Below are 51,623 nucleotides of genomic sequence, written 5' to 3' on the forward strand. Positions count from 1 at the left end.
CCATCACATCAGACGAACAGCTAAAAGAAAAGGCAGAGCTTCTTGATGAGCAAGTAACAGAACAAAACAAGATCATAGAGGAATATAAAAGAAAATATAGAAGTCTTAAAAGAAAAAGAGCTGCTAGAAAAAGAGCTAGATAGTTTAAGAGAGACCCAAGCTGAGCAAGATAATGAGATAACGCATCTTAAAAATAGAGTAAAAGCACATGCCAATCAGCAAACAAAGATAGATGAACAAAATGCATTGATAAAGAGCAAAGTGAGAGAAAACCAATCTCTAACACGTAAAACCGAAAGTCTTCAAAGTGAAAATACTGGGCTAAGAGACCTTAATGACAAAAGCTTAGGTCTCTTACTAGAAATAGCAAGCACCAATCCTGAGCTAAAAGAGATGATAGTAAATGAGATGCCAGAGCTAAGAGGTAAATTTACAAAAGATGATGCTGGGATGGAGATGGGGTAGAGAAATTTTCTAGAGATATCCAAAGTATAGCAGTAATATAAAATACCTAAGTTTTTAGGAGCCTTTATTTTTAGAAGTTTAGTTTATAATAGAATTTTCTACTTTTTTATTGCAAATTTAGCTGGAGAAAATTCTCAGATAAAATATTTAGCTAATTAAAGTAGATGCAAGACACCTTTTATCTCCATGGTTGGTATAAGATAGTGGCTATAAAAACAAAAACCCTAAAAGTCATTTAAAAGATAAAACACCATAAAAAATGCCATTTATTTATATTATAAATATCTTTTATATCGTACTCCAGTACAATAGACATATACTTCTAAAATTTATATAATTCTTCCAATTTTAAATAAATCATACTCAAGAACAAGGAGAATATGATGCCTAAAGAAGCTGGAGTAGTTAAAAGCATAAGCGGAGGAATAGTAAGAGCACTTAATGACTTAACAGGAGAGGTAAGACAATTAAGTGTAGGAGATATTGTATACCAAGGTGAAAAGATAGTTACAGAAGGTTCTAACTCTAAAGTAACAATAACTCAAACTGATGGTAAAGATATAACTTTAATAGGTAAAGACACTTTAACTCTAGATCAAGACTCTAACAATAACGAAACAGTAGCTGATATCTCAGCTCTACAACAAGCCATCTTAAAAGGAACAGATCTTAATGCTCTAGAAGAAACTGCTGCAGGTGGTCCACAAGCAGGTGGAAATGGTGGAAATGGCGTAAGTCTATCTTCTGCTAGTTTTACAGAAGGTGGTCACATTAGTAACATATATGCTAATGTAGAAGCTATAGATGCTTTAGCTCTAGCAGCAGGTGGAGATAATAGCTTTGGTGTAAGTGGTGGAAACGACTTAGGTATAAAAAATACTAATGTGACAACTGAAGGACCGACATTGTTTGGTGGCATAGAGCTCTCCTCGTCTTTCTATAGCGACGATATTTCTAACGGCTACTTTTCAAATTTAGGAACGGCCATGCACAATGCATGGCTAGATAGCGCGGAAGGCGTAGCGCAGATAAACGATATGAAAGAGCAAATGAAATCGGCTCTCGAAAACGTTAAACAACCTTATCCGAACCACACGCAAAATGCTTTTACGGCAGAGCAAATAGATAATTTAGTTAACGAGTATGCAAATTTAAAATCCGCTAAAGAACCCGTCGACAGTTCAAATAGCGCAAATTTAACGAATACGAACAATTTATCGAGACTATTTGATACCCTTGGAACTCAAGTTAGGATAGGACAAAAAACGATAGAGATAGACGGGCATCAATTCCAAAAAGCTACTGCGTCGATTCCTGAAGAAAGTATAGAAAAAATAGGCGACAGCGGTTGGGGACTAATCAAAAATGCCGCCGGAGAACCGGTAGCCGTAATGCCGATCGGTAAAATAAAAACAGGATTAAAACTCGGTGTCGGAAACGGCGAAATAGGTAACGAAACGCTAACTACGAGTACCAATGAAAACGCGCACGTCATATCCCACGGCGGCGTTCAAAAAATTTTTACTAACTATACCGATGCAGATAACTATATGAAAAGTATCGGCATGCATTATATTGACAATCCGGCTTACGACCCTATGAACCCAATGTCTGCGCCGTCTATAATTACGGTAGATTCTAACGGTAACCAAATTTCATCTTACCAGGCTTATAGTTCTACGACTCATACTACAAATTTAACTACTCTAAAATTGCCGGCTAGTACGTTAGCGAATTTGAGGGTATTCGGTAGCGACGGAGACGATACTCTTATGTTAGATGGCGTAACCGTAAAAGCCGTTTACGGCGGTTCCGGGGCCGATAACATTACCGTTAATAATTCTACTATTACGGAATATATTTCAGGCGATGCCGGAAACGATAATATAACCGTTAATAATTCTACTATCAACGGCAAAACTATTACTAATAGCGACGGTTTATCAAGCCATGAAGCTATTACCGGAAATAGCGGACAAGATACAATAAGCGTAACGAATTCTAATATTATCGGTAATATAGACGGCGGGGCGGATAACGATAAGATAGATGTTGTTGGTACCGGCATAAAAGACGGTCACGGAAAAGTCGTAGGCGATATCAACGGCGGAGACGGAAATGATTATATAAACGTAATGACCGATGTAGACGGTAACATAAATGCGGGCAGATCGTCTGACAGCGGAGTGCCCGGCATCTTAGATAATCACTCTAGGTATCACGATAGAATTATGGTCGGAGCGGTACCTACGCCGGGAACTAGCGTTACCGTAAACGGAAACCTTACCGCCGACGGTAACGTCCTGATCGGTACGAGCGACGCTCGCATAAAAGGAAACGTCGTAGCAAATAGCGCCTCAAACCAAAGAGCAGAAATAAGTTTGGGCGAAAATACGAAAGTAGACGGAGATGTTATAGGTGGACACGGAAAAGACTTTATAGATATAAAAGGATATCATGACGGAACTAAAAACGCTATAGTTCGCGGAAAGGTCGATGCTAGGGAAGGCGACGATAGAATAGACGTATATAACGGTAGCGTAGGAGGTCAAATCGAAGGCGGAAAAGGCGACGATATGTTCAACCTATATAAAGGATCTCGCATAAATAGCATAAACGATATAGAAGGAAACAGCCAGCTTCAAGTAAGCAAGACTACGGTGGATAGTAATCTTAATTTTAACGGCGATACTAAAATAGAAGTAGTTGCGGGCGGCAATATTTCGACCGACTTAAATTTAAGCCATAATAATAGAATTTCGGCAATGGGCGATAATGCCAAAATAACCGGCGATATAAACTTTAGTGGTAACGGTAAACAATTTGTTAGCGCAATCTATGGAGGCGAGATCGGTACCGTAAATTTAGCGAACGGACAAAACGAGGTCGTGGTTGGAAGCGGACGCAGCGGAACGTATCAAGACTCTAAGATAGATAACGTAAACGGTGGAGGCGGAACAGATACCATAAAAGCGTTTAGCGGAGGTACTATAAATAACCTAAATATACAAGACGGTAGCGGCGACGATACCATATCCATGTTTAGTACAAAGACTTCTTGGCGTAATGGCGACGATACGATCGATACGGTTATTAAAGGAGAGGGAGTTATAAATCATATCCAAAAAGATAGTGGAGATAACGTAATACACGGCAAAAGCATAAACGATATGACCGATGGAACGGAAAAGAGACACATTATAGTAGATAGTGCGCAGGATAGCAATATAAATTTATCTAGTATAACCGAACACGGTTTAAGCCAAAATCATGCGGGAGTCGTTAACCACGTATACGACTCGATAGACATATCAAACGTATCAAACGCTAGACTTAAAATCGGTATCGGAGATGTATTAAACTTGCCCGAGAAAGATCACGGTATAGGCGAACTAGAATCTACCCTAAAAATAAAATACGGTTCGGACGATAAAGTAGAATTGGAAAGTAACGGTAGTAAAAACGGATGGCATGAGATTACAAATGACGGTGATGCTAGCAATAAAACGTATAAAGCAGAGCTAGATCACGACGGTAACACTTATTCGGTTATAATTAAAGTTGACAATGATTCTATTACTCCAGATATCTAAATAATCCTTTTATGGGTAAAGCAACTAAAAGTATTTATGGTCGCTTTACTCGGCGCTTAAAAAATGAGAATCGCGAGTTTTTATACAAAATTTATCTTAGCCAAAAGTCAAGATAAATTTTAGCGATTTCTATATTTTCAGCGTTTATTTTATTTAATATTAATCTACAATTTGATCGTTTTTGTTTAGTTGAAGAAAAATAAATAACTCTAAATTTTTATTGCTTGTCTCATACACAATATAACGGTACGATAAGGTAAGCTCCTTGAAGACATAAATATTAATCAAGAACAATAAAAATATTATGACTAATGAAGAATGTAATACTATATCTACCGAAATATGCCAGAGAAGGAGAGATAAAATTTATCTTACTTACGAAAGTATATACGTAATCAATGGGTATACCGTTAAAATAGAGGTGGACCAAAAAATTCATACCGAATTCTAAGAAGTCTTTGCGGCGAGCTTAAAAACTCGTCGAAAATTTTATCTTCATATATTGATCTTGTTTTTATCAATTCTAATATAAATTTTTACCAATAATAGTATTTAAAGACGTTTTACCAGATGGCTTAGTCTAAAACCAAATACTTAGACTACGAAGTACCTACAGTCTTTGGTTCTGATAAGGTCGATAATAAATAGATATTTAAATTTAGTGTATATGATACGTTAAAAATCGCCGATGATAGTGTAGATCTTAACAAGGTAGATGGGATAAGGCTTCTACACCTAATGATGAAGGCTATTATATCTATACAAAAACAGAAGAAAGTCACACCATAACCTTAGAAATTAAAGACGCAGCAGTACAAATTGATCTTTAAAAATTCAACCAAACGCTTTAATCCCAAAGTAAAATTTCTTTGGGATATTCTTTTTTATCATTAAATTTTTATAATTGTTTATCTTTTTAATCTATACGAAAAGACTTATTTTATTTTTTATAAATTTCCTACAATAAATGATAAGATTATTTCAATATGAAATAATTAAGCAAATTTACAAATATCAAATAAATAGCTTTTATGGATTATGACTGAATAAAAATCTAAGCACTCTATAATTAGTCAATATTTCACCTAGCCAGTAACCTCCTTTTATCCTCAATGTTTAAACTTATAAAATCGATGCCTAACACACTAAATTCATATCCTAAGAGATAATTTAAAAGCAAGGTTTTATATGCCGCCGCAAAAGCATGATCTGGATAATGCGAGGTAAAGATCACGCAGGTTTTTTGTTTACTATTAAACCTTTTGATTAGGCTTAAAATAGCGTTTTAATGAAAGACATCAAGGCATGACGTAGTCTCGTCCATGACGAGAATTTTGGACAGTAGTACAAGCGAGCTATAAGTGCTAGTTGCACCATGCCACCGCTTAGCTCATCTACGTTTAAATTTAATTACTCACTAACGACTGTTATCCGTACAGCTTCCTCGGCCAACTCACTATCCTCCGCACTCAGCCTTGAGACATACCGACGTTTGCGTTTACGCCCATTAAAATCAGATCTTTTAACTTAAAGCTATCGCTTTGGAGCACGCATTATACGAGCTTGGTGCGCTCTTGACTACCAAGAGGGGGTATGATCGCGGCCATCAAATCAAGATTTGACCGTCTTTTGCTTTTAAAATCCCTAAAATAACCTTTAAAACGTAAATTTGCCTATGCCGTTTGGATCCAAAATCACAAGCGTTTCGCCACTATTTAGGTTAAGGCTCAAATTTTGTAAAATTTGTAAGAAAAGCTTAAATTTTCTATGCTTAAGACCATCTTTTACCATTTTTAACTAAAATGAAGCCGATCATGGGAGCTCCTATAAGTGTGATTAGGATACTTAGTAGAATTTCAGCCGAGTTAACACTTCTGGTCGCGATGTCGGTTAGCATCAAAATATCCCACCTAAAATCGGAGTTTATATTTTGGTGCTCTTACCATCATCTCTATTTATACTAAAGCAAAGTATATTGCAGGGTTTGAGCTATGCTGGCTTTGTCATCTTGATCTATGGCTTCATCTAGACTATTAGATAAAATTTTAGCATGCCATTCAAAGTCTCATTACTTTTATTAAGTAAATATAGTACAATTTTTTTTAAATTTTTACAAAATGCTTTCGATAAATTTGCCCTTTACTTATTATCAAATTTTCTATTATTAAAAGATTGGATAGCAAATATTTTAAAATTTTTTATAAAGTCTTTTTTACGCTTAACAAAATTCTAACTCATAGCTCATCTAGACTTACTTTTACTGGTTTTTCACCACTTGCTAGAGCAGCATCCACAGCTTTACTTAGATGATACTCTTCTATTATCTCTGCCATTTTTTCATAGACAGCACTAGGCACTAGATATGCGCTAGGGACATTGTGGTTTAGTATAGCTACGACATTATCTCCAGCTTGTTTTAAAATTTGAGCTGGAGACTTTTTTAGCTCGCTTATGCTAGCTGTAAAATTTGCTTGTATGGTTTGCATTTTTATCCTTTATTTAATACCTAAAATAATACTAAAAATTATAAAAATAACCAAAAAGCTCCGACATTGTAACTATACTAACTATATTCTATTTACCCTCTGGGTCTAAGCCATTTAGGATGTAGCCAACCTCTTTGTCGCTTAGGTCGTAGTGTAAAAACTCTTTATAAAATTTCTTTGTCTCAGCCGCTATATCCACATCTTTAAAAAGCTCAGGATGCAAGGTCTTTGCCGCCCATAAAATTTGCAAAGCCCCCTCAGCGCCGTATCTATCCCAACTAAAGACGCCAGCTGGATTTACATAGACTTTTTTGTTTTTGACAGCGTTTGTGCCGACATAGACTTGATTTTCATATAGTTTTTTTAAAATTTCTGGTGCTTTGGCTCTACCTATGATGATCACGTCTGGGTTTATATTTATGATCTCTTCGGCATTAAGCTCTAGCATATTTCCAGCTTTTGAAACTGCATTTTGATCACCTGCAACTCTTATCCACTCATCTATGATCGTATTTGTGCCATCAACCTTAAGCAAATTCTTGCCATCAGCTATGTGAAGCACTTTTGGTCTACTCTTTTGAGGTTGCCGTCAAAATACTCATTAAATTTATTAGCTATCTTTGGCGCATCGCCACCTATGACTTCAGCCATGATGGATATGCTCTTTTTCATATCAGCATGATTTGTAAATGACGGATAAAGCACGGTAAAGCCGTTTTTAAGTAGCTCTTATTTGTTGTTTTTATCTGCAGCTATGACGATGTCAGGATTTAGCTTGACTAGCTCTTCAGCCTGCAAACTCTTGCCATTTACGCCGTTTGGTATGCTTGAAATTCTAGGATATATATGTGCAAACCACTTATTATTTTTGATAAGATCAGTCGTCGCTACTATCTTATCAGCCCCGCCTATCATCAAAACGATCTGGTTGTTCGCATACCAAAATATGGCGATCTTTTCCACATTTACAGGGACTTTGACGATGTCACCAGAGATATCTTTGATCTCTCTAAGCTGGGCAGCATTTAGCATAGATGCCATTAGCAGCGACAAAAAAGCGATGAAAATTCTTTTCATTTTCTTTCTTTTTAAATTTATTAAATATATTTTTTTATATTTTATATGTAATATTATATATGCTTAGCTTAGTATCAAATATTTTTAAAATATATTTTTCTAATTTTAAAAAAATGGTGTTTTAAGTGTATAAATTTACTTCACAAAAAACTCTTGTGCTAGCTTTTTATCTTCAGGTTTGATGATAAATTTTTCATTAGCGATGCTAACTTCAAATTCATCTTCTTTGCTAGCTTTTGTATAAGCTAGTGCGAGCCTTGCAGCAAGCTCTTTGTCGGCTTTGCTAGCGTTTTTGCTTATGAAGCTAACAGCTCCCACGATGTCATCGCTCTCTTTAAATTTAACCTGCTCAAATTTATCATTTGGATGGGCCAAAAGTGCGTTATTATCGCCCTCATCACGCCCTATTATCATTTTTGCGCCATCTACCAAGCGCAGATGCCTACCAAGTTTTAGCCACGTAACGTCGATATCTCGCATCTCTTTGTCAAATTTCAAGTAGTCTTTTATCTTTACTGCAAAGCTCTCGATCGTTAGCAAACACCCACCTCCAGGCGTTGCAAAGTCCTCAAAGCTAAATTTCTTTGCTAAAGCAAGTTGTGGCTTTCTATCGCGCCCGCTTATGTCAAGTAGCTTCTCTCTATCGACCCAGCCCTCGCGCTCTGGTTTAGTTGGTGGCAAGAGCTTAGCACACATCGGACGAAGCACTAGATCGTCCTCGTCATCAGCTAGGCGCTTAACCTGAAAGAGTGCGTCTCTGCGCTGGCTCATCGGTCTTTGTCCTACGACTTCGCCTGTGATTATAAAATTTGCATTTTCGCTTTTTAGCATATTAAGAGCGGTTTTAAACATATATCCGTGGCAGTCGATGCAAGGGTTAAACTGCTTGCCGTAGCCGTATTTTGGGTTAAAAAGCACATCACGAAGATACTCGTTTCTCATATCAACCACCTTTAGGCTAGCCCCAGCCAAGGCTGCACGGCGCCTTAAAACTTCGTGCTTCTCCTCATCCACGCCAAATCCAGTATCCATATAAAGTGCGACCACTTCGATGTTTTGATCGCTTATTATTTTCATAGAGAGCATGCTATCAAGCCCTCCGCTAAACAAAGCTAAAGCCTTCATTTTTGTCCTGAAAGTAAAATTTAAAGCCTAAATTTACTAAATCTAGGCTTTTATGAAGTTTATTTAGCAGCGTTAATTACGATTTTTTTAATGACTTCGCTTGCGGCTTTTAGGCTGCTAACTGGCAAGTACTCGAAGATAGAGTGAAAGTTATTTCCACCTGTGAATAAATTTAGCGTTGGCACGCCCTTTGCAGAGATCGCAGCACCGTCGTATCCGCCACGCATCGGCTTTATGTTTGGCGTGATATTTAGCTCGCTAAAGGCATCTTTTGCCAGTTTTATAGGAAGTGAGTTTTCATCTTTTAAGAACTTAAAGACATTTTCATATCGTGTTTTTAGCGTGATCTCGCAACGATCCCCATAAATTTTATTAAAAGAATTTGCCATGTCACTTAAAAACTCAAGCCTTTTTTGAAATTTCGCCTCGTCAAATTCTCTAATGTCGATCTTGAGCGTCGTTTTTGCGCTGTTTCCGCTAAGCTCTTTCACCCAAAAATAGCCCTCTTTGCCCTCGGTGCACTCTGGCACTTCGCCACCTGGCAAAAGCGAGATAAATTTATGCGCAAGAAGTAGCGAATTTACAAGCTTGCCTTTTGCGTTCATCGGGTGAGCCGAAACGCCTTTAAAGACCATCGTGCAGTCAGCTGCGTTCCAGTTTTCATATATTAGCTCGCCTATCTCGCAGCAGTCTAAGCAGTAGCCAAAGTTGGCTCCTAGCAAATTTACATCAAGCGCCTTTGCACCAAGCAAGCCCTGCTCCTCATCAGGCACGAAGCAGATCACGATCTTGCCATGCTTTACATCAGGATTTTGCATGAAAAAGTTAGCCATATTTACGATACTAGCGATCGCCGCCTTATCATCAGCGCCAAGCAAGCTAGTGCCGTCAGTCACGACTATGTCGTCGCCAACGTATTTTTTAAGCTCTGGATTGTCGCTAAATTTAAGGTAAATTCCCTGCTCTTCGTTTAGGCAGATGTCGCCGCCTGTGTATCTTACTATCTTAGCTTTTGTGTCATTTTTTTGCTCGCTACTTGTATCCAAGTGCGCAAAAAAGGCGATACTTGGAGCGTTTTCGCAGTTTGCAGGGATCTTTGCTATCAAGATAGCACTATCTTGCAAGATGATATCTTTTATACCAAGCGAGCTAAGCTCATCTTTTAGAAATTTGGCCAGCTCATACTCGGTTGGATTAGAAGGCATGATGCCTTTTAATCCATTCTCTTTATTTGTCGTGGTGTTAAATTTCGTATAGTTTATAAATCTCTCTACGATATCCATCTTTCATCCTTAGATGACGAAAAATGCGATCGCCACAACAGAGAGAAACATGCCTAAAAACGTCCTTTTTGCAAGCTCGACTGGGCTAACCATAGCAATGCCCGCACAAACGATAGCAGCACCAGCGATCGGAGAAGCTGAACGTCCAAGTGAGCCTGCGATTGCCGCAGCCATACCAAGCTTATCTTGCTCAAAGCCAAGAGCAGCAGCATTTGTTGTGACAGCTTCGTTAAATGCAAATGTAGCAGCGTCGCCTGAACCTGTGACTATACCCATGATAAATGGCACAAATGTTCCGCCAAATTTAACGTAGCTTTGATCAGTTTTTAGCCATGCGATGACCACATCAACAGCTCCACACGCCTTTAGACCTGCGACAAAAACGCCAGCTGCGATGATGATACCGATAACATCAGCGTAAGCGTGACCCATGCCGTTAAAGAACTCTTTTGTGATCTTTTGTGGGTTTGTAAGCGTAGCAAAGATAGCTATGACAGCACCAAGTATCATCGCTTCAGCAACGCCCATCTTTGTCCATGCCAAAAAGCTATAGTCTTTTGCTAGGCTTGTTCCGCCGATAACTAAGATCACAAGTGGGACAATTGGCATAAGAGCGTAGATCAAATTTACTTTAAACGCTGACTTCTCTTCGCTAGTAGCGCCATTTTCAAGAGTGAAATTTGTACCTTTTTGATAGTCTTTAAATAATATTACGACAATAGTTAGCATGACAACTACGATAACAAGAGCTGTAAATGCGCTAGGAATTTGCACTTTTATGATATCTTGAACTGTGTAGCCCTCAACTGTCTTTTTAACAAGGTCAGCCACATATATGTTGTGCGCAGAGCCTGGGCTTAGAACTGAGCCAAATGTACCTGCAAAAACAGCCGCACCAGCCATAGCAGGGCGAACTCCTGATGCCATTAGAAGTGGTATAAGCGTCGCACCAACAGCAGCAGAGCAGCCAGCAGCTGAAGGGATGGCGATATTTATAAAGTAAGTTAGCACGGTTGTTACAGGGATCAAGATAAATCCCACGTTTTTAAGTGGCTTTGTAAGAAGCGCAACAAGGTGCTTATCGCACATTGTATATTTCATAACAAAAGCAAAACCCATACTAGCACAAATAGCTTTTATAAGCCCTGCTTTAGTCATATAGTCAGTAAAAGCACTTAGTGCCCCCATCGGTTTTAGTGCGATTAAACAAAGCACCAAACCAACACCTATTAGCACCGTTCTTGTCTCTTTTTTTAAGACTAGAAGTGCTACAACTGCAACGATGCCAAGAATGGCAGCAATTAGCTTGAATGATTCCATACCTCTCTCCTTGTTTAGATTTTAAATTTAGTTCCAACTTCTATTTTTTCTATCTCTTTTTGATACTCAAATTTTAAAATTTCGCTGTGTCCTATGACCTCAGCTTCATTGTCCGTTATAAGCAAAGCCGTCCCCTCAGGCAAAGCATAGATAGTCTCTTTTGGATTAGCTATTAAAAATTCCTCCAACCTCTCCTCCCTGCTCTCGCCGTTATGACCTGCTAGTTTGCCGCTTATGAAGTGCGGGTTGATCTGATATGGGAAGATATTTAGGCTATCAAAGGACTTTGGCATGATGATAGGCATATCATTTGTCGTCATCATCGTCTTGCCAGCGATGTTTGCGCCAGCTGACCAGCCAAAGTATTTTGCGCCATTTGCCACAGCCTCTTTTATAGGCTCTATCAAATTTAGCTTATAAAGCGTGTAAAGAAGCATAAAGGTATTACCGCCGCCAACTGCGATACTGTTAGCGTTTTTGATAGCTGAAATTTTATCCTCGTAGTGGTGGATCGACTTTATATTTTTATTTTTTAGGCGGTCGATCACCTTTTGCTCGTATTCGTCATTACTTCGTCTAACTCCAGCGTAAGGGATAAATAAAATCTCCTCCTTGCCACTCTCACCCAAGAAGTCCTTAACCCAGTTTTTGCAGTGTCTCAAGTAGCCAGTATCTTGGTAGCTTGAAGCGCTGATTAGTAAAGCGTTTTTCATTTATTCACTCCATTTAATTTATAAGCAGCCCTTAGATAGATATCAACCCCAGCGACCAAGCACTCCTCGTCAAAGTCAAATTTGCTGTTGTGATGACCTGCTTTTAAATTTGTACCGATCATCATATATCCACTCTTTGCGCCCCTATCTTGCAAAGCTCTCATAAAGTGAGCGAAGTCCTCGCAAGCGCCGAAGTCAAGCTCTTTAACGATCTTATCATCATCTATAAATGGACTTTGCTTTGCTGCTTCATAGAAAATTTCAGTTACCTCTTTGTCGCTATTTGCCCCGCTTGTGCCACCAGTCATCACGACTTTGCTATTGACGCCGTAAATTTCACTCACACCTTTTACGATATCCATGCATTTTTTATACATAAACTCATTTAAATTTGTATCCTCACCCCTTGTTTCGCAGGCTAGATAGCCGTTTGGTGCTATGACGTTTCTGCCCTCGCCTGCTCTTAAAACGCCCACATTTATCCTAGTCACACCCTTTGCGTGCCTTGTGATGCCATGCATGTTTAGAGCCATTTGAGCAGCGGCTAAAAGAGCGTTTGCACCCTCTTGCGGCGCTCCTGCTGCGTGAGCTGAACGGCCAGTGATATGCACGTCAAATTTAGAAGTTGCAAGCAGTTTGTTTGTGCCACAAACTATGCCACCATTTGTTTCTGCTTGAAAGCCGATGTGTCCGCCAAGTAGGTACTCAACCCCATCAAGCACCCCAGCAGCCTCCATAGCCACAGCGCCTCTTGTGCCCTCTTCTGCAGTTTGAAATATAAATTTAAATTTACCGTTAAAATCGTCTAAATTTTTAGCGATCAGCTTTGCAAGCGCTAGACCCATCGCCATGTGTCCATCGTGCCCACAAGCGTGCGTGATACCAGCGATGTCTGAGCCAAAGCCCTCTTTGCAAGGTCTATGAGTAGCCTCTGCGCTCTCTGTCACATCAACGCTATCAATGTCAAATCTAAATGCACTAAATTTACCAGGTCTTTTTGTGTCGATGAAGGCTGTCAGCCCAGTTAGGCCGTCTTTCATGCATTCAAGGTATTTTGCTTCATCAGGATTTAAAAGGCTTTTTGCCCGCTCGATAGCCTTTTGGCACTGCTCCTTGCTACCAACTCCAAGCCTTGCATCGCTCTTTACGACCTCTTCGCCAAGCTTCACCTCATATCCTAGCTCACTAAGCCTTTTTGCCAAAACCGCAGTCGTAAAAAAGGTAAACCAGCCAGTTTCTGGGTGCGAGTGAAAGTATCTGCGATCTTTGATCATATCCTCTTTTAAAGATAGTGCTAAATTTGCTATTTTGTCCATGACTACTCCTCGTTTGAAAGTCTTATTAGTGCGTTTGTTAAAATTTTAGTTGCAGCTACTGCGTCTTTGAAATTTATCGCCTCTTTGGTGTTGTGGCTGATACCATCCACGCAAGGGATAAATAGCATGCCAACGCTACTTGCAAGCTTTGTTAAATTCATCGCATCATGCCCAGCCCCACTTGGCAAAGTAAGCGTTTTTATGCCAAGCTTTTTGGCTTCATCTTCAAGTAAATTTATGGCGTGTTCGCTTAGTTTTACTGGCTCGTCGCTACTTAGCTCTCTTGTCTCGTAGCTAAATTTAAGCTCACGGCTTAGCTCACCCACAAAATTTCTAAGCTCTAAATTTAACTCCTCTAAGCTCGCCTTATCGATATCTCTTAGATCAACGCCAAGCCTTGCCTCTCCTGGCACGACATTTAAAACGCCTGGTTTTGCATGCACGTAGCCAACGGTTGCGACAGCTGTTTTTTTGTTTTTGGCAAATTTATTTGCAGCGATTATGATGTGTGAAGCGGCAAGCAGGGCGTCACTGCGCATATTCATAGGAGTTGCACCGCTGTGATCAGCCTTGCCCTGTATTGTGATCTCAAATCTAATTGGAGCTGCGATCCCGCTTACCACGCCAACGCTTATGCCGCTTCGCTCAAGCACTGGACCTTGCTCGATGTGAAGCTCTAAGTATGCGTGTAGGGAGTTTTCTTTTAGGATGGCTTCATCTAAATTTTGTGGTTTAAATCCAGCCGCGCTCATCGCCTCAAAAAGCGAGATGCCATCTTCATCTTTTAGCTCATGAAGCCTTTGCTGGCTTAGTTTGCCGCTTATTATCTTGCTGCCGATAGTAGCTGTCTTAAAGCGGCTTGACTCCTCACAGCTAAAATTTATGAGCCAAAGCGGACGCTTTAGCTTGATGCCAGCCTCTTTTATAGAGCTTAGTGCCTCAAGACCAGCCATGACGCCAAGTGTGCCGTCATAAAAGCCGCCATTTGGCACGCTATCTATGTGAGAACCCACGCAAACTGGCTTTGCTCCCACCTCGCAGCCATCATCATAGATGGCGAAGATGTTGCCGACATTGTCAATTTTAAGTTTAAAGCCATTTTTTTCTATCAAATTTATAAGAAATTTTCTTGCTTCAAGGTCCTCTTTGCTAAAGGCTAGCCTTGTTAGCCCTCCACCTTTTAGCGCTCCAAACTCGCTTATAGCGTTAAAATTTCTCTCAAATCTTTTAGCGTCTATCATCATAAATCCTTAAAATATAAAGCCAATCTTAAAAAGATTTATTACTTTAAGCATTTTACATTTTGTTTTATGATTTGAAGCTGAAAAAGTGTGAGTTTTTAAATTTTATAAAGCTGAGTCTTTAGATCTTTGATGATAAATAGCAGTTTTTCCAAAATTTCTATCTTATTTGGGTTGTCTGAGCCTTTTAAAATTTGCTGTTCGTTCTCGTAAAAGGCGATTTGCATATTTAAAATAGCCTTTTGCAAAGTGGTTGCATCGATGATCTCGTGGATATTTTCATCCATTAAAATTTCTCTAACCATCTGCTCATCGCTCACGTCGTATCTATAAAGGATGGCGTTTAGATACTCAGGATGCTTTATAAAGTATCTAGCTCCAAGCTTTGAGAGTATCTCATCTCTGTAGTTTGGGTTATTTAGCATGGTTTTAAAAAGTGCAAACTCAAGCGGGTCTTTGTTCATCACAGCTGGCACCTCATCTACCATGACAGAGTTGCTAAATTCATCTTTATCTTTTTTTCTAAACTCTCTTTTAAATTTAGCTTCATTTTTTGGCTTCTGCTTTAACCCAAACCTATCTGCCACGCTTTGTGGAGTGAGGTTAAATCTTGCCGCTACCTCAGTCACATACGAGCTTGCTATCTCATCTCCAAGCTCGTCCATATAGGCTTTTATCTCGCTTAGGCAGTTATCTCTTTGCATTGAGCGGGTTATGTCATACTTTTGCATGATCTTTTCTATATAAAATTTCACCGCGTCCTCGCCAGAGCCAAAGAGCTCGCTAAGCTCCTTTATCTTGCCTGCAAAGACCATATCAGCGGGATCTGCGCCGTTACTTATGATGACTACTTTTGTATCTATCTTATTTATACTTAGCAGGTGAGCTGACTTTATGGCTGCATTTATACCAGCGCCATCTCCGTCAAAGCAAAGCACCACGCTTATCTCGCCCCTTTTTAAAAGTGGCAAGTGGCTTGTAGTAAGTGCAGTTCCTAGCACTGCAACAGCGTTTGTAAAACCAGCGTAGTGAAGCATGATGACGTCTAAATAGCCCTCTGTTATTATTATCTGATTTTTCTCAAAGATGCTTTGTCTAGCTAGGTGGTAGCCATAGAGCAACTTTGACTTGTCAAATACCACACTTTGAGGAGAATTTACATATTTTGCAGGGTGATCTGAGATCGTCCTACCGCCAAAGCCAACAAGTCTTGTCGTGTGCGAGTAGATAGGAAATGTTACGCGCTCGATGAAACTAGCGTAAATTCCCTTCTCATTTTGCTTTACGATGCCAACTTCAAGCGCCTCTTTAGGCTCTATGTTTTCATTTTGAAAAAGCCTAATGGTGCTTTTACTATCCCCAGCCCAGCCAAGCTCAAATTTCTCTATCATCGCATCATTTATGCCGCGCGACTTGATATATCTAACGGCCGCTTCGTTTTTGTAAAACTCACTTCTATAAAAGGCATTTACCTTTTCTAAAATGTGCTTATTTTCTTTTTGCGTTGGCACCTTGTCGTTTGTGTATTCAAGGCTGAAATTTGAAATTTGAGCGATCTTTTCTATCGCCTCTGGGTAGGTAAGCTTTTCATAATCCATCACAAATTTAACCGCATCTCCGCCAGCTTTGCAGGCAAAGCAGTGATACATCTGCTTGTTTTGATTTATGCTCATGCTTGGGTTTTTGTCGTCGTGAAACGGACAGACACACTTGTAGCTTGAGCCCATCTTTTTGACAGGGATATACTGCTCGATGATATTAACAATGTCTATTTGGTTTTTTAACTTTTCAATGGATTTTGGATCTATCATAAGCAGAATTATACAACTGCTTTGTTATAATTAAAGTAAAATTTTATTACAAAGTATAAGCGTGGATATTTTTTTCATTGGACACAGAGATCCGATATTTAGCCTTATTATTCTATTTAGTATCATCTTAATGATCGCAGCTTTAAGCTACGCTTGGGGCATATTTTCTAGCAAAGATGAGAAAAAACGCATCGAGAAATTTATAAAGAAATTTGACAGCAAAGATGGCATAAGCGACGAGCACAAGCAGATGCTAAAAAGCCCAGAAGTAGATATACCAAGCCTTAGCATGCTAGGTCAGACCTTTGCTAAAAATGGCGACTTTGAAAAATCAATCGGCGTCTATCTCATCGCACTTGAAAAGGTAAAAGATAAAAACGAGAAGGAATTTATCCTAAACGAGCTTGGAGAGGTCTATTTTAAGGCTGGATTTTTAAAAAAAGCTAGTGAAATCTTTGAAAAAGCGCTTGAGCTAAGCCCTAGAAATGTCCTCGCACTTCGCTTTTTAACGATGATAGATGAGAAGCTTAAAAACTACAAAGAAGCCCTTTACGCGCTAAATTCGCTTGAAGAGCTAGGGACAAATGTAAAAGATCAAAAGGCCTATATAAAGGCGATCAGCACGCTTGATGATAGAAATTTAAGCTTTAACGAAAAGGTAGAAATTCTCTCGCACCTTAGCCAAAATTTTGAGCTCTTAAAGCGCATGATCTTAGCCCTTTTCATAAGACACAATGAAAATTTAGAAAATTTAAAAGATTTTGCCAAATTTGAAGATGTGCTTGATCTACTTTACAACCTAAAAACACCTATAAATTTAAGCGATCCAAAATATAAATCACTCTTTTACGCAAAGGGCGATATAGAAAGTCCATGCGAAATTTACGGCTTTGAGCTAAATGTCATAAAAAGGCTAAAGGACGCTAAATTTGACGCAGCTGGGCTAAGCTTTAACTACATTTGCAAAAACTGTAAAAACTCATTTCCTATGCACTTTTACCGCTGTCCGGTCTGTCACGAGTTAGGTAGCGTCAAAATTTTATCCCACATCACAGAAAAAGCAAGTGAAGATAGTAACACTTTTTAGTGATGGTTCATGCCTTGGAAACCCTGGAGCTGGCGGCTGGGCTTATATATTGAGATTTAACGAAGCGCAGAAAAAAGCAAGTGGCGGCGAGGCATATACGACAAATAATCAAATGGAGCTAAAAGCTGCGATAATGGGGCTAAAAGCGCTAAAAGAGCCCTGCGAAGTAAGGCTAATAACCGATAGCTCATACGTGGTAAATAGCATAAATGAGTGGCTTGCAAACTGGCAAAAGAGAAATTTTAAAAATGTAAAAAATGTCGAGCTTTGGCAGGAGTATTTAGAGATTTCAAAGCCGCATAAAGTCGTGGCTAACTGGGTCAAGGGGCACGCTGGACACCCTGAAAACGAGGAGTGCGACCAGATGGCAAGGGATGAGGCATTAAAAATAAAAGATGAGAATAAGATATGAAAAATTTAGAAGAATTTGAACGTAATCTTGGGTATAAATTTAAACAAAGTGAGCTTTTAGAAGAGGCGCTAACGCATAAGAGCACTAAGCAAGCGTTAAATAACGAAAGGCTCGAGTTTTTGGGCGATGCGGTGATGGATCTGCTCGTGGCTGAGTATCTTTTTAAGAAATTTAGCAAGATCGCAGAGGGCGATATGAGCAAACTTCGCGCCGCGCTTGTCAATGAAAAAAGCTTTGCAAATATGTCTAGACGGCTAAAAATGGGCGAGTTTTTAAGGCTTAGCCAAGCTGAAGAAAATAACGGTGGTAGAGAGAAAGATAGCATTTTAAGTGACGCGTTTGAAGCGGTGATGGGCGCTATCTACCTTGAGGCTGGACTTGATAAAGTTAGAGAAATTTCTATTAGCCTGCTTGAGCTTTGCTACCCAAAGATCGACTTTGCGCACCTTGAAAAGGACTACAAAACAGCCCTTCAAGAGGTCACTCAAGCAAACCTTGGCGTCATACCAACGTACGAGCTTATAAGCTCTTTTGGCCCTGATCACAAGAAAGAATTTGAGATAGCCTTGCTGCTAAATGGCAAGGAAATTTCACGTGCCGTTGGAAGCTCGAAAAAGCAAGCCCAACAGCTCGCAGCAAAAATTGCACTAGAAAAAATCAAAAAATAGGATAAATTTTGAATACGTTTGGCAAAAAACTAACCTTAACTAGCTTTGGCGAGAGCCATGGGGCGGCGATCGGTGGCGTGATAGACGGCCTACCTGCTGGACTAAAGATCGATGCAGACTTCATCCAAAGCGAGCTTGATAAGCGTCGCCCTGGGCAAAGTAGCTTCACAACGGCAAGAGACGAGGCTGATAAGATAGAAATTTTTAGTGGCGTCTTTGATGGCATAAGCACTGGCGCACCGATAGGTTTTGCCATTTTTAACAACAACCAAAAGTCAAATGACTATGAAAATTTACGTGAAATTTTCCGCCCTGGGCATGCTGATTTTACATATTTTAAAAAATATGGCATCAGAGATCACAGAGGTGGCGGGCGTGCGAGTGCCAGAGAGACAGCTGTAAGGGTTGCTGGTGGGGCATTTGCACAGCTACTTTTAAATGAATTTAAGATCGAGGTTTTAAGCGGCGTGCTTGGCATTGGCAAAGTTGTTAGCGACAAGATTGATTTTGATTTTGCCAAAAATTCGCAAATTTACGCCCTTGGCAACGAGGAGGCGATGAAAGAGGCGGTAAATAAAGCTAGAAGCGAGCACGATAGCGTTGGAGCTGTGGTTTTAAGCGTGGCTAGAGGCGTGCCAGCTGGTCTTGGCGAGCCACTTTATGATAGGCTTGATAGCGCTCTAGCGGCGGTCTTAATGGGCATAAACGGAGTAAAAGCCGTAGAGATCGGCGCTGGTGTAAATGTAAGCTCTATGCTTGGCTCAGCAAACAACGACGAGATGGACGAGCTTGGCTTTTTGAGCAACAACGCTGGTGGCATACTTGGGGGCATAAGCAGTGGTGCTGAAATAGTGCTAAAGAGCCATTTTAAGCCAACGCCTTCGATATTTAAAGAGCAAAAGACGCTAAATTTAGCTGGCGAGGCGGTGGATTTTGAACTACGAGGCAGGCATGATCCTTGCATAGGCATACGTGGCAGCGTCGTAGCAACCGCGATGATAAGGCTAGTGCTAGCTGATATGCTACTGCTAAATGCAAGCACAAAGCTTGAAAATTTAAAGAAAATTTACGGCTAAATTTGATTTGCCCCCAAAATGAGGGCTAAATTTAGAAATTTACAGCGACCAACTTGATCTTGCCTTTAAATTTTTCTAAATTTGCTAAGACCCCGTGTCCGCAGTTGCTTTGAGTGGTGCCAGATATGTCTTTGTCGTGAGTTAGGACATTGACGCAGTCATGGCTTGCAAAGGCTCTTTTGCTTAGCACTTCAGGGTCGTAACATGCACCTTCGCAGATGGCAATGACGTGCTTTGGGATGATGAGTAGCAAGCGTGCCAACTAAAATTTCACCCCTGTCGTTAAATACTCTCACCACGTCGCCAGTTGAGACGCCCTTTGCTTTGGCGTCATTTACATTTATTAGTATCGGCTCTCTTACACTCAGCTTGGCATAGTTTCTGATCACGGAGTTATTTTGGTATCTTTAGCGCGTGGTCTTTGCACTCAAATTTAGCCTTTTTCTAAAAGATTTTTATTAAATTTTTAAGCCATTTCAAACAAAATTTGCAAACTAACTTTTACCAAATTTCATCTATAATCCTCTCATGAAAAATGAAAATCCAAAGAGCAAAATTTACGCCGTTATCGACCTAAAGTCCTTTTACGCCTCGGTTGAGTGCGTAGAGCGCGGGCTTGATCCATTTAAGGCTGATCTGGTCGTGGCTGACGCTAGTCGTGGCAGTGGCGGCATCTGCTTAGCTGTTAGCCCTGCGCTTCGTGCAAAAGGGGTGAAAAACCGCTGCAGGCTCTTTGAGATACCAAGAGATATCAAATTTATCATCGCGCCGCCTAGGATGCAGTTTTACATAGACTACGCCGCAAGGATCTATGAAATTTATCTAAAATATGTCTCCAAAGAGGACATCTACGTCTATTCGATCGATGAGTGCTTTATCGACCTCACTTCTTATTTGAAATTTTACGCTCTTGGCGCAAAAGAGATGGCGAAGATGATGATGGATGAGATCTTAAAAACGACTGGTGTGACGGCGACTTGTGGCATGGGGACAAATTTATACCTCGCAAAGATCGCGCTTGATATATTAGCAAAGCACCAAGATGACGGCATCGCCTATCTTGACGAAGAGCTTTATAAAAAGCAGCTCTGGACGCATCAGCCCCTAAGTGACTTTTGGCGTATCGGTAAGCAAACTAGGCTAAAGCTCGAAAAATGCGGCATCTTTTGCATGAAGGATATCGCAAATGCGCCAAAAAGCCTGCTTGAAAAAATTTTTGGCGTCGATGCCTACATCACGATAGATCACGCAAACGGCATAGAGCCAACGACGATAGCTGAGATAAAGGCCTATAAACCAAGCACGAAGTCCTACTTTAGCTCGGAAATTTTGCCTAGAGACTACGAGCGCTGCGAGGCGGTGATCGTGCTAAAAGAGATGGCTGACAGGCTCGCGCTTAGGCTCATAAACAAAGATGTGAGGGCGAGTGGGCTAACGATAAATGTGAGATTTGCCGATAAGCTCGAGCCTCAGCAACGTGCAAGCGTGAGGTTTAAAACGCCAACAAATATCTCAAGCGTGCTGATGAGCGCGGCTGAGGAGCTACTTTTAAACAAGATAAAAAATGCTGGGCTAATCAGGCAAATAGGCATATCGGCAAACGATGTGGTAAAAGAAAATTTGGTTGAGTTTAGCCTATTTGAAGATGACGCCAAAGAAAAAGCGGTGCTAAAGTCGCTAAATTTGATAAAAGAGAAATTTGGCAAAAACTCGATCCTGCGTGCGATCGACCTGCTACCAGAGGCGACTGGGCAAGATAGAAACAAAAAGATCGGAGGGCACAAGAGCGGTGAGTAAAGATAGGGCGAAAATTTTTAGCTCGTTTAATCCTCTTTCTACATTAGAGCGAGCCTTGCGCCAAAAAGAGCGAGAAAAATGCGAAAAACTAGAGCTTGATGAGAGCAAAGTCGATGAAATTTTAAAAAAATTAAGCGATATAAAGATAGCTGATGAGGTGCGTGTGAGCTACCACGACGGCTTTACTTACGTAAAAACTAGCGGTCTAGTCTCAGATGTAAATTTCAAAGATAAAACCCTCATGATCGTAAAAACTAAGATCAAATTTGAAGATATAAACGAGGTTGAGATAGTTAGAAGGTTGCAGAAAACAAACCATTATCCATTTTATCTATGGTCTTAAAATTAACTATTATCTAAAAAATATATAAATAAATATTGAGATATGATACAAAAATATTTTTGAAAACTAATAAACATGGAAAAGTTAAAAAATAAATACATATCCTATTTCTAAATTTTATAGAAGGATTCATATGAACTATATAGTCTTTCATCCGTTATAAAAACTATAGAAATAGTAGAGATTACTTAAGTTTTTAGAAAAGTAATTAGCCAAGCAACCAAGATGGTATCTAATAAAACGCCAGCATTTGATATGATGATAAAAAATTTATACTCAATTAGTTAAACTACTCTATGCTTAGAGAGTTAGATTTTATTTGAGAAGTCATAAACATTACCATAATGAATAATTTTTATAAAGATAGTTTTTCATATCATTCTGAATAAAATAAACTTGTATATTTTGAATTTTTTAGAAATAATAAAATCATATTGTTATCTTAGATTGCAACAATTATATTGTCAAAGTTAGAGTTTATTATGCCTGATATTTATATACTCAAGACAATATTGAGTCAGTATTTTAAGCCCAGTCCTTAATCCTAATACTACCAATAAAAAATATTACAAATGTTTCCCCTAATCTATTAGCTTAGTAGAATATGATGAAATTTACAGGATATCAGTAAAGATTTAAAGCATAACTACAAAATAAATAATTTTGGGTCCTTTAGAAAGAGAGAAGATGAACTATTGAAAAGGTTTTTGTAATAAAATTAATACCAAAACCGAGAGAGCCAATTTAATAAAGTAATTTTCCCCGATTTTACATCACGGCTTAAAAAAGATTAACTTTTATTCTAATTTCAATATTCGCAAGAAATCAGAGAATAAAATATATTGATAATATCAGTAAACATTTCATATTTTATTAACTTTATTGCAAGATAGTAAAAACTATTTAGAAAATAGTCGCCTTATTTAACAACTTAAATACAAAAAAGATAGGAGTCAAAATAACCTTCTTAAATAAAGTAAAAATAATGATAATTTCATAAAAAGCAGTCAATAAGGCAGCTAACGGACACTTTTTGAAAAATATAAGACCAGAACGAAAATCATAAATAAATATAATCTCATAGTCCTTTTCTTTATAAGATAAGTTTTAGTTAACTTCTCTTATACATACTACATTATACACTATACTCATCGGTTCTATTAAATCGTCTCCACCATATACTTCAAAAGCATATGCACTACTATTGGTATTGATAGTTGATGACCAGTATCTACCATTTTTTATATTACCAAAAATATTTTTTACTGCTGGATTAAATTTTGAAAAATCAGTGATAGTTAAAAACTCATGTCTAGTAGGTAGTCTCCAGTCACTAAAGCCAGCATACTGTAAATTTTTGCAATACTCTTTTGCCTGGTTCCAGTCTAACATAGGAGAAGTATTATCTTGCCACATTAGTTTATCAAAAATCTTATCTTTACAAGTAATAGTATCATTGTTAGAGTCTCTGTCACATCTTGTGTTTAGTGCTTCTTGCCTACTGACTGCATTTAAATCAAGATGTCCACATCCGACAAATATGAACAAAATAGTTGCAAAAAATAGTATTCTTTTAAAGTACATATTTACTCCCTTTATTTGTTTATATCACGAACACATCTAACTGCCAGCGGAGGTCTTGGATGTGAATCAATATAAGAAACCGCTTTAATAATAGTTCCATTAGGTTTTCTGGCATCTAGAGTGCTTGACCAGTATGCTTTGGTTTCACTTAAATTTTTAAATGTATCAGCTATCATTGTATTTGATTTGCTATTGTCTACTGTGGTTTCCAACTCAATCAAAACAGGCATTCTCCAATCCTTAAAACCTGCATAATCTAATCTTTTGCAATAATTATTTGCTTCTTCTAGATTATTTGCCAAGGCTATACTTTTACCGTCCTGCCACATTAAATTTGTAGTAGGATCTATGACTACATCAAGTTTGCCATCTCTGTAAAATTTTGCCTGGTATGCTTTAAACCTCTTACTAACACCTTCTTCTTTTAGCTTTGCCATTCTCTCCATATCATGACGCTTTTGTATCTCTTTTTGTTTTGTTTTTTCAGTTTCAATGATTTTTCTTTGGCGTGCTTCTTCTGCATTTTTTAGTTCGCGTTGTCTTTTTGCCTCGGCTGCTTTTTCTTTGGCCTGTTTTTTTCTTTCATAACCTTCTTTTGTCATTGAAACATTATCTGCATTGACAACAATAGGCTGTCGAACCCCATCTCCAACACTAGCCTTGATCTCACCATAAGATATGTAATCATCATCTTGATAGACCACTAAAACTTTATGCTTGCCAGCCGATACATTAACAATAAGTGCTGAATTCTCTTGGGTCTGACCTTTATAAACATCGTCTATATATACTTTTCCGCCACCTTTTATAACTAGACTAGAAAGTGCTTCAGTAAGAGAACCTTTTGGTTCTTTAATTTTTGGTGCCCCAAGTGAACCAAAAACGCTAATAAGTCCACCCAGAATAGCATAAGTGCCATAAATGGCCATATCTGTACGCATCACTTCATTGCGATACTCCTCATCTCCTATCATCCTAAGAGAGTTATATGTTTTGCCAACAATAGCAAGTTGAGAGTTTGCTAGCATTAAACTAGGTAAAGTTATACACAAAATATAAATAAAAAATGTTTTCATTACAAACTCCTTTAAAATGCTTTAATTAACTAAAAATATATTTTAGAAAGAAACCTACTACTGCAAACGCTATAACACCACAAGCAAATTTATAATATGACTTGTAAAAACTTATAAAATTTACAAATAAAAAACCTAGAATATACAGCAGGTCTGCATTGGGGTCTTGACTTTTACGAATATATAGGAATAGCATTGCAAATAATATAATAGAAGCAGTTATAAGTATCTTATGAATTTTACCAAAATCTTTACTAAAGATATTAAATACATGAAGAAAAGAACCGACTATAAGAGCTCCGCTTATATATCCTAACTCCAACTCTAGTTGATATTTACAAATAGCATATAAAATTAACCCAGATATGAAAAAAATCAAAGGTTTTTCAAATATCATCAAGATAGTGTCAAAAATTCCTTGAGCGGCATCTGGAAGTTTTTTACCAATTTCCAAATCAGTTTGGGTTACTTTACCAGTCCCTCCACATACAGGACAGTTTTTGTCTGCTCTTATAAATCCATATCCTTGACAATACCTACATTTTATCTCTCTAGTTACCATATAAAACCTATATTTTTAGAATTATTTATTCTATATAAAATCTTCTTATTCTATTTTTAACTTTATATTTTATGTTTATTTTTACTCGCAGAGCCCAAAGGTTTTGATGTTTCTGGGTCTTTGAGCAATAACTAGACAATCTTTTTATTAAAAATTACATAAAATAATAGAATACCAGTTGTATAAAATAAATAGGCTTAATCATGATATATAAACTAAATTAGCAATGCAACAAATAGGCCAAACTTTTACTTTTTTTAATACCAGTCTTAAAAATAGTAAGAACCAACTGTTGAATTTTACCTTTTTACAAAAGACTTAGATAAGGAAGGAAGACTGGCAAATTCTAAAAAATGGAGTAAATTTCTAAATCTATGTGTTTTATATTACTTACACCACCACAAACATAACAATTTTCACCAAGTTTATAAGACCATATCCTTGGTAATACCTACTCTTTACTTTTATAATTATAATAAAAAACAAATTTTATTTAATATAATTATTCTTAGCTCAAATTTTGTTGAGATAATTTTATAAATAAAAAATTTTCTTAAAAAGTTATTAACCCTGTGAAAAACTCGTGAAAAACTTCTATTTTTTAGACAGAAGTTTTAAGCACTTAAATATTAATCAAATCTAACTCTAAAATTTAAATTGATATTAATCTAATGTGCTTCTTATAAGCTCTTCAAAGTCTTTAGCATTCATCGGCTTGCCCCAGAAATAGCCTTGTATCTCATCGCAACCTAGCTCTCTTAAAATTTCAAGCTGAGTTTCATCTTCAACACCCTCAGCGATCGTCTTTAACTCGATATTTTTAGCTAACGTTATAACGCTTTTTACAACGTCTCTATCGATCTCATTTATAGCGATATTATCAACTAGCTCTTTTGCGATCTTTAACCTATCTAGCGGATACTTTTTGATGTAGTTCATCGATGAAAAGCCAGTGCCAAAGTCATCGATCGAGATGCTCATGCCTTTATCTGAAAATTTCTTTAAGACTGTTTGCATGATCTCTTCGGCATTGACGAGGCTTGCCTCTGTAAGCTCGATATCAACGCACTTTGGATCCATGCCAAATTCTTCGACATAGCCAAAGATATCTGATGCAAAATTTACATTATCAACCTGTTTTGGCGAGATGTTGATGCCAACTTTTAGGCTGATGCCATACTTTTTGTTCCAGTAGCTCATCTGCCTTATGGCCTCTTTTGCCACCCATATTCCTATTGTATTTATGATAGAGCTTTGCTCAGCAACTAGGATAAATTTAGCCGGACTTACAAAGCCTTTTACCGGAGAGTTCCACCTTATAAGAGCCTCAGCGCCTATTATCTTTTTACCATTTAGTAGATACTGCGGCTGGAAATTTAGACTAAATTCCTCATCAAAATTCATAGAATTTAGCAAAATTTCTATGTAGTTTTTCTCCTGAATGATCTCTTTTATATCATCATAAAAGACATATTTTGTATTGACATCTCTTTTGGCTGCATCAAGTGCAGCTCCAGCTTGCATGATAAGATCATCAGCTAAGATTTCGCTTGTTTGCGTTGAGCTAACGCCAACCTTTGCTCCAAGAGCTATCTTATAGTCGCCAACTGAGATTTGCTCGGCTATGATGTTTAGCAGGTAGTATAAAAATTCTCTATAATGCCCCTCATTTTTTCGCTTTAAAACTATCATAAAATCATCTCCACCAAACCTTGAGATGATAGCGCCCTCTGGCAAGATCGCTTTGATATTTTTAGAAAGCTTTAAAAGCACCTCATCACCTACGTAGTGGCCGTATGAGTCGTTTATAGCCTTAAAGTGGTTGATGTCGATGCTATAAATATCTATCCTCTCGCCAAGCGCTTTGGTTTTTATCATCTCTGAAAGTTTGCTTAAAAATGACTGCCTATTTAAAAGCCCAGTCAGTGAGTCAAATTCGCTAAGCTGCCTTAAGCGCTCATTTTTTTTTCTAAGTTCTTCTAAACTACGCATAATGTCTTCATCGATTGTTGCAATAATATATCTCTCTTTTTTTGCCAAATCTTTCATGACAATTGCGCTTTGTATAGCATATGTTAATGCTACATAAACCATTAAAATCATTAAAATAAAAATCATCCATACAGAATAAAGCCTACAAGTATTATAAATACTTAAAAAAAATATCGACACAACAAAAAAAGCTATAAATTTATATACAATAACTTTCTTATAATCTTTTCTTTGACTTCGTATCTTTTTATTTGCTTCACCTTCTTTAAGGTGCAAACATGCAACAAATATAATGAAAAAAGCAATATTAAATAAACTCTCATAATGCAATCTAGTGCCACCAAAGTGTATAAAAGCCCATGACGAATAATATATATCACAAATACATATAAAGAAAAAAGCCATTAAATACAAAATAATACTTATACGTTTTAAGATAAATGTATTTTTTCTTGAACTATTAAAATTTAATGTATAAGATATATTAAGTATAAAACATAGAATCAAAATATCTATAAGAACATAAACAAAGTTTATAGTCATGCTTTGATTAGGAATATTTTCAACTTTTCTATCAAATATTAAAAACCAAAAGAGACTAATACTTAAGAGCAATAGAGTAATTATATCAACAGCTACCTGATGCCAGACAACATTTTTTAATTTCTTAACAAAAAAGACGACAAAAGACATTAAAAATAATGAAAATGGCACAAGATATAAAATTTGTATAAGTTTTGCTTGTGAAATATTTGCTTGTAAAAAAGCTAATTTATCATAAAAAAGCAAAAGAATGTTTGATACAGTCAAACAAGCAAATCCCAAAAAAATATATAGCCAATATGATAATAAATTTCTACTGTTTTTTAGTAAAAAGAATAAAAAAAAAGATATTACAAATTCAATGCTTATAGATAATATATCTATAGAAAACTGATCTCCCAGATAAATAGCAAAGAAATAAGCAATAATCAGGGCAAATATAAATAAAAATGAGCCGTTGTGAAAATTTGTCACTCTATCAAGCACGGCTACTCTCCGCTTCCTGGGCTAGCTTTTGCCACCTTTGCCACTCGCCGCTATCATCGACGTCGTTGCCGATAGCCTCGTACCTAGCGTAAAAATGCTCCACAAATTTCTTGCACTCTTCATCTTTTGGCAGATAGCTTAGCTCATCTTTTTGGCAAAATTTCTCCAAAAACGTACTCGCATCAGCTTTTTTGGCGTATGTTTGCGCTAGGTCAAAGTAGTTTTGCAAGCAAATTTCTTTAAATTTGGCGTAGGCTTGCTCGCTCATATCCACACTTAGTTTGCTGTCAAATTTAAGCACTCCAGCCCTAAAAAGCAGGCTAAGATGTATGAGCCCCTCGCAGTAATAAGCCCTAACTTCATCGACCTTTCGCCACGCGATAAGCCCAACTGCACGGGCTATTAGCTCGTGAAAGACGGCCATTTTATACTCCGCCTCTTCGTGCAAGAAGAAATTTACCAGCCCGCCAGTCGTCGCCTTATACTCTTCTATAAATTTAAAGACGCCACTTTTATTCATACTCATCTCAGTATCAAGTCCGATAAAAAGGATGTGCCCAAACTCATGGCCGATCGTTGAAATTTCATATACTTTTTTCCAAATTTTTGGCTTTAAAAATAAAATTTCCCTACCAAAATCCAAAAATTCCTTGCTAAAAATTTCAGCCCCAAGCTTCATAAAAGGTTTTGCCTTTGCGCCCTCGTAGACGTGATTTACAAAGGCAAAAATTTTCTTGCCACATTTTGCGCTCACACTCTCGTCATTTGGCACGACTTGAGCGCTAAAAAGCCCATTTAGCTCCGCTGCATAATAGATCATCGGCACGCTTATATAAAGCTGTGTTCTAGCGATATTTTCGCTAACTGCCTTGTTTGTCGCGGCATTATCAAATTTGATCTTTTCGCAAACGCTTTCGTAAGTTTTTGTCACTTTTTCTTTAAATTTAAGCTCGTCAATGCCCTCGCTATCAACTAGCCTGATGTCCCACTCAAGCGCAACCGCGTGCGTGTAGGCGTCCTCGTAGTACTCTAGCGGATGGCCTGGCTGAAGCGCTCCTTTTACATCCATCCACGCTATCTCAGCCTCTTGCCAAGCGTTTATCACCTTTGCATTGTCCTCTTCACAAAAGGCATTTTGCAGCCTTTCAAGGTATTTTACATAAGATTTTTGCTCGTCGCTCTCCGCTAAATTTCTTAAAATTTCAAGGTTTTTTATAAATACTTTTTTAAGTTCTCTAACCTCATCTTTAAAGGCAAGCGCGTAAGGCAAAAAGTTAAATTTATCACCTTCTTTTACTACCGCGCCATACGTTCTATCAGCTCTTACGCCCTTACTATCACACTGAAACAAGGCGTTTTTAGTGATAAACTCATTTGCCTGGCTTAAATCTTTAAATTTAGCTTCAAACTCTTTATTTGTGGTGTCTATTATCTTATCTTGCCATGAAATTTGCCACGTATTTAGACTAAGCCCAAGCTCGTGCATCGCCTCAACAAAGGCCTGAAAAAACGGGTCTAAAATTTGCTCATCACGTGCCTTTTTTATAAGCTGGGCGTGCAGATTTTCATATAAATTTCTAACGTAGCCGTAGATCAAATTTAGCACGCGTTTTTGCTCGTCCTCGCCTAAATTTAGCTTTTTTAGCTCATTTTGAAGTGGATCAACTTTAAGATCAACTATCCTTCTTGCAAGGGCTAGCTTTTGGCTTGGTGTGCCAGTAAGACCGCAAATTTTCACAGCTTCAGTTATGATCTTGTCATCTAAATTTTTATAAATCGCGTTTAGCTTGGATTTTTGCTCTTTTGTAAGTTCGTTTAGTCTTTTAAAATCATTCATCTTTTCATCCCTTAAAGTTGCAGGATTTTAGCATAAAGCCATTAAAATTTGCTACAATTTACCAAAAATTTAAAATCTAAAAGGCAAAAAATGGACATTTTAAAGGACTTTGGCGAGCCACGCATAAAGCAAGTTATGCTACCAAAAGATACAAATTCGGCTGGAAATATTTTTGGTGGCTGGATAATGAGTCAGATCGACCTTGCAGGTGCGCAGGCTGCTAGAGAAATTTCGCCTGAGCGAGTTGTGACAATTTCGATGAAAGAGATCATATTTAAGCAACCAGTCTTTGTTGGCGACGTGCTAAGCTGCTATGCAAAGATCATCGCAGTTGGCAAAACATCGATAACAACACAGATAGAAGTTACTGCGCTTAGACTAAATGACGGCGGTTTTAGAGAGACTATACATGTCACGAGTGCAACTGCGACCTACGTCAGTGTGACAAAAGATGGACACAAAAAACCGATAGATGAGAAGATAAAAGAGCTGCACGGCTTTTAAATTTGGTTGCAATTTATGCAACCAAACCCCTAAATTTATCACTATTTTTAAAAGAATTTGAAAAAAATTGACTTCAAAAAAGATAAATTTCAACTTATTTAAATGCTTTATAAAGTAAAATCAGCCCTTACACTTTTTTGGGAGAAAGATGAAAAAATCACGCTTAGGGCTTTTACAAACGCATATTTTAGATATCTTAACACAAGATGAGCTGAAGAAATTTGAGTTTAAAGAGCTACCAAAGACAAGCACGATCTACACCGAAGATATCGAGATCATCATCTTAAAAAATGGCTCAGCAAAGCTCTCATTTTTTGAAGATGGCGAGGAATTTATCCTTTATCATTTAGAAAAAAACAACATCGCCATACTCGATGACAACTGCGCCTTTGAAGTGCTTGAAGATGCCCAAATTTACGTCATTAGACTGGATAAAATAGGTGAAATTTTGCACAATCAAAAAGCTGCAAGCGAGATACTAACAACCACGCTAAACACCATCATCGTGCAGCGCCAGATCACAAAGTCGATACTCTTTGAGGACGCAAAGGGCAGGATCGCAAATTTCTTGATCGAGCTTGCAAATGAGCAAGATCTAAAACAAAACGGCTACCAATATGTATTTTTGCCGTTTTCTCTAAAAGTGCTCTCAAGCTTTGTTGGTCTTAAGCGCCAAAGCGCCTCAACAGCCTTTAATGAGCTTATCAAAGACGATATCATCAGAAAGATCACACCGCACGAATTTCTCATCATCGACCACGATAAACTTGAAAGTTATACAAACTAAATTTACTCTGGATCATCGCTAAAATCGTTATCCCTAAAGATCACATAAAAATTTATTAGCCAAAATATAAAAGCAATTATTATGAGTGTTGCAGGCAAATGAATGTAAAAGCCACTCCAAAAATAAGCCAAAATGCCTCTGCTAATGCCAGCTAAAAGAACTAAAATAAAAGCGATTTTACTAAGGCGTAAAAACTCAAGCTCTTGACCGCTATGACGAAGTCCTGCGACATTAAAGATAAGCATTACGCTAAATACTACTGCATTTATCGCTATTAGATGCATAAAATTTGTCTCAAGATGAAGCCCAAAAATACCGCTAAAGCCGATACCTAAAAAACCAACCGCTAAAAATAGCTGCATAAAATAGTATAAAAGCACAAAACTATGCCTAAAAAGCTCTTTATAGTGCCACTCTTTAAGCTTTGCAAGCACCGCGCTTCCGCAAGCTATCGCAGCATAATAGACACCTAAGCTTCCTTCAAAAAATATATTTAAAAGCAAAAAGGCGCAAACGCAGCAAATAGCGATATTTTTATAGATAAAATTTGGCACAAAAAGAGCTTCATCCATGCCTTTTTCTCTCTTTAACGCTTCTTTTCCAAGTACGACACTAACGCGGTATGAGATGAGTAAGATAGCGATCACGTTGATAAAAACTTGTAAATTTAGAAATTTTTTGTTGCCACTTATTAGATAATAAATTTCAAAGCCTAAAATGCCAAACAAAAAGCCAAGTACGCCAAATTGATCAAGATTTTTATCTCGCCAGATCATATAAAGACAAAGCATAACTAAATATGCCCAAAAAAGTGTGATAAAAAAATGTGCTAAAAATAAGCTAAAAAGTGCTGCTATAAAGCTAGTTGTAAATAGTGAAAATAAAATGCAAGCGTGGACTTTTAGTGATGAGCTGAAATTTGTCCAGTCGGTTAGTCCAGTGAGTAAAAAACCAGCATAAGCAAGTGCCAAAAAAAGGTGTAAAAATATAAATTTATGCAAACTCACAAAATCAGTTGGTGTAAAAAATATAGTAGCCCCCAGCACAGCACAGGCAGCACTTGTAAGAAAAAATATTCTCATAGGATATGTAAAAAAGTTGTTAATCATAATAAATTTGCCCTTTAAAATTTTCATCTATTTTTTTGCTAATAAATGCAAAATCACGGTCTTTAAAAGCCTCGTCTAAAACAAGCTCTTTTTGTATGATCGCACCTTTATTTGCGAGAAAATAAATTCTATTTGACATCTTTACAGCCTCCATCCTGTCGTGTGTGACGAGTATTATGCTCATGCCCTCGCTCACTCTTTGGCTAACGATATCGATCAAAATTTCTTTCATATCATAGTCAAGTCCAGAAAAAGGCTCGTCCATTAAAAGAAGGTCAGGTTTTGTCACGATCGCCCGCACGAAAGCAACCCTTTGGCGCATACCGCCGCTTAGTTCATTTGGATATTTTAGTGCGTCTTTTTGACTAAGGCCAACCTTAGCAAAGAGCTTTAAAACGCTGTTTTGATCAGCTTTATCCATAACCAAAAGCACATTTTCAAGAGCATTTTTCCATGTAAGCAGACGATTTTCTTGAAAAAAATATGTCATTTTTTTAAATTTATTAAAAATTTCCCCTTTTCTAGGCTCATTTAGTCCGCTAATAAGCCGCAAAATGGTGGTTTTTCCACATCCCGAAGGCCCAAAAAGCGTCACCACTTCGCCTTTTTCTACCTTTAAATTAAAATTTCTTACGACCTTATCTCTTAAAATTTCATACTCTACATTTTTAAGCTCAAGCATTATCTTCTCCAAGGCATCAGGGCTATTTTTAAAGGCTCGATGATGAGGTACTCAAAAAGCATGATAAGGGCGATACTTAAAAGAACATACGCCATTACCTCGGTTGTTTCAAGCATCGCCCTTGCATTTGCTATCTTTGCTCCCATGCCGTTATTTGCACCTAGTAGCTCAGCCATTATGACTATTTTTACACCCATTGCAACAGCTACGCTAACAGAGCTTATGATATAGCTTGTAAGATGTGGGATGTAGAGGTGTTTTATCTTTTTTAAAAAGCCTAAATGATAGGTATCAAACATCTCTTTTAGCTCCTCATCTACACTGCTCATAGCAACTGCCGAGCTTGCGAAAGTAAGCGGTAAAACGGTTATAAAGATAGTAAAAACGGTGCTAAAATTTCCAAATCCAAACCAAAAAATAGCAAGCACTATCCAAATAATTGGTGGCATCGACAAAAGCAAGGTAATAACAGGCTTTAAAAAGGCTGCAAAACTTTTAAAACTACCTGCTATTAGTCCTAAAGATATACCAAAAAATGTTGCTGAGCAAACTCCGATCAGTGATCTATAAAGCGTTATATTTATCTCGCTGTTTTTGTAATCTTTCAAAATTTCACAGGCTTTTAAAAATACATCTTTTGGCGGTGGAAGCAAGAGTGGGGAGCTAAACTCGCTTCCCACTTGCCAAATAGCTAAGATCAAAAAAACTACGGCAAATCCGCTAAATCCACCCCAAAAATAGTCAATCATTTTTAAAAAGGCTGAGCGATCTTTTTTGACGCCGTCGATTAGTATCATAAAAATAGACCTTTATCTGGCATCTTACCGCCTAGAAATTTTGGATTAAACTGATAAATTTCTTCAAAAAATGCCATGATTTCACTTTGTAGTTCATTTGCTTTTGTCACTGTTAAATTTGCCTTATCAAAGGCATTTGCAAGTGCCACTTCTGGAGCTGGCAAGTAGCCTGAGCCTATCTTTGCTGCACTTTGCTTGTTTTCAAGTATCCATGAAAGTGCATTTTTAAGATCGCTATGAAGCGTATCAAATAGATTTAAGCTCTTCTCATAAAAGCTTTTTTCTACGATAATGCCAGCCATTGGGATTATCGGTTTTGTATTAAAGCTCTCGCCCCAAATTTTTGGAAAATCAACTGAGTAATGTACGCTAACGCCTGCTTTTTTACCACGCAAGATAGTCGCTTCGCCAAGAGGTTGCGGAACTAATAAAATATCAAAATCTTTTTGTAAAAATAAAAGTAGAGCTTCAGGCGGTGTTGCTGTATAGGTGATATCTATCTTGCCAACGTCTATGCCTCGCTTCTTGCAAAGTGCTCTTAAAACAAGATCAGGCATGTCACCTCGAAATGGCATGACTAGCTTTTTACCTACAAAATCTTCTAAATTTTTTATCTTTTCGTCCTTGACCATAGCGTTCATCACGCCAAGAGTCAGTAAATTTAACATCGCAAAATCAAGCCCTTGATTTCTTAAATTTGCAGCGACATTTGATGGCGACATCGTGACTTTAATATCTCCACTAGCCACGCCTGCACGAAGCTGATCTGGTGTTTTCCAGATATTTAGACTCACATCATAAGTTTTGTTTAACTCGCCTTGCAGTGCAGCAACTGCCATTATGACGCTTGGGATCGCTGGTGCGCCCCACATATTAAAGCTCTCTTTTGCAAATAAATTTGGCGCAAATGCGCTAACGCCTAAAGCTGTGCTAAGTCCTAAAAATTTTCTTCTATCTAACATCTTTTTCTCCTTTAAAAACTGCTGTGAAAGCTAATGAAAAATGTCCTGCCAGGGGCATGAACGACTACTGGATCAAGTGCTGCTACGTGATCACCGCTGATAAATTCTGCATAATCTTTATCAAATAAATTTGCTACGCCAAATCTTATGCCGACTTTGTTTTTAAGCTCTACGCCGCCATAAAGATCAAGCAAACCAAATCCTTTTGCGGCCTCTTTTTTGTCGATACCTAGGCCATTTTGCTTGCTAAAATCGCCTCTAGTTTGCTTTGAAACTAGTCTTAGTGCGGTGCCAAGGTTATAGCTACCAAAACTTGCATAGTCTTTATAGTCAAACGCAAAATTTGCCTCGAAAGGCTTTATTTGATAAAGCGGTCTGCCGTCTGTTTTGTTTTGTCCGTAGTTGTAGTAAAGTGAGCTTTTTAAGCCAAAGTGCCTTGCAAAGCTATATTCTGTATTGAAATTTACACTATAAAGCGTTGCATCAACATTTCTTGAGATGACTGCGTTTTTATTTAGTTGCATCGGAGCTTTTGAGTGGCGTCTATCAAAAATGATCAAATTTTTAACGCTATCAGCGATGAAATGCCCGCTAAAGCTAAATGCATCTTTGTTTTGCAAAGAATTTAGGTATTCTTTATAAAACTGACTGCCAAATTTAAAGCCAAGAACTGCTCTATTGTGTCTTTCTGGCTCTAAATTTGGATTTGCTATCCAGCCTTTATCGTCTGCGCCATAAAGTGCGTTAAAACGCTCCATATTACTTGGCAAGCGAGATAAGCTCTCAAGCTTTACAAAGTAGCTATCCTTATCGTTTGGCGTAAATTTATATTTTAGGCTTGCGCTAAAAGCGTCTTTTTCGATCTTATCGCTTACGTCTTTGCCATAAATTTGACGAAGCAGTCCGCGAGTGGTGCTAATGGCTGGATTTGGTGCAAAATATTTAGTATCAAGTCCGTTAAGCTTACTTCTTTGCTCTTCATATTTTAAAGCAAGAGAAGCTTCGTTTGCTTCATTAAATTTATAAGCTAGCGTGTCAAAAAGCATAAATTTATCATTTTTAACATCGGCAAATCTGTATCCGTTAAATACCCAGTTGCTGCCTTGCTTTATGTATCTTTTGCCATCATGTTTATCTTTTTCAAAGCCAGCGCCTATTTGATTATGAAAGCTTGCAAAATCAACATCATATTTTAAATTTGTCTCAAGCACATCTCTTTTTATCTCAACTTTTACATTTGGGCTAGCATCCCTTAGATGAAAATTATCAGCTTTTCGCTCAATCTTTTTTAGGATAAATTCAAAATTTAGCGTATTTGAAAGGTCTTCTTCACCCAGCCTGATATTTAGTTTGCCAACTTTTCTTGTCGTTTTAAAGGCGTCCATCGCGTGCTCTGGCTGCTTGTCTTTATCGATATTATCCCTTAAAAACGTAAGTTTAAGCTCGCTAAGCTCATTTGGCACGAAACCTAAAATAGCGCTTTGGCCCTGCCTGTTGTAGCCATAGTCCCATTTTTTGCCACTTCCGTCTTTATAACTATTTGCCTTGGTGAAATTTGCGTTTAAAATGGTATAAAAATTTGTGCCACGATATTTAAAAAGCGATGAGTTGTAAAAGCTTTTGCCATACATCCCAGCTGAGATATGAAACATATCCGCTGAGTTATCAAGCAAATTTGTCACAAATGGATACTCACTTCTTTGGGTGCGGTCAAACTGATTTTCCACAAAGGCACTCTGCACAACATTTGGCGTTATAATTGGCGGTGGCGCAAATTCTTTAACAGGCTTTATAATGTCCAAATTTGCTTCATTTGCTAAAAGCAGTGACGAAAAAACTATTAAGCTTAAAACTTGCCTCATAAAAACTCCTTTTAAAATACAATTATGATTTTTCTTATCGAAATTATAAATAAAAAACTCTTATAAGATATTGATATAAATCATCATATATTTTTATAAAAATTTATTAGATATAGAATTAAGTAGCTACTAGAAATAGTATAATAAGGCAAAAATAATGTAAAATTTTGCTATATATTTTGATAATTATTATATAAAAATTTAAATTATATATAATTAGGAAAGGGTAAAAAAATAATTAATTTTTTACCTAACTAAGCCCTATCTTTAAATTTAGCTAGCCTATCTCGAAGCTCTTTTGAAAGTGTAAATTGTGAAATCTCATATCTGTCAAAAATAACGATCATATCATCGCCAAGTGCCTGCACTAGGCCAAAACACGCATCTCTATCGAGGCGATTTTTTCTAAATTTAACACTTAACGCATCGACCTTTTTCTTATCGCCAAAGCTCTTAATGGCGATCTCGTCGATATCTTTGAAGAAAAATTTGATATTTTTTGAGCCTTTTGTGATGGCAAATCCATCATCATCTATCTCAAAAAAGTTGTTTTGCAAGATCTTTCTAACGCAAAAAAAGGTTGAAATGGCGCCAACGATGATGCCAAAAAGAGAGGGCGTGCCAAGATCAAGATAAAAGTATCCAACGATGCTAAAGACAAAGAGCCCAAACCCAAAGGCTAACGCCCAAAAAACATCTTTTTTACTCTCTTTGGTTATCATTTTTGCCCTCTTATGCCAAAAGTCCGGCGCCATTTATCGCTTGGCTGCGCTCTTTGGCGTAAATTCTCTCGCCATTTATCACGTCATATTTCCAGATCGGCGCATTTGCCTTAAAGTCCTCGACAAACTCGTTTATAAGCCTTAGCGCGACCTTTCTTTGAGGGCTCACTACACCTGCTACATAAGAGCTCGTATGCACCGGTACATCGCCTTTTGAGTGAGCAAAGAGCACGTAGGCATTTTCTTTTTTAGCTCGCTCCTGCCAAGCATCTAGCCATTTTTTAAGGATCGGCTCATAAATATCGAAGCTAAGCGCCGAAATACCGCCCTCTTCTCTTACTATGCCTACAAAAGTGATGAGCGCGCCGCAGTTTTTATCTTTAAATTTATCATACCACTCGTTTGTGATGCTTTGAACGTCCAAGCTTCCATTATAAATTTGCATCTTAGCCTCCACAAACTGGCGGTAATATAGAAATTTTATCGCCTGATTTAAGAGCGAAATTTATATCGCTTATGATCTCGTCATTTACAGCCACAGCGCAGATATTTAGCCACTTTTTAAGCTCTTCTTTCTCGCTTAAAGCCGCTTTTACCTCGCCTAAATTTTTTGCTTCTACTTTTATACTCTCAAGCCCTATAGGCCCAAGAAATTCGATCTCTACCACATTTTATCCTTTGAAATTTTTGCTGATTTTACTTAAAAATAAATTTAGATATACTTATTTGAAAATTTACAAAAGAGATAGAAGATGAACGAAATTTTAAAAAGCATAAAAACCCCAGCCTACGTCTGCGAAGAGGCCAAAGTACGTAAAAATTTGGAGCTTTTAAAGTATGTAAAAGAGCAAAGTGGAGCTAAAATTTTAGTGGCTCTTAAGGGTTTTGCATTTAGCGGAGTGATGGACTTGGTGGGCTCATACCTTGACGGAGCGACTTGCAGTGGGCTTCACGAGGCTAAATTTGCGAGCGAATACGTAAAAGGCGAGATCCACACGTATAGCCCAGCCTTTAAAGATGAGGATTTTTATGAAATTTTAAAAATTTCAAAGCACATCACGTTTAACTCTTTTGCTCAGTGGCAAAAATTTAAAGGGATTGCCCTGCAAAATGGCATCATATGTGGCCTGCGGGTCAATCCAGAGGTTTCGCTCGCCCCAACTGATAGCTACAACCCATGCGCTAAATTTAGCAGGCTTGGCATCACGAGAGCAAATTTTAAGCCAGAACTTCTTGATGGCATCACTGGGCTTCATTTTCACGCGCTTTGCGAGGAGAGTGCTAGTAGCTTGCAAACCGTACTGGAGGCATTTGAGGAGAAATTTGGCGAGTTTATACCAAAGATGAAGTGGATAAATATGGGCGGCGGCCACCACATCACGAGGGCTGATTACGACGTGGAGCTGCTTATAAATATCATTAGGCGCTTCCGCGAAAAATACGGCGTAGAGGTCTATCTGGAGCCTGGCGAGGCTGTGGGCTGGCAGACTGGCTTTTTGATAAGCAGCGTGCTTGACATCGTGCACAACGAGAAAGATATCGCCATCCTTGACACCTCAGCTGAGGCGCACATGCCAGATACTGTGCTCATGCCTTACCGCCCAGCCGTTAGAGGCGAGAGTGAAAATGGCAAATTTGCTTATAGATTTGGTGGCAATACCTGCCTAGCTGGCGATATAGTGGGGCTTGAAGCGGGCGACGCGGAGTATAAATTTGATAGCGAACTTAAAATCGGCGAGCGCGTCATCTTTGAAGATCAAATCCACTACACCATCGTGAAAAATACGACATTTAACGGCATAAAACTGCCTGATCTTCTGCTTTTAAAAGAAAATGGCGAGGTTAAAATGATCCGCGAGCTAGGCTACGAAGAGTATAGGCGCAGAAACTAGGCTGAGTTTTGAAGGTAAATTTGGCTTTTTAAATTTAGGTCAAATTTATCTGGATTACAAATTTCGCCAAAATGGCTTTGAGCTGCCTAAATTTAAAAATTTATCTTGAAGCTATTTTCGTTTTCAAAATTTAAACTTATTAAATTTGGCAAATTTAAAGCCAGACTGCAAACTCCAAAATGATTTAAATTTATTCTCTACAAAATTTATCTTGACACTTTTTGTTAAAGCTATCTTAGCTTGCTATCCTTTTTAAAATTTAGTAGATTTCTGACTTTATCAAAAGGTCACAAGCTATTTTAAATTTAATACCCATAAATTTTGGCAAATTTATCTATCTTTGAGCTTTTTTGCCACTTGTATTCGGTCTCGTTTGCGATCTTTTGGGCTAGCTCCTTGCCAAAATGATCGCTGATAAAACCAAGCGCCATATCCATGCCAGCAGCCACGCCTGAAGCTGTGTAAAATTTACCTGCCCTCACCCATCTGGCGCGCTCTTGCCATTTTACCGCCTCGCCGCAACTTTTCACCCACTCAAGCGATCTTTTATTTGAAGTAGCCTTTAGTCCGTCAAGCTCTCCCGTGCGAGCGATGAGCGCCGAGCCTGTGCATACACTTAGGCAAATTTGAGATGCCAAAACGCACTCTTTAAGTCTCAAAATAAACTCACTATCATTTACAAGTGTCCTCGTGCCCTGACCTCCAGGGAGTAGCAAAACGCTCTCTTTTGGCATCTTACTAAGCTTTTTTGTTTTTATTTTAAAGCCTTGCTTGCTTATTTTCATCCCACCATCAAACGAGACGTAGCTTATCTTCATTTCAGGCACTCTTGCTAAAAACTCCACCGGCCCCATTAGATCAAGTGTCTCATAGTCATCAAAGATAAGACAAAAAAGATCCATAGCGCAGTCCTTTTTAACTAAAATTTGGCTTTATTTTAGCTAAATTTTCAGATCAAAAACGATAAAAATTAACAAAACTTAAATGTTTTTTATAAAATTTTTAGTAATCTTTTTTGCTAAGGTTTGCTTGTGATTAGCTCTGATATAATAGCCGCAAAACGGCATAGCTGTGTGATTTTAGCATATTTAACCAAAGCTTAAAGCATTTAAGCTTTAGCAAATAAAGGAATAAAATGACGAGAATTCTTACTCTACTTTTTACATTGTCTGTTACGGCAATGGCCATTGAGGGACCAACTGGCGTCAATCAATATGACAGCACCATTTGGGCAGCACAGAGGATAGAAAATATCAAGCCTTATGAGCATGGCTGGGGCCCGATATTTACTTTTATACAAGGCAACGACTACTTCGCGATAGCTGCACTTTCTATCATTTTAGCTGTTATCGGCGCATTCGTGCTACACTTCTTGATCATCGGACCAAAACACTTTAGTCACGAGGGCAAAAAAGTATTTGCATTTTCACTAATCGAACGTATAGCTCACGGCTTAGCTGCGATCTCTTGGATCATCTTGGTGCCAACTGGTATCATCATCATGTGGGGCGCAGAGCTAGGTGGTGGCACATTTGTGCGTTTCTGTAGATACTTGCACGATATAGCGACTATTATATTTGCTATTTCTGTGCTTCCTATGTTATTTGCTTGGACTATCAGAATGCTTCCAGCTGTTTATGATATCAGATGGATGATGATAGTTGGTGGTTATCTTTCAAAGAAGAAAAGACCAGTCCCAGCTGGTAAATTTAACGCAGGACAAAAAGCATGGTACTGGATCGCTATCCCTGGTGGTATCGTGATGATCATAACTGGTGCTATCATGTACTTCATGGATCTTAAAGAGCCAGCAGTTGCTAGTTGGTTTGGTATCCAACAAATCGATCTTTTAAGATACAGCGTAGTTATCCACAACTGCCTTGGCATCGTCTGTGCGGTATTTTTCTTAGTTCATATCTATATGGCTGCGATCGCTATACATGGCGCTATCTGGTCGATGGTCACTGGATACAAAGAAGAAGAAGAGGTCTATGTACTTCACCACTACTGGTATCAAGAGCTTGTTAAGAAAAACAAGATCCCAGTATCTGACTACGAAAAATCTTACACAAATTTAAAATAACTAACCTTGACCTTGCGACTTACGCAGGGTCAAACTCTCTTTTATAGCAAATTTCACAGCACAAATCCTTTTAAAAAATTAATATTTTTTAGCTATAATCCAAAATCAGTTTCAAGGTTTGAAATACTAATCACAAAGGAAAAACAATGACAAGAACAATTGATTGTAGAAATTTAGAGTGCCCAAAACCAGTCATCATGACTAAAAACGCACTTGAGGGTTTAAACGAGGGAGAGAGCTTAGAGATCATCGTAAATGCCCTAGCTCCAAAAGAAAATATCTCGAGATTTTTGAGAAATCAAAATATAGAATTTAGCCTAGAAAGCAACGGCAATGAGACTAAAATTTTAGCCATCAAGGGCAAAAGCGCGCTTGAGCTTACAAATTTTGACGAATTTGTCTGCGACATAACACCAAAAAATGAAAAAGTGCTCTATCTAAACGAAGAGCGCGCAGGTAGCGGCGAAGTTGGAATAAATTTGCTATCAAAATTCCTAGGCGCACTTCTTCAAGTAGAGAAAAAACCAAAGATAATCATCTGCGTAAATAACGCCGTTAAGATGACGACAAACCGCTCACATCCAAGCTTTAAGCCACTTAAAGATCTTGAAGCTGCTGGCGTTCAAATTTTAAGCTGCGGAAGCTGCTTGGAGGCTTATAAACTAGTAAGCGATCTTGCAGTTGGCGAAATTTCAAACGCTTATGAGATCATCGACATACTCTCAACTCACGAGCAAATCAAACTATGATCTATCACGACAAAAAGCTTACGCAGTTCGTTAAAGCCGCTGGTTGAGCTGCTAAGCTTGACCCGTCGGGTCTTCACAAAACGATTAGTAGTTTAAATTTATCTCATCCAAACCTGCTCTCAAGCATCGGCTCAAACGAGGACGCGAGCGTTTTTAAGCTCTCAGACGATCTTGCGCTCGTTCAGACGCTTGACTTTATCACACCAGTAGTCAATGACCCATTTATCTACGGTCAGATCGCTGCTGCAAATAGCCTAAGCGACGTCTTTGCTATGGGTGGCGAGGTGATAAACGCCCTAAATATCGTGGGCTTTGATAGCTGCAACCTTGCACCCGAAATTTTAGGCGAAATTTTGCAAGGTGGAGCCGATAAAGTAAGAGAGTGTGGCGGCGTCATCGTTGGCGGACACACGATAGAGACGCAGCAGATGTATTATGGGCTAAGCGCGACGGGCAAGGTAGATCCTAAAAATTTCTGGGCAAACAACACAGCAGAAGTTGGTAATGTTTTGATCCTTACAAAGCCTCTTGGCAGTGGCATCTTAAGCACAGCGATCAAGGCTGATCTACTAAGCATGGAGCAGATAAATGAGGTCGCTGGCATCATGGCTCAGCTAAATTTCTACGCTCTAAAAGCACTAAGTGGCATCAAAGTTTATGCCGCTACCGATGTGACTGGATTTGGATTTTTAGGACATTTAAGCGAGATGTTAAACGACAAGATCAGCTTTAATGTCTTTGAAAAAGATGTGCCAGTGATCGCAAGTGCGAAAGAATTTGCCGATATGGGCATCATCCCAGAGGGAAGCTACAAAAACCGCGAATTTACAAAGCATTTTGTGAGCAAAGAGGCTGATATCTTACTATATGACGCGCAAACTTCTGGCGGACTTTTGCTAGCTGTTAGCGAGAACGATGCGAGCTTAGCCCTAAAGCGCCTAAAAGAGGCTGGCTATGAGCGCTCAGCCATCATCGCACAAACGATACAAAAAGGCGAGTTTGATATATTTTTAAACTAACTCTAGGCTAAATTTAGCCTATTTTAAGGCCAGCTAAAGTCTGGCTAAATTTCTTTTAATTTACCTAGTCGCTTTATAATGTCAAGAAATTTAACAAAGGAGATATGATGAACTATCTTGAAATTTTAAAATTTCGTCACGCTTGCAAAATTTTTGACGAGAGCAAAAAGATCGGAGCTGGCGAGTTTGACTTTATCCTAGAGGCTGGCAGACTAAGTCCAAGCTCGACTGGGCTTGAGCAGTGGGACTTTTTAGTCGTGCAAAACAAAGAGCTTAGAGAGAAGATAAAAGCTGTTTCGTGGAACCAAGTGCAAATCACCTCTTGCTCGCATTTGGTTGTCATTTTAGCAAAGATCAAAGAGATAAAATTTGGCAGCAGCTATGTTGATAAAATGATCGCTAGAAGGGCTGATAAAGACCCCGAAGCTATCGCTGCAAGGCAGAAATTTTATCACGACTTTTTGTTATCAAATTTCAAAAATGACGACGAGCTAACATTTCAGTGGTCGCACGAGCAGTGCATGATAGCTGCGACAAATATGATGAACGCAGCCGCAAGCCTTGGCATAGATAGCTGCCCGATCGAAGGCTTTGACAGACACGCTTTAAATGAAATTTTAGGTCTTGATGAGAGCGAAAAAAGAGTGGCTATCGTAGTGCCATTTGGCTACCGCATAAACCCACAACCAGAAAAACTACGCAGACAAAGAGCCGAAGTAGTTACTTGGATCTACTAAGTCACGGGGCAAAACGCCCTGTGATCTTCTTAAATTTAAACAAAAAGTCATTTTATAAGCTAAAAAAAGTAAATTTGCGTTAAAATCATGGCTAGTTTTAAAAAGCGAGGCTTAAATTTAATGCAAAAAAATAGCGCTAAACCAGTTTTGCAGATTTTTAAGAGGTTCTATGTAAAGATAGTACTACTTCTTTTTGCCTTCATCTTTCTTGCACTTTTTGTCATATTTGCTGGCATAAACGATATAAAATATGAAATTTCAACGCTAAATTTTATCACTAGAAACAATATCGTGAGTACATTTGTAGATGTAAAAGACAACATCTCTACAAAGGCAAGACTTATTAAAAATGGCATAGAGCCATTTAACGACGATAGCAATACAAGTAAATTTTACGCCGCTTTTTACGTGATAGCAAAAGACAACTCCTTGCTTTATCAGCGTAAATTTGAGGGCGCTTTTGAGTTACATAACTACGATATCTCGTGGTTTTCAGACATCAAAGAGGGCGAGTTTAGGCTCTCTGATAGATTTTATAAAAATAGACGCTTTAAAGATATCTACATAGCTTACGGACTAAAAAATGGCAATAAAATTCTCATTCAGCTAAATCCAAATCTTTTAAAAAAGAAGGTCGATACAGGCTATAACAAAAATTTTGCCGCATACGTCTTTTTGGTCGATAAAGATGGCAACCTCTCAAGAGATGAGTTTTATAGAAAATTTATAAAAGAGGACTTTAACAAATACATCTCGCAAGGTGGCGAGTTTAAAGCTGACAAGATCATTTTTATACTAAAGGATATGAATTTTTACAAGATCAGCTACCTAGAGGAGCAAAAGCTATTTGTCATAACAGGCTCTAGCAGGCAGGCACAGATCTTTATCCAGCTAGTTCTAGTCGTGCTTTCGTTCTTGTGTTTTGTCGCATTTAGTATACTTTGGCTACGTGATAACTCATATATAAAAGATAAAATTCTCTCTCCATTTATTAGAATCGCTCTTTTTGCGGTAGATAAAAGTAAGCCAACTGATGAAAAATTTGACATAAAAGAATTTATCTTGCTAAATAACAGTATCAAAAAACTCTACGAAGATAGAGATAAAGCTTACGAGACGGCACAAAGCTACGAGAGTAGATTTGGCTATGTCTTTGAAAAGAGCTTTTTAAAGATCGTGGTCTTTGACGCTTATACTGGCGTTATCACGGACATTAGCAACGCTCTTTTAGAAAATCTAGGCTACAAAAAAGATGATGTAGCGGATCTAAATATCAAAGAGCTTCTTGAAGATGAGTCTAAAAATTTAGCAGAAGATAGAGAAAACGCTATCAATAATAATCTATATTATGAGGCTAAGCTAAGGCGTAAAAATGGCGAGATAATCGACGTTTTAGCAACCCAAAGTAGCTTTGAGCTAGAAAATACAAGGCTAAATTTCATACTCATAAAAGATATCACTCAAGAAAAGATAACACAAAGAAATGACGATATCATCAAAAGCTACGTCTTTTTATCGCCTAATGTCATCGCCATCGCTTCAGCTAATGAGCCATTTTTGATCATACAAAGCACAAACAATATCGAGAAAATTTTTAACGTCCAAAGCCAAGGTCTCATAAATTTAGAAGACATCATCGCAAGCGAGGACTTTGATAGCTTTAAAGCTGCCATGCTGGCAAATAAAAAAGCCTTTTTACAAACTAGCAAAAATGAAGAGCTAAATTTCATAGCAAATATGACAAACACTTACGGAAAGAAAATTCCATTTAGGATAAGGGCTAAATTTATCGATGCAGACGAGCAAAAAGTCATCTACTCATTTACTGATCTTAGCGATATGCTAAAGCTTCAAGAGAGATTTGAAAAACAAAGCAAAGAGAGCAAAGCACTGCTTTGGGCGAGTGAGGCAAATGTCTTTACTTGGGATAAAAGAAGCGACATGCTTAACATCTCAGACGAGCTAAGCAAGGTTCTTGGCACGCAAAGCACTCTAAATTTCGAGCAAGCAAAGTCGGTCTTTGTCGATGAATTTGATAGTTTTTATAGCTTTTTTGAGAGCTTAAGAGATGCTCAAACATACATCAAAGATATCAAACTTTACAGCATAGATAAAGAAATTTTACACTTTAGACTAAGGGCAAAAGCACTTGAATACGACGAATTTGGCGAAGTAAGCTTGATAAAAGGCACATTAAGAGACCTTAGCCTAGAAGATAGCTTCTTTGTCTGCCAAGACCTGCTTGCAAAAATTTTCTCATTTAGCAAAGAAGAGGTCGTCTTGCTTGATGAGGAGATGAGGGTTATTGACGCAAATGACGCATTTTTTGAAAGTGCGGGCGCAAAAGATAGCGTATATCTAAAAGATATCACCTTTATAAAGCAAGGCTTAAGCGATATAAAACACCAGATCATAGAGACTATAAACCAAGGTGGCTCGTGGAGTGGCAAGGTTTGGAGCGAAAATAATAAAAATAAGAGCAAGCTTGAAGTCATAGAAATTTTACCGCTTATCGATGCGAATGAGAAAAAAACTGGCTACATCATGCTAGCAATGCTGGCAAATAACGAAGCACAAAATGAGAAATATCTAGAATTTATCGCATATCACGATCCGCTTACAAAGCTACCAAATAGATTTTTACTCTACAACAAGCTAAATTCTCTCATACAAAAAAATGAACAAAAAATAGCCGTCATCTACCTTGATATGGATGATTTTAAGAGCATAAATGACAACTTCGGCCATCAAATAGGCGATAAATTTCTAGTAGCTATCTCTGAAAAGATAGGCGCTATGTTTAATGGCAAAAATATCTTTGCAAGGATAGGCGGAGATGAGTTTGTAGGCGTCATAAACTACGAAAATTTAGGTGAAGTCTATGAGATAGCGCAAAATATGCTAAGGCTAGCTTCAGATGAAGTAAAGATAGACGAGCTAAAACTAAAAGCAAGCACTAGCATAGGCATAGCCTTAGCTGATAGTGAGCTTGGAGCTGATGATGTGCTACAAAGAGCCGACTGGGCGATGTATCAAGCCAAGATAAGTGGCAAAAACAGAAGCTATACATTTGATGCGAAAAAAGATGTCTATTTTAAGAGCCAATACGAAGATGGCTCAAAAATTTTAAAAGCGCTTGACGCTGGTGAGATGTTTTTAGAATTTCAACCAGAGATCAGCTTTAGCACGGGCGAGACTTTAAGTTTTGAAGCGCTTATTAGATGGAGAAAAGATAGCGAGATCATCTATCCAAGCGACTTTTTGCCACTCATAAAGACAAGTAGCGCATCGAGTAATATCGCTTTATTTACGATAAAAGAGGCGCTTTTAGCAAGAAAAATGTGGCTAGAAAATGGCATAAGCGCAAAGGTTCGCGTAAATTTAAGCGTTAAAAAGCTCTTTACAGAAGAATTTTGGCATAAATTTAAAGCGATATTTGATGAGGATAAAAGCCTTGATCCAACTGGGCTTATCATCGATGTTATCGACGCTGCAACAGCTACAAATTTAGAAGTTTTAGAAATTTATGTGAGAAAATATAAAGAGCTTGGCATACACTTCTCGCTTGATGACTTTGCCTCATACTCAAGCTCGATCGAAGCTCTTGGCATGCTAAAGACAAACCGCTTTAATATAGATAATAAATTTTGCAAACATATCTTTAACTCAAAAGAGGCGCTTGAGAGCATAAATATGATAAGGTTTGTGGCTGATAAATTTGGACTAAATGCGACTATAAAAAATATCGATGACAAAAGAACGCTTGAGTTTTTACTTGGTCTTGGCTTTGATAAATTTCAAGGCAACATTTTCTCATTGGCACTTTTGGCAAAAGATGCTGCTTCGTTTAAATTTGAAAGACCATATCTGCACATAAAAGACTATAAAAATAGCGAGAATTTCGAGCTTTTTAAAGGCTTAGTCGTGCTAAAAGAGCTTGCAAATGAAGTGATAGCAAATTTGAATCAAGACGACAAACTAGCACAAAGCCTAAAACAAAAAATAGAAGATGAGATAAAAAATATAGGTAAATTTAATCAAGAAATTTCCGTAAATTTAAGCAAACTAGCAAGTAGTAGTGACAGCGGCGAACTCTATAATCTAGCCATGTCCATCATCAAAGAGTGCGATATAAATTTAGGTTTTAGTAAGGAGATAAGAGTTGAGTGATGTAAATGTTTATGAGCACGAGATCCCAAACGGAAGCAAACTTTACTTTGCAAAAAGTGCAAAACTAAAGAGAAAAATCGAGCAAAAAGCGAGTGAAATTTTAGAAGATGAGGGTTTTAGCGAGATCGTAACGCCGTTTTTTTCGTATCATCAACATCTAAGCGTAGATGCGACAAATCTCCTGCGCTTTAGCGACAGTCTAAACCACGAGATAAGTCTAAGGGCTGATAGCACGGTTGATACCGTTAGGATCGTGCTTAGAAGGCTTAAAGCAAACGAGCCAAAGAGGTGGTTTTATATACAGCCAGTCTTTCGCTACCCAAGCCAAGAAATTTATCAAATAGGCGCTGAACTTATCGGTGAAAACGACATCTTAAAGAGCATAAACATCGTAGCAAAGCTCTTTAGCGAGCTTGAGATCGGCGCTTGTTTGCAGCTTAGCAACATGCAAATCCCAAGGATAATTTGCGAAATTTTAAACTTAGAGATAGAAATTTTTGAAAACTCATGGCTAGAAAAGATCCTAGCCCAAAACGTGCCGTGGCTTAGCAAACTAGCCCTTTTAAAGGACGCTAGCGAGCTTGATGAGATAGTAAATTTAGTCCCTGATAAGCTAAAAGAGGCGCTAAAAAATTTACAAAGCGTAGTCAAATCACTAGAATATAAAAATTTAAGAATAGTTCCGCTATATTACTCAAAAATGAGATATTATGATAGTTTATTTTTTAGATTTTTAAAAGACAACGCTATCTTAGCAAGTGGCGGAAACTATGAAATAGACAATATTTCAAGCAGCGGGTTCGCTGTTTATACTGATGCATTAATCGAAGAAAAAATTAATTTAAGGAAGTAAGAATGAGAAAGGCTGATTTAGTAGTTGGTGTTCAATGGGGTGATGAGGGTAAAGGCAAGATAGTTGATATGCTAGGACTAAACTATGACATGATTTGTCGCTCTCAAGGTGGCCACAACGCTGGTCATACGATCTGGGTAGATGGCGTAAGATACGCGCTTCACCTTGTCCCAAGCGGAATTTTGCACAAAAATATCATAAATATCATCGGCAACGGCGTCGTTGTCTCTCCAGAGGTGCTCATCACTGAGATGGCGCAATTTGACAACTTAGAAGGCAGACTTTATATAAGCGACAAAGCACACTTAAATTTAAGCTACCACAGCCAAGTCGATCAAGCAAAAGAGCGCTTAAAAGGCGAAAAAGCGATCGGAACGACTGGTAAAGGCATCGGACCAACATACGCAGACAAGATAAGTAGAAGCGGCCACAGAGTTGGCGAGCTACTTGAGCCAGAGCGCTTGTGCGATGCTTTGATGCATGATTTTGAAACAAATAAACCAGTATTTGACGCACTTGGCGTAAAGATACCTGAAGAAAATGAGCTACTTGAAGAGCTAAAAAGATATAAAGAGGTGCTTGCTCCATTTATCGCAAACACTACAAATTTAGTTTGGAAAGCGCTTGATGAAGACAAAAAAGTCCTACTTGAAGGCGCTCAGGGCACACTTTTAGACATCGATCACGGCACATATCCTTATGTAACTAGCTCAAATACCATAAGCGCTGGTGCTTGCACAGGCCTTGGACTAAATCCAAAAGAGATAGGCAAGGTAATAGGTGTCATCAAAGCATATACGACTCGCGTAGGACATGGACCTTTCCCAACTGAAGACAAAGGCACGAGCGGCGATAAGATGTGTGAGATTGGTAAAGAATTTGGCACAACAACAGGTCGCCGCAGACGTTGTGGCTGGTTTGACGCAGTAAGCGTAAAATACGCTTCAAGGCTTGATGGCGTCGATACTTATGCGCTTATGAAGCTTGACGTGCTTGATGGCTTTGAGGTGGTAAAAATTTGCAAAGCATATCAATATAACGGCGAGACGATCGACTACGTGCCAACAGATCTTGAAAATGCAATGCCTATCTATGAAGAGCTTGCGGGCTGGGACAGCGTAAAAGGCATCAGCAGATATGAAGACCTGCCAGCAAACGCAAGAGCGTATATCGAGCGTATAGAGGAGCTAACTGGCGTGAAGGTTGGCTATATCTCAACAAGCCCTGAGAGAAGCGATACGATCATTAGATGAAAAGTAAATTTACCTCCGTCGTCCGCGTCAAAAAGCAGGAGATGGATAAGGTAGAGGCTAAGCTCGTCGTTGCTAGGCTAAATGTAAGAAATGCTGAAGAAAAAATAGCACTCTTAAGGGCCAAGCTCAACGAGTTTAACCTGCCAAAAAGTGGCAACATAGGCGAGCTAAGAGAAAATTTAGAGCTCATAAATATAGCAAGAGCCGAGCTAAGTGCCTGCAAAGAGAGCTTAGAGATAGCAAAAAAAGAGGTCTTGCACTACGAGCACAAATATAAAAATGCAAATTTAGAGTATGAAAAGATGAAATATCTAGAAAAAGAAGAATTTAAAAAAGAGATAAAACGCATACAAAAGGCTGAAGCGCTTGCTCTTGATGAGTTTGCGGTTATGAAATTTGCAGCCAAAAGCGAGGCGTGATGAGAGCTGTTTTACTCTTTTTTATGGTCATAAATTTTGCATTTTGCTTTGAAGTGCCGGTTGATTGCACTCAGATCTTTGAAGCTAGAAAAGAGGAAATTTCAAAGGAGCTTGAGGTCATCGACGAGCAGCGCCAAGCCCTAGAGGTCTTTCGAGCAAGCTCGGCCGCGGCTTATGAAGAGAACAACAAAAAGCTTGCCAAAAAAGAGGCTGACCTAAATGCGACGATGAAAGTGATCGAGCAAAAACGCAAAGAGATCGACGAAGTTGTCGCTAAAAATGAGAAAATTTTAAAAGAGCTTCGCACGATGACGACTGATAAAGTCAATGAATCCTACGCCAAAATGAAAGATGGCGCAGCAGCCGAAGTGCTCTCGCAAATGCCAAGATCAAACGCAGCTACCATACTTTACGCCCTTGATGCAAAAAAGATATCAACCATAATGGCTAAGATGGATCCAAAAGTTGCCTCTGAAGTGACTGCACTACTTCAAAAAGGACCTCCATTTGTAGATGAAAAGGGTGATATGCCCGCTCCAGCTGGAAGCATAAATATGCAGTAAATTTAACTTGCTGCTGCTCTATAAAAGCCAAATTTAACTAGTAAATTTAACCTATTTGCTCACCCGTCTCTTATTTTTACCCCCTGCTCTTGTTGGCTTTAGCGTGCAAAAAGATGAGTTTTGGTTTAAAGAGCTTAGTGGTGTTAGTCTAAGCGCAGATGTAGTGATAAATACCAAAAATGAGAGCTATAAATTTAGTGGTGATCTGCTTTTTACACATAGAGGCATAAGTGGTCCAGCGATACTAAACGCCTCACTCTTTTGGCAAAAGGGTCGAATTTGCATAAATTTTCTGCCTAAATTTAGTGAGAAAAATTTAGTAAATGGCAAAAAGCAGCTTAGTTCAGTTTTACCTTTGCCAAAGAGATTTGTGCTGGAGTTTTTAAGAAATTTTGGTTTAAAAGATAGGGCATTTTATGAATTTAGTGATGATGAAAAGAGCATCATAAAAAGGCTTTTTGCATATCATTTTGCCCCAGCTGGGACATTTGGCTTTGAAAGGGCTGAAGTTACAAAAGGTGGCGTAAAGACTAATTTTTTAAATGAAAATTTAGAGTGTAAAAGCGT

44 protein-coding genes and 2 pseudogenes are annotated in these 51,623 nt (G+C 38.2%); 21 read left to right on the forward strand and 25 right to left on the reverse strand.

Annotation, left to right across the window (positions count from 1 at the left end; all coding sequences use genetic code 11):
- Window positions 1-261 precede the first annotated feature (261 nt).
- Together HMPREF1019_RS08595 and HMPREF1019_RS08600 are read left to right on the forward strand one after the other, a co-directional pair.
- The gene (locus HMPREF1019_RS08595; RefSeq protein ID WP_009295318.1) at window positions 262-465 is read left to right on the forward strand and encodes a hypothetical protein; all 204 of its coding nucleotides are present in this window, start codon (window positions 262-264) and stop codon (window positions 463-465) included.
- 383 nt (window positions 466-848) lie between these two features.
- Window positions 849-4,058, forward strand: a complete 3,210-nt coding sequence (locus tag HMPREF1019_RS08600; RefSeq protein WP_009295319.1) for a retention module-containing protein — start codon at window positions 849-851, stop codon at window positions 4,056-4,058.
- A 2,234-nt stretch (window positions 4,059-6,292) separates the two neighbouring features.
- Here the strand turns inward: HMPREF1019_RS08600 and HMPREF1019_RS08610 are convergent.
- The 9 genes and pseudogenes from HMPREF1019_RS08610 to dnaG all read right to left on the reverse strand — a co-directional run bounded on the left by HMPREF1019_RS08610 (window position 6,293) and on the right by dnaG (window position 16,430).
- Window positions 6,293-6,544, reverse strand: a complete 252-nt coding sequence (locus HMPREF1019_RS08610; protein WP_009295321.1) for a type II toxin-antitoxin system Phd/YefM family antitoxin — start codon at window positions 6,542-6,544, stop codon at window positions 6,293-6,295.
- A gap of 88 nt (window positions 6,545-6,632) precedes the next feature.
- Window positions 6,633-7,621 (reverse strand): annotated as a pseudogene (locus HMPREF1019_RS10680) (ABC transporter substrate-binding protein).
- A gap of 135 nt (window positions 7,622-7,756) precedes the next feature.
- Window positions 7,757-8,746: an argininosuccinate synthase domain-containing protein gene (locus HMPREF1019_RS08620; RefSeq protein ID WP_009295325.1), complete on the reverse strand. Its 990-nt coding sequence runs from the start codon at window positions 8,744-8,746 to the stop codon at window positions 7,757-7,759.
- Between the two features lie 59 nt (window positions 8,747-8,805).
- Complete coding sequence (gene pepT, locus HMPREF1019_RS08625; protein ID WP_009295326.1) at window positions 8,806-10,029, reverse strand: peptidase T; 1,224 nt, start codon at window positions 10,027-10,029, stop codon at window positions 8,806-8,808.
- Between the two features lie 9 nt (window positions 10,030-10,038).
- Window positions 10,039-11,349, reverse strand: coding sequence for a C4-dicarboxylate transporter DcuC (gene dcuC / locus HMPREF1019_RS08630; RefSeq protein WP_009295327.1), 1,311 nt, complete (start codon window positions 11,347-11,349; stop codon window positions 10,039-10,041).
- A gap of 14 nt (window positions 11,350-11,363) precedes the next feature.
- Window positions 11,364-12,062 (reverse strand): dipeptidase PepE, encoded by a 699-nt coding sequence (pepE, locus tag HMPREF1019_RS08635; RefSeq protein WP_009295328.1) that lies wholly within the window; start codon window positions 12,060-12,062, stop codon window positions 11,364-11,366.
- On the reverse strand, window positions 12,059-13,378 hold the full coding sequence (locus HMPREF1019_RS08640) for an amidohydrolase (RefSeq protein ID WP_009295329.1): 1,320 nt from the start codon (window positions 13,376-13,378) through the stop codon (window positions 12,059-12,061). Before HMPREF1019_RS08640 ends, pepE begins: the two co-directional genes overlap by 4 nt.
- A gap of 2 nt (window positions 13,379-13,380) precedes the next feature.
- On the reverse strand, window positions 13,381-14,619 hold the full coding sequence (locus HMPREF1019_RS08645) for a M20 family metallo-hydrolase (RefSeq protein WP_009295330.1): 1,239 nt from the start codon (window positions 14,617-14,619) through the stop codon (window positions 13,381-13,383).
- A gap of 98 nt (window positions 14,620-14,717) precedes the next feature.
- The gene (dnaG, locus tag HMPREF1019_RS08650; protein ID WP_009295331.1) at window positions 14,718-16,430 is read right to left on the reverse strand and encodes a DNA primase; all 1,713 of its coding nucleotides are present in this window, start codon (window positions 16,428-16,430) and stop codon (window positions 14,718-14,720) included.
- 61 nt (window positions 16,431-16,491) lie between these two features.
- On the opposite strand from dnaG, the gene HMPREF1019_RS08655 reads away from it, so the two are divergent.
- Genes HMPREF1019_RS08655 through aroC form a run of 4 tightly spaced genes read left to right on the forward strand, consistent with a single transcriptional unit; the run spans window position 16,492 to window position 19,673 of the window.
- Window positions 16,492-17,517 carry a tetratricopeptide repeat protein gene (locus HMPREF1019_RS08655; protein ID WP_009295332.1) on the forward strand — a complete coding sequence of 342 codons (1,026 nt, stop codon included), beginning with the start codon at window positions 16,492-16,494 and terminating at the stop codon, window positions 17,515-17,517.
- Entirely contained in the window at window positions 17,495-17,929 is a 435-nt protein-coding gene (rnhA, locus tag HMPREF1019_RS08660; RefSeq protein WP_009295333.1) for a ribonuclease HI, read from the forward strand. Before HMPREF1019_RS08655 ends, rnhA begins: the two co-directional genes overlap by 23 nt.
- On the forward strand, window positions 17,926-18,597 hold the full coding sequence (gene rnc, locus HMPREF1019_RS08665; RefSeq protein WP_009295334.1) for a ribonuclease III: 672 nt from the start codon (window positions 17,926-17,928) through the stop codon (window positions 18,595-18,597). The genes rnhA and rnc overlap by 4 nt, the downstream gene beginning before the upstream one ends.
- An 8-nt stretch (window positions 18,598-18,605) precedes the next feature.
- A complete protein-coding gene (gene aroC, locus HMPREF1019_RS08670; protein ID WP_009295335.1) occupies window positions 18,606-19,673 on the forward strand; it encodes a chorismate synthase in 1,068 nt (355 codons plus the stop codon).
- A gap of 31 nt (window positions 19,674-19,704) precedes the next feature.
- Here the strand turns inward: aroC and HMPREF1019_RS10405 are convergent, their stop codons facing one another.
- Window positions 19,705-19,935 (reverse strand): hypothetical protein, encoded by a 231-nt coding sequence (locus HMPREF1019_RS10405; protein WP_009295336.1) that lies wholly within the window; start codon window positions 19,933-19,935, stop codon window positions 19,705-19,707.
- Window positions 19,865-20,062 (reverse strand): molybdopterin dinucleotide binding domain-containing protein, encoded by a 198-nt coding sequence (locus HMPREF1019_RS10410; protein WP_232210190.1) that lies wholly within the window; start codon window positions 20,060-20,062, stop codon window positions 19,865-19,867. Before HMPREF1019_RS10410 ends, HMPREF1019_RS10405 begins: the two co-directional genes overlap by 71 nt.
- A gap of 139 nt (window positions 20,063-20,201) precedes the next feature.
- Between HMPREF1019_RS10410 and HMPREF1019_RS08680 the strand changes: the two genes are divergently transcribed.
- Window positions 20,202-21,470 (forward strand): Y-family DNA polymerase, encoded by a 1,269-nt coding sequence (locus tag HMPREF1019_RS08680; RefSeq protein WP_009295337.1) that lies wholly within the window; start codon window positions 20,202-20,204, stop codon window positions 21,468-21,470.
- Window positions 21,463-21,813, forward strand: coding sequence for a YolD-like family protein (locus HMPREF1019_RS08685; protein WP_034901746.1), 351 nt, complete (start codon window positions 21,463-21,465; stop codon window positions 21,811-21,813). Before HMPREF1019_RS08680 ends, HMPREF1019_RS08685 begins: the two co-directional genes overlap by 8 nt.
- A 1,107-nt stretch (window positions 21,814-22,920) precedes the next feature.
- Here the strand turns inward: HMPREF1019_RS08685 and HMPREF1019_RS09735 are convergent.
- The 5 genes from HMPREF1019_RS09735 to ciaB form a co-directional block, all read right to left on the reverse strand.
- A complete protein-coding gene (locus HMPREF1019_RS09735) occupies window positions 22,921-23,397 on the reverse strand; it encodes an Lcl C-terminal domain-containing protein (RefSeq protein ID WP_009295339.1) in 477 nt (158 codons plus the stop codon).
- 11 nt (window positions 23,398-23,408) lie between these two features.
- Window positions 23,409-24,473, reverse strand: a complete 1,065-nt coding sequence (locus HMPREF1019_RS08695; protein ID WP_009295340.1) for an Lcl C-terminal domain-containing protein — start codon at window positions 24,471-24,473, stop codon at window positions 23,409-23,411.
- A 25-nt stretch (window positions 24,474-24,498) separates the two neighbouring features.
- Window positions 24,499-25,035: a hypothetical protein gene (locus HMPREF1019_RS08700; RefSeq protein ID WP_009295341.1), complete on the reverse strand. Its 537-nt coding sequence runs from the start codon at window positions 25,033-25,035 to the stop codon at window positions 24,499-24,501.
- Between the two features lie 663 nt (window positions 25,036-25,698).
- Window positions 25,699-27,027, reverse strand: a complete 1,329-nt coding sequence (locus tag HMPREF1019_RS10415) for a putative bifunctional diguanylate cyclase/phosphodiesterase (protein WP_232210191.1) — start codon at window positions 27,025-27,027, stop codon at window positions 25,699-25,701.
- A gap of 1,021 nt (window positions 27,028-28,048) precedes the next feature.
- Window positions 28,049-29,893: an invasion protein CiaB gene (ciaB, locus tag HMPREF1019_RS08710; RefSeq protein WP_009295344.1), complete on the reverse strand. Its 1,845-nt coding sequence runs from the start codon at window positions 29,891-29,893 to the stop codon at window positions 28,049-28,051.
- A 90-nt stretch (window positions 29,894-29,983) separates the two neighbouring features.
- Here ciaB and HMPREF1019_RS08715 point away from each other — a divergent pair, with 90 nt between their 5' ends.
- Together HMPREF1019_RS08715 and HMPREF1019_RS08720 are read left to right on the forward strand one after the other, a co-directional pair.
- Entirely contained in the window at window positions 29,984-30,397 is a 414-nt protein-coding gene (locus HMPREF1019_RS08715) for an acyl-CoA thioesterase (protein WP_009295346.1), read from the forward strand.
- 148 nt (window positions 30,398-30,545) lie between these two features.
- Window positions 30,546-31,184, forward strand: coding sequence for a Crp/Fnr family transcriptional regulator (locus HMPREF1019_RS08720; RefSeq protein ID WP_009295349.1), 639 nt, complete (start codon window positions 30,546-30,548; stop codon window positions 31,182-31,184).
- Between the two features lie 2 nt (window positions 31,185-31,186).
- On the opposite strand, the gene HMPREF1019_RS08725 is transcribed toward HMPREF1019_RS08720, so the two are convergent.
- From HMPREF1019_RS08725 to HMPREF1019_RS08760, 8 genes are all read right to left on the reverse strand, one after another.
- Complete coding sequence (locus HMPREF1019_RS08725; protein WP_009295351.1) at window positions 31,187-32,293, reverse strand: NnrS family protein; 1,107 nt, start codon at window positions 32,291-32,293, stop codon at window positions 31,187-31,189.
- Window positions 32,286-32,975: an ABC transporter ATP-binding protein gene (locus HMPREF1019_RS08730; RefSeq protein WP_009295353.1), complete on the reverse strand. Its 690-nt coding sequence runs from the start codon at window positions 32,973-32,975 to the stop codon at window positions 32,286-32,288. Before HMPREF1019_RS08730 ends, HMPREF1019_RS08725 begins: the two co-directional genes overlap by 8 nt.
- Window positions 32,975-33,772, reverse strand: coding sequence for an ABC transporter permease (locus HMPREF1019_RS08735; RefSeq protein WP_009295354.1), 798 nt, complete (start codon window positions 33,770-33,772; stop codon window positions 32,975-32,977). The genes HMPREF1019_RS08730 and HMPREF1019_RS08735 overlap by 1 nt, the downstream gene beginning before the upstream one ends.
- Window positions 33,769-34,734 (reverse strand): ABC transporter substrate-binding protein, encoded by a 966-nt coding sequence (locus HMPREF1019_RS08740; RefSeq protein WP_009295357.1) that lies wholly within the window; start codon window positions 34,732-34,734, stop codon window positions 33,769-33,771. The genes HMPREF1019_RS08735 and HMPREF1019_RS08740 overlap by 4 nt, the downstream gene beginning before the upstream one ends.
- An 11-nt stretch (window positions 34,735-34,745) precedes the next feature.
- Window positions 34,746-36,596 carry a TonB-dependent receptor domain-containing protein gene (locus tag HMPREF1019_RS08745; RefSeq protein WP_009295359.1) on the reverse strand — a complete coding sequence of 617 codons (1,851 nt, stop codon included), beginning with the start codon at window positions 36,594-36,596 and terminating at the stop codon, window positions 34,746-34,748.
- A gap of 254 nt (window positions 36,597-36,850) precedes the next feature.
- The gene (locus tag HMPREF1019_RS08750) at window positions 36,851-37,318 is read right to left on the reverse strand and encodes a hypothetical protein (protein WP_009295361.1); all 468 of its coding nucleotides are present in this window, start codon (window positions 37,316-37,318) and stop codon (window positions 36,851-36,853) included.
- A gap of 10 nt (window positions 37,319-37,328) precedes the next feature.
- Entirely contained in the window at window positions 37,329-37,763 is a 435-nt protein-coding gene (locus HMPREF1019_RS08755; RefSeq protein ID WP_009295363.1) for a molybdopterin synthase catalytic subunit, read from the reverse strand.
- A gap of 1 nt (window position 37,764) precedes the next feature.
- Window positions 37,765-37,986, reverse strand: a complete 222-nt coding sequence (locus HMPREF1019_RS08760) for a MoaD/ThiS family protein (RefSeq protein ID WP_009295364.1) — start codon at window positions 37,984-37,986, stop codon at window positions 37,765-37,767.
- Between the two features lie 84 nt (window positions 37,987-38,070).
- On the opposite strand from HMPREF1019_RS08760, the gene nspC reads away from it, so the two are divergent.
- Window positions 38,071-39,210: a carboxynorspermidine decarboxylase gene (gene nspC, locus HMPREF1019_RS08765; RefSeq protein WP_009295365.1), complete on the forward strand. Its 1,140-nt coding sequence runs from the start codon at window positions 38,071-38,073 to the stop codon at window positions 39,208-39,210.
- A 305-nt stretch (window positions 39,211-39,515) separates the two neighbouring features.
- Here nspC and HMPREF1019_RS08770 read toward each other — a convergent pair whose 3' ends face one another.
- The gene (locus tag HMPREF1019_RS08770; protein ID WP_009295366.1) at window positions 39,516-40,112 is read right to left on the reverse strand and encodes a DJ-1/PfpI family protein; all 597 of its coding nucleotides are present in this window, start codon (window positions 40,110-40,112) and stop codon (window positions 39,516-39,518) included.
- A 233-nt stretch (window positions 40,113-40,345) separates the two neighbouring features.
- Here HMPREF1019_RS08770 and HMPREF1019_RS08775 point away from each other — a divergent pair, with 233 nt between their 5' ends.
- The 10 genes and pseudogenes from HMPREF1019_RS08775 to HMPREF1019_RS08820 all read left to right on the forward strand — a co-directional run.
- On the forward strand, window positions 40,346-41,293 hold the full coding sequence (locus HMPREF1019_RS08775; protein ID WP_009295367.1) for a formate dehydrogenase subunit gamma: 948 nt from the start codon (window positions 40,346-40,348) through the stop codon (window positions 41,291-41,293).
- Window positions 41,294-41,439: 146 nt separating this feature from the next.
- Entirely contained in the window at window positions 41,440-42,042 is a 603-nt protein-coding gene (gene yedF, locus HMPREF1019_RS08780; protein WP_009295368.1) for a sulfurtransferase-like selenium metabolism protein YedF, read from the forward strand.
- Window positions 42,039-43,061: a selenide, water dikinase SelD gene (gene selD / locus HMPREF1019_RS08785; RefSeq protein WP_187364912.1), complete on the forward strand. Its 1,023-nt coding sequence runs from the start codon at window positions 42,039-42,041 to the stop codon at window positions 43,059-43,061. Before yedF ends, selD begins: the two co-directional genes overlap by 4 nt.
- Window positions 43,062-43,168: 107 nt before the next feature.
- Complete coding sequence (locus tag HMPREF1019_RS08790) at window positions 43,169-43,798, forward strand: NAD(P)H-dependent oxidoreductase (protein ID WP_009295370.1); 630 nt, start codon at window positions 43,169-43,171, stop codon at window positions 43,796-43,798.
- Window positions 43,799-43,918: 120 nt separating this feature from the next.
- On the forward strand, window positions 43,919-47,968 hold the full coding sequence (locus HMPREF1019_RS08795) for a diguanylate cyclase domain-containing protein (protein WP_009295371.1): 4,050 nt from the start codon (window positions 43,919-43,921) through the stop codon (window positions 47,966-47,968).
- Window positions 47,961-48,821 carry an ATP phosphoribosyltransferase regulatory subunit gene (locus tag HMPREF1019_RS08800; protein WP_009295372.1) on the forward strand — a complete coding sequence of 287 codons (861 nt, stop codon included), beginning with the start codon at window positions 47,961-47,963 and terminating at the stop codon, window positions 48,819-48,821. The genes HMPREF1019_RS08795 and HMPREF1019_RS08800 overlap by 8 nt, the downstream gene beginning before the upstream one ends.
- A 2-nt stretch (window positions 48,822-48,823) precedes the next feature.
- The gene (locus HMPREF1019_RS08805; protein WP_009295373.1) at window positions 48,824-50,074 is read left to right on the forward strand and encodes an adenylosuccinate synthase; all 1,251 of its coding nucleotides are present in this window, start codon (window positions 48,824-48,826) and stop codon (window positions 50,072-50,074) included.
- Window positions 50,071-50,493: a flagellar export protein FliJ gene (locus tag HMPREF1019_RS08810; RefSeq protein ID WP_009295374.1), complete on the forward strand. Its 423-nt coding sequence runs from the start codon at window positions 50,071-50,073 to the stop codon at window positions 50,491-50,493. The genes HMPREF1019_RS08805 and HMPREF1019_RS08810 overlap by 4 nt, the downstream gene beginning before the upstream one ends.
- On the forward strand, window positions 50,493-51,056 hold the full coding sequence (locus tag HMPREF1019_RS08815) for a MotE family protein (protein WP_009295375.1): 564 nt from the start codon (window positions 50,493-50,495) through the stop codon (window positions 51,054-51,056). The genes HMPREF1019_RS08810 and HMPREF1019_RS08815 overlap by 1 nt, the downstream gene beginning before the upstream one ends.
- Before the next feature lie 103 nt (window positions 51,057-51,159).
- Window positions 51,160-51,623, forward strand: a pseudogene (locus HMPREF1019_RS08820) (NAD(P)/FAD-dependent oxidoreductase); the annotation flags it as partial.

The sequence above is a fragment of the Campylobacter sp. 10_1_50 genome, assembly GCF_000238755.1.
Classification (GTDB): domain Bacteria; phylum Campylobacterota; class Campylobacteria; order Campylobacterales; family Campylobacteraceae; genus Campylobacter_A; species Campylobacter_A concisus_R.

Bases quoted from the DNA above. Each gene is read 5' to 3' on its own strand.
- HMPREF1019_RS08600 (WP_009295319.1), top strand. From the start codon at position 849: ATGCCTAAAGAAGCTGGAGTAGTTAAAAGCATAAGCGGAGGAATAGTA.
- HMPREF1019_RS08610 (WP_009295321.1), bottom strand. From the start codon at position 6,544: ATGCAAACCATACAAGCAAATTTTACAGCTAGCATAAGCGAGCTAAAA.
- HMPREF1019_RS08620 (WP_009295325.1), bottom strand. From the start codon at position 8,746: ATGAAGGCTTTAGCTTTGTTTAGCGGAGGGCTTGATAGCATGCTCTCT.
- pepT (WP_009295326.1), bottom strand. From the start codon at position 10,029: ATGGATATCGTAGAGAGATTTATAAACTATACGAAATTTAACACCACG.
- dcuC (WP_009295327.1), bottom strand. From the start codon at position 11,349: ATGGAATCATTCAAGCTAATTGCTGCCATTCTTGGCATCGTTGCAGTT.
- pepE (WP_009295328.1), bottom strand. From the start codon at position 12,062: ATGAAAAACGCTTTACTAATCAGCGCTTCAAGCTACCAAGATACTGGC.
- HMPREF1019_RS08640 (WP_009295329.1), bottom strand. From the start codon at position 13,378: ATGGACAAAATAGCAAATTTAGCACTATCTTTAAAAGAGGATATGATC.
- HMPREF1019_RS08645 (WP_009295330.1), bottom strand. From the start codon at position 14,619: ATGATAGACGCTAAAAGATTTGAGAGAAATTTTAACGCTATAAGCGAG.
- dnaG (WP_009295331.1), bottom strand. From the start codon at position 16,430: ATGATAGATCCAAAATCCATTGAAAAGTTAAAAAACCAAATAGACATT.
- rnc (WP_009295334.1), top strand. From the start codon at position 17,926: ATGAAAAATTTAGAAGAATTTGAACGTAATCTTGGGTATAAATTTAAA.
- HMPREF1019_RS08680 (WP_009295337.1), top strand. From the start codon at position 20,202: ATGAAAAATGAAAATCCAAAGAGCAAAATTTACGCCGTTATCGACCTA.
- HMPREF1019_RS09735 (WP_009295339.1), bottom strand. From the start codon at position 23,397: ATGTACTTTAAAAGAATACTATTTTTTGCAACTATTTTGTTCATATTT.
- HMPREF1019_RS08695 (WP_009295340.1), bottom strand. From the start codon at position 24,473: ATGAAAACATTTTTTATTTATATTTTGTGTATAACTTTACCTAGTTTA.
- HMPREF1019_RS08700 (WP_009295341.1), bottom strand. From the start codon at position 25,035: ATGGTAACTAGAGAGATAAAATGTAGGTATTGTCAAGGATATGGATTT.
- HMPREF1019_RS10415 (WP_232210191.1), bottom strand. From the start codon at position 27,027: ATGCGTAGTTTAGAAGAACTTAGAAAAAAAAATGAGCGCTTAAGGCAG.
- ciaB (WP_009295344.1), bottom strand. From the start codon at position 29,893: ATGAATGATTTTAAAAGACTAAACGAACTTACAAAAGAGCAAAAATCC.
- HMPREF1019_RS08715 (WP_009295346.1), top strand. From the start codon at position 29,984: ATGGACATTTTAAAGGACTTTGGCGAGCCACGCATAAAGCAAGTTATG.
- HMPREF1019_RS08720 (WP_009295349.1), top strand. From the start codon at position 30,546: ATGAAAAAATCACGCTTAGGGCTTTTACAAACGCATATTTTAGATATC.
- HMPREF1019_RS08725 (WP_009295351.1), bottom strand. From the start codon at position 32,293: ATGATTAACAACTTTTTTACATATCCTATGAGAATATTTTTTCTTACA.
- HMPREF1019_RS08730 (WP_009295353.1), bottom strand. From the start codon at position 32,975: ATGCTTGAGCTTAAAAATGTAGAGTATGAAATTTTAAGAGATAAGGTC.
- HMPREF1019_RS08735 (WP_009295354.1), bottom strand. From the start codon at position 33,772: ATGATACTAATCGACGGCGTCAAAAAAGATCGCTCAGCCTTTTTAAAA.
- HMPREF1019_RS08740 (WP_009295357.1), bottom strand. From the start codon at position 34,734: ATGTTAGATAGAAGAAAATTTTTAGGACTTAGCACAGCTTTAGGCGTT.
- HMPREF1019_RS08745 (WP_009295359.1), bottom strand. From the start codon at position 36,596: ATGAGGCAAGTTTTAAGCTTAATAGTTTTTTCGTCACTGCTTTTAGCA.
- HMPREF1019_RS08750 (WP_009295361.1), bottom strand. From the start codon at position 37,318: ATGATAACCAAAGAGAGTAAAAAAGATGTTTTTTGGGCGTTAGCCTTT.
- HMPREF1019_RS08755 (WP_009295363.1), bottom strand. From the start codon at position 37,763: ATGCAAATTTATAATGGAAGCTTGGACGTTCAAAGCATCACAAACGAG.
- nspC (WP_009295365.1), top strand. From the start codon at position 38,071: ATGAACGAAATTTTAAAAAGCATAAAAACCCCAGCCTACGTCTGCGAA.
- HMPREF1019_RS08770 (WP_009295366.1), bottom strand. From the start codon at position 40,112: ATGGATCTTTTTTGTCTTATCTTTGATGACTATGAGACACTTGATCTA.
- HMPREF1019_RS08775 (WP_009295367.1), top strand. From the start codon at position 40,346: ATGACGAGAATTCTTACTCTACTTTTTACATTGTCTGTTACGGCAATG.
- yedF (WP_009295368.1), top strand. From the start codon at position 41,440: ATGACAAGAACAATTGATTGTAGAAATTTAGAGTGCCCAAAACCAGTC.
- HMPREF1019_RS08790 (WP_009295370.1), top strand. From the start codon at position 43,169: ATGAACTATCTTGAAATTTTAAAATTTCGTCACGCTTGCAAAATTTTT.
- HMPREF1019_RS08795 (WP_009295371.1), top strand. From the start codon at position 43,919: ATGCAAAAAAATAGCGCTAAACCAGTTTTGCAGATTTTTAAGAGGTTC.
- HMPREF1019_RS08805 (WP_009295373.1), top strand. From the start codon at position 48,824: ATGAGAAAGGCTGATTTAGTAGTTGGTGTTCAATGGGGTGATGAGGGT.
- HMPREF1019_RS08810 (WP_009295374.1), top strand. From the start codon at position 50,071: ATGAAAAGTAAATTTACCTCCGTCGTCCGCGTCAAAAAGCAGGAGATG.
- HMPREF1019_RS08815 (WP_009295375.1), top strand. From the start codon at position 50,493: ATGAGAGCTGTTTTACTCTTTTTTATGGTCATAAATTTTGCATTTTGC.